41 protein-coding genes and 3 pseudogenes are annotated in these 48,784 nt (G+C 58.9%); 32 read left to right on the forward strand and 12 right to left on the reverse strand.

Annotation, left to right across the window (positions count from 1 at the left end; translation table 11 throughout):
• The first annotated feature begins 566 nt into the window (after positions 1-566).
• A complete protein-coding gene (locus tag ACI2JR_RS22290; RefSeq protein WP_462479491.1) occupies positions 567-1,688 on the forward strand; it encodes a JmjC domain-containing protein in 1,122 nt (373 codons plus the stop codon).
• Between the two features lie 42 nt (positions 1,689-1,730).
• Here ACI2JR_RS22290 and ACI2JR_RS22295 read toward each other — a convergent pair whose 3' ends face one another.
• Entirely contained in the window at positions 1,731-3,179 is a 1,449-nt protein-coding gene (locus ACI2JR_RS22295) for a Cu(+)/Ag(+) sensor histidine kinase (protein ID WP_462479492.1), read from the reverse strand.
• Complete coding sequence (locus ACI2JR_RS22300; protein ID WP_462479493.1) at positions 3,169-3,852, reverse strand: copper/silver response regulator transcription factor; 684 nt, start codon at positions 3,850-3,852, stop codon at positions 3,169-3,171. The genes ACI2JR_RS22295 and ACI2JR_RS22300 overlap by 11 nt, the downstream gene beginning before the upstream one ends.
• A gap of 172 nt (positions 3,853-4,024) precedes the next feature.
• On the opposite strand from ACI2JR_RS22300, the gene ACI2JR_RS22305 reads away from it, so the two are divergent.
• Genes ACI2JR_RS22305 through ACI2JR_RS22320 form a run of 4 tightly spaced genes read left to right on the forward strand, consistent with a single transcriptional unit; the run spans position 4,025 to position 10,285 of the window.
• Complete coding sequence (locus ACI2JR_RS22305) at positions 4,025-5,410, forward strand: efflux transporter outer membrane subunit (RefSeq protein WP_462479513.1); 1,386 nt, start codon at positions 4,025-4,027, stop codon at positions 5,408-5,410.
• 28 nt (positions 5,411-5,438) lie between these two features.
• Positions 5,439-5,786, forward strand: coding sequence for a cation efflux system protein CusF (cusF, locus tag ACI2JR_RS22310; protein ID WP_132731501.1), 348 nt, complete (start codon positions 5,439-5,441; stop codon positions 5,784-5,786).
• 45 nt (positions 5,787-5,831) lie between these two features.
• Positions 5,832-7,118 (forward strand): efflux RND transporter periplasmic adaptor subunit, encoded by a 1,287-nt coding sequence (locus ACI2JR_RS22315; protein ID WP_462479494.1) that lies wholly within the window; start codon positions 5,832-5,834, stop codon positions 7,116-7,118.
• 11 nt (positions 7,119-7,129) lie between these two features.
• Positions 7,130-10,285 carry a CusA/CzcA family heavy metal efflux RND transporter gene (locus tag ACI2JR_RS22320; protein WP_462479495.1) on the forward strand — a complete coding sequence of 1,052 codons (3,156 nt, stop codon included), beginning with the start codon at positions 7,130-7,132 and terminating at the stop codon, positions 10,283-10,285.
• Between the two features lie 59 nt (positions 10,286-10,344).
• Here the strand turns inward: ACI2JR_RS22320 and surE are convergent.
• Positions 10,345-11,077: pseudogene (surE, locus tag ACI2JR_RS22325) on the reverse strand (5'/3'-nucleotidase SurE).
• Positions 11,078-11,654: 577 nt separating this feature from the next.
• Between surE and ACI2JR_RS22330 the strand changes: the two are divergent.
• Positions 11,655-12,410: a histidine phosphatase family protein gene (locus ACI2JR_RS22330; RefSeq protein ID WP_462479514.1), complete on the forward strand. Its 756-nt coding sequence runs from the start codon at positions 11,655-11,657 to the stop codon at positions 12,408-12,410.
• A gap of 83 nt (positions 12,411-12,493) precedes the next feature.
• Positions 12,494-13,822: an OprD family outer membrane porin gene (locus ACI2JR_RS22335; RefSeq protein ID WP_462479496.1), complete on the forward strand. Its 1,329-nt coding sequence runs from the start codon at positions 12,494-12,496 to the stop codon at positions 13,820-13,822.
• Positions 13,823-13,841: 19 nt separating this feature from the next.
• Here the strand turns inward: ACI2JR_RS22335 and ACI2JR_RS22340 are convergent, their stop codons facing one another.
• Positions 13,842-14,507: a TetR family transcriptional regulator gene (locus ACI2JR_RS22340; RefSeq protein ID WP_462479497.1), complete on the reverse strand. Its 666-nt coding sequence runs from the start codon at positions 14,505-14,507 to the stop codon at positions 13,842-13,844.
• 125 nt (positions 14,508-14,632) lie between these two features.
• On the opposite strand from ACI2JR_RS22340, the gene ACI2JR_RS22345 reads away from it, so the two are divergent.
• Positions 14,633-15,292 (forward strand): O-methyltransferase, encoded by a 660-nt coding sequence (locus tag ACI2JR_RS22345; RefSeq protein ID WP_462479498.1) that lies wholly within the window; start codon positions 14,633-14,635, stop codon positions 15,290-15,292.
• Between the two features lie 63 nt (positions 15,293-15,355).
• Positions 15,356-16,585 carry an arabinose transporter gene (locus ACI2JR_RS22350; RefSeq protein ID WP_132731508.1) on the forward strand — a complete coding sequence of 410 codons (1,230 nt, stop codon included), beginning with the start codon at positions 15,356-15,358 and terminating at the stop codon, positions 16,583-16,585.
• 87 nt (positions 16,586-16,672) lie between these two features.
• On the opposite strand, the gene ACI2JR_RS22355 is transcribed toward ACI2JR_RS22350, so the two are convergent.
• Entirely contained in the window at positions 16,673-17,623 is a 951-nt protein-coding gene (locus ACI2JR_RS22355) for a DMT family transporter (RefSeq protein WP_132731509.1), read from the reverse strand.
• A 147-nt stretch (positions 17,624-17,770) separates the two neighbouring features.
• A complete protein-coding gene (locus ACI2JR_RS22360) occupies positions 17,771-17,953 on the reverse strand; it encodes a 4-oxalocrotonate tautomerase (protein WP_132731510.1) in 183 nt (60 codons plus the stop codon).
• Between the two features lie 117 nt (positions 17,954-18,070).
• On the opposite strand from ACI2JR_RS22360, the gene ACI2JR_RS22365 reads away from it, so the two are divergent.
• Positions 18,071-18,967 (forward strand): LysR family transcriptional regulator, encoded by an 897-nt coding sequence (locus ACI2JR_RS22365; RefSeq protein WP_462479499.1) that lies wholly within the window; start codon positions 18,071-18,073, stop codon positions 18,965-18,967.
• A 135-nt stretch (positions 18,968-19,102) separates the two neighbouring features.
• Here the strand turns inward: ACI2JR_RS22365 and ACI2JR_RS22370 are convergent, their stop codons facing one another.
• Positions 19,103-20,104 (reverse strand): LacI family DNA-binding transcriptional regulator, encoded by a 1,002-nt coding sequence (locus ACI2JR_RS22370; protein ID WP_462479500.1) that lies wholly within the window; start codon positions 20,102-20,104, stop codon positions 19,103-19,105.
• Positions 20,105-20,174: 70 nt separating this feature from the next.
• Positions 20,175-20,729, reverse strand: a complete 555-nt coding sequence (locus ACI2JR_RS22375; protein ID WP_132731513.1) for a D-lyxose/D-mannose family sugar isomerase — start codon at positions 20,727-20,729, stop codon at positions 20,175-20,177.
• A gap of 231 nt (positions 20,730-20,960) precedes the next feature.
• Between ACI2JR_RS22375 and ACI2JR_RS22380 the strand changes: the two genes are divergently transcribed.
• From ACI2JR_RS22380 to ACI2JR_RS22400, 5 genes are all read left to right on the forward strand, one after another.
• Entirely contained in the window at positions 20,961-21,995 is a 1,035-nt protein-coding gene (locus tag ACI2JR_RS22380; protein ID WP_132731514.1) for an NAD(P)-dependent alcohol dehydrogenase, read from the forward strand.
• A gap of 4 nt (positions 21,996-21,999) precedes the next feature.
• Positions 22,000-23,517, forward strand: a complete 1,518-nt coding sequence (xylB, locus tag ACI2JR_RS22385) for a xylulokinase (protein WP_462479501.1) — start codon at positions 22,000-22,002, stop codon at positions 23,515-23,517.
• On the forward strand, positions 23,514-25,019 hold the full coding sequence (locus ACI2JR_RS22390) for a sugar ABC transporter ATP-binding protein (protein WP_132731516.1): 1,506 nt from the start codon (positions 23,514-23,516) through the stop codon (positions 25,017-25,019). Before xylB ends, ACI2JR_RS22390 begins: the two co-directional genes overlap by 4 nt.
• A 74-nt stretch (positions 25,020-25,093) precedes the next feature.
• Positions 25,094-26,071, forward strand: a complete 978-nt coding sequence (locus ACI2JR_RS22395; protein WP_462479515.1) for an ABC transporter permease — start codon at positions 25,094-25,096, stop codon at positions 26,069-26,071.
• A 32-nt stretch (positions 26,072-26,103) separates the two neighbouring features.
• Positions 26,104-27,111 (forward strand): substrate-binding domain-containing protein, encoded by a 1,008-nt coding sequence (locus ACI2JR_RS22400; protein ID WP_462479502.1) that lies wholly within the window; start codon positions 26,104-26,106, stop codon positions 27,109-27,111.
• Positions 27,112-27,143: 32 nt separating this feature from the next.
• Here the strand turns inward: ACI2JR_RS22400 and ACI2JR_RS22405 are convergent.
• Positions 27,144-27,242: pseudogene (locus tag ACI2JR_RS22405) on the reverse strand (thiosulfate sulfurtransferase PspE); the annotation flags it as partial.
• Positions 27,243-27,376: 134 nt separating this feature from the next.
• On the opposite strand from ACI2JR_RS22405, the gene ACI2JR_RS22410 reads away from it, so the two are divergent.
• On the forward strand, positions 27,377-27,535 hold the full coding sequence (locus ACI2JR_RS22410) for a YqaE/Pmp3 family membrane protein (RefSeq protein WP_015585265.1): 159 nt from the start codon (positions 27,377-27,379) through the stop codon (positions 27,533-27,535).
• Between the two features lie 342 nt (positions 27,536-27,877).
• Here the strand turns inward: ACI2JR_RS22410 and ACI2JR_RS22415 are convergent, their stop codons facing one another.
• Positions 27,878-29,272: an MFS transporter gene (locus ACI2JR_RS22415; RefSeq protein WP_132731519.1), complete on the reverse strand. Its 1,395-nt coding sequence runs from the start codon at positions 29,270-29,272 to the stop codon at positions 27,878-27,880.
• Between the two features lie 54 nt (positions 29,273-29,326).
• Positions 29,327-30,415 (reverse strand): cellulase family glycosylhydrolase, encoded by a 1,089-nt coding sequence (locus ACI2JR_RS22420; protein ID WP_132731520.1) that lies wholly within the window; start codon positions 30,413-30,415, stop codon positions 29,327-29,329.
• Between the two features lie 200 nt (positions 30,416-30,615).
• Here ACI2JR_RS22420 and ACI2JR_RS22425 point away from each other — a divergent pair, with 200 nt between their 5' ends.
• Entirely contained in the window at positions 30,616-31,623 is a 1,008-nt protein-coding gene (locus ACI2JR_RS22425; protein WP_462479503.1) for a LacI family DNA-binding transcriptional regulator, read from the forward strand.
• A gap of 42 nt (positions 31,624-31,665) precedes the next feature.
• Here the strand turns inward: ACI2JR_RS22425 and ACI2JR_RS22430 are convergent, their stop codons facing one another.
• The gene (locus ACI2JR_RS22430) at positions 31,666-32,607 is read right to left on the reverse strand and encodes an AraC family transcriptional regulator (RefSeq protein ID WP_132731522.1); all 942 of its coding nucleotides are present in this window, start codon (positions 32,605-32,607) and stop codon (positions 31,666-31,668) included.
• Positions 32,608-32,768: 161 nt separating this feature from the next.
• Here ACI2JR_RS22430 and ACI2JR_RS22435 point away from each other — a divergent pair, with 161 nt between their 5' ends.
• The 15 genes and pseudogenes from ACI2JR_RS22435 to ACI2JR_RS22505 form a co-directional block, all read left to right on the forward strand.
• The gene (locus tag ACI2JR_RS22435) at positions 32,769-33,602 is read left to right on the forward strand and encodes an oxidoreductase (RefSeq protein ID WP_462479504.1); all 834 of its coding nucleotides are present in this window, start codon (positions 32,769-32,771) and stop codon (positions 33,600-33,602) included.
• Positions 33,603-33,890: 288 nt separating this feature from the next.
• Positions 33,891-35,447 carry a class I adenylate-forming enzyme family protein gene (locus ACI2JR_RS22440; protein ID WP_462479505.1) on the forward strand — a complete coding sequence of 519 codons (1,557 nt, stop codon included), beginning with the start codon at positions 33,891-33,893 and terminating at the stop codon, positions 35,445-35,447.
• A complete protein-coding gene (locus ACI2JR_RS22445; RefSeq protein WP_132731525.1) occupies positions 35,444-37,036 on the forward strand; it encodes an acyl CoA:acetate/3-ketoacid CoA transferase in 1,593 nt (530 codons plus the stop codon). Before ACI2JR_RS22440 ends, ACI2JR_RS22445 begins: the two co-directional genes overlap by 4 nt.
• 10 nt (positions 37,037-37,046) lie before the next feature.
• Complete coding sequence (fabG, locus tag ACI2JR_RS22450) at positions 37,047-37,781, forward strand: 3-oxoacyl-ACP reductase FabG (protein WP_462479506.1); 735 nt, start codon at positions 37,047-37,049, stop codon at positions 37,779-37,781.
• Positions 37,782-37,792: 11 nt separating this feature from the next.
• Positions 37,793-38,983 (forward strand): thiolase family protein, encoded by a 1,191-nt coding sequence (locus tag ACI2JR_RS22455; RefSeq protein ID WP_462479507.1) that lies wholly within the window; start codon positions 37,793-37,795, stop codon positions 38,981-38,983.
• Positions 38,984-39,116: 133 nt separating this feature from the next.
• Entirely contained in the window at positions 39,117-40,454 is a 1,338-nt protein-coding gene (locus tag ACI2JR_RS22460) for an MFS transporter (protein WP_462479508.1), read from the forward strand.
• 13 nt (positions 40,455-40,467) lie between these two features.
• Positions 40,468-41,346: an SMP-30/gluconolactonase/LRE family protein gene (locus ACI2JR_RS22465; protein WP_132731529.1), complete on the forward strand. Its 879-nt coding sequence runs from the start codon at positions 40,468-40,470 to the stop codon at positions 41,344-41,346.
• A 106-nt stretch (positions 41,347-41,452) separates the two neighbouring features.
• The gene (locus tag ACI2JR_RS22470; protein ID WP_132731530.1) at positions 41,453-42,790 is read left to right on the forward strand and encodes an MFS transporter; all 1,338 of its coding nucleotides are present in this window, start codon (positions 41,453-41,455) and stop codon (positions 42,788-42,790) included.
• Positions 42,791-42,803: 13 nt separating this feature from the next.
• Positions 42,804-43,979 (forward strand): glycerate kinase, encoded by a 1,176-nt coding sequence (locus ACI2JR_RS22475; protein ID WP_462479509.1) that lies wholly within the window; start codon positions 42,804-42,806, stop codon positions 43,977-43,979.
• Positions 43,976-45,133, forward strand: a complete 1,158-nt coding sequence (locus tag ACI2JR_RS22480; protein WP_462479510.1) for a CdaR family transcriptional regulator — start codon at positions 43,976-43,978, stop codon at positions 45,131-45,133. Before ACI2JR_RS22475 ends, ACI2JR_RS22480 begins: the two co-directional genes overlap by 4 nt.
• Positions 45,134-45,402: 269 nt before the next feature.
• Positions 45,403-46,530 (forward strand): transporter substrate-binding protein, encoded by a 1,128-nt coding sequence (locus tag ACI2JR_RS22485; protein WP_462479511.1) that lies wholly within the window; start codon positions 45,403-45,405, stop codon positions 46,528-46,530.
• Positions 46,527-47,120 (forward strand): ANTAR domain-containing response regulator, encoded by a 594-nt coding sequence (locus ACI2JR_RS22490; protein ID WP_132731537.1) that lies wholly within the window; start codon positions 46,527-46,529, stop codon positions 47,118-47,120. Before ACI2JR_RS22485 ends, ACI2JR_RS22490 begins: the two co-directional genes overlap by 4 nt.
• Entirely contained in the window at positions 47,117-47,965 is an 849-nt protein-coding gene (locus ACI2JR_RS22495) for an ABC transporter permease (protein WP_132731538.1), read from the forward strand. The genes ACI2JR_RS22490 and ACI2JR_RS22495 overlap by 4 nt, the downstream gene beginning before the upstream one ends.
• Positions 47,965-48,528 carry an ABC transporter permease gene (locus tag ACI2JR_RS22500; RefSeq protein WP_462479512.1) on the forward strand — a complete coding sequence of 188 codons (564 nt, stop codon included), beginning with the start codon at positions 47,965-47,967 and terminating at the stop codon, positions 48,526-48,528. The genes ACI2JR_RS22495 and ACI2JR_RS22500 overlap by 1 nt, the downstream gene beginning before the upstream one ends.
• 12 nt (positions 48,529-48,540) lie before the next feature.
• Positions 48,541-48,784 (forward strand): annotated as a pseudogene (locus ACI2JR_RS22505) (ABC transporter substrate-binding protein); the annotation flags it as partial.

Below are 48,784 nucleotides of genomic sequence, written 5' to 3' on the forward strand. Positions count from 1 at the left end.
TGGTATTCATTTTTCGTCCGAAGACGTTAAGAATCCATGTCACTTTGAGTGCCCACACAGATTGTCTGATAAATTGTTAAAGAGCAGTTGCGACGCGCTTTAGCGCTCTGTCGCGAGGTGGCGTATATTACGCTTTCCTCTTTCAGAGTCAACCCTGAATTTCAGAATTTTTTCCCTGCCGACCCGACTTAATCTGTGAACTCGTTCACATTCGCCGTGTCAGTGGGAGCGCATTATAGGGAGTTTTGTTTGTATGGCAAGTCTTAAAATACAAAAAACTTATCAAGCGCTCATTATTTGAACTCTGGCACTCTTCCCTTCACGGCCTGTAAAGGCAACAACTCAGCATTCATGCGGCTTACAGCGTCATTCAGGCGAAAGGGCCACGACGGTAAAAAAAGCGTTGTGGCGATGGCCGCCCTCCCCTTTGCTTATCTTTCTTTATGCAACTCGCCCTGCAGCCGCCGCAGATGGCGGTTTAAGCAGCAGTATTGACGCATGACAAGGCGCCCATAACCGACACCTTTCTATAATCAGGCCCGTTTCTACATGACTGGTGTGAATCTATGGCTTATCAACTCAATATTAACTGGCCCGAGTTTTTAGAGAAGTACTGGCAAAAGCGGCCGGTAGTGTTAAAGAATGCTTTCCCGGACTTCGTTGACCCAATTACTCCGGACGAGCTAGCGGGTCTGGCCATGGAACCGGAGGTCGACAGTCGGCTGGTGAGCCTCGTTGACGATCGCTGGCAGGCCAGCAACGGGCCGTTTGAACATTTTGACGGTCTGGGCGAGACCGGCTGGTCGCTGCTGGCGCAGGCGGTGAACCACTGGCATATGCCGGCCGCCGAGCTGGTCCGCCCGTTCCGCGTCCTGCCGGACTGGCGTTTAGACGATCTGATGATCTCATTCTCGGTCCCCGGCGGCGGCGTTGGTCCGCATATCGACCAGTATGACGTCTTTATTATTCAGGGGATGGGCAGCCGCCGCTGGCGCGTTGGCGACAAGCTACCGATGCGTCAGTTCTGCCCACATCCGGCGCTCCTGCATTTCGATCCGTTCCCGCCGATTATCGACGAAGACCTCGCGCCTGGCGACATCCTCTATATTCCACCGGGATTCCCGCACGACGGCGTCACCCACGAAACGGCGCTGAACTACTCCGTCGGCTTCCGGGGCCCGAACGGCCGCGATCTGCTCAGCAGCTTTGCCGACTACGCGCTGGAAAACGATCTTGGCGGCGAGCACTACAGCGATCCGGATCTCAGCTGTCGCGAACATCCGGGCCGGGTAGAAGAGTATGAACTCGAACGCCTGCGCACGATGATGATCGACATGATTAACCAGCCGGAAGACTTTAAGCAGTGGTTCGGCCGTTTCGCCACCACCCCGCGCCATGAGCTCGATATCGCCCCGGCGGAACCGCCGTATGGCGAGGAAGAGGTGGTGGATGCGCTGAGCGGCGGCGAAAAGCTATGCCGCCTGAGCGGGTTGCGGGTTCTGCATATCGGCGACAGCTTCTTTGTCAACAGCGAACGGCTGGAAACCCGCGATGCCCACGCGCTGGACGCCCTGTGCCGGTTCACCACGCTGGGCAAGGATGAGCTGGGCGACGCGCTGCACAACCCGGCTTTTGTCGCTGAGCTGGTGCGCCTGATCAACCAGGGTTACTGGTACTTCGAAGAGTAATCCTCCCCCGCAAGCCTGGCCAGCCCCGGCTTGCGCCACTCCTCACCCCTGTTTTGGCAACGTCATGATAAAGCGCGTGGAGCGCGCATCGGACTCTACCCCCACGCTGCCGTGATGCGCGGTCACAATCGACTTCACGATGGCCAGCCCGATGCCGCTCCCCTCTCCCTTGCGCTGCCGGGAGGGGTCGACGCGATAGAAGCGGTCAAACAACCGGGGTAAATGCTCGGCGGCAATCGGCATACCGGGGTTTTCCACCACCAGCCGCACCAGGCCTTCGCTTTCGCGCAGATGCAGGGTGACCGTCTGCTGGCGCGGGGTATAGCGAATGGCGTTTGATAGCAAGTTACTGATTGCCCGGCGCAGCATTAACGGGTCGCCACTCACCCGGCATGCGCTGCCGCTAAAGCGCAGCGTTACCTCTTTCTCCTCCGCCCAGGCTTCAAAGAAGTCGAACACTTTACTTACCTCATCGGCGAGGTCCAGCGCTTGCTGCTCGGGGATCAGCTGGTTATTGTCCGCCTGCGCCAGAAACAGCATATCGCTCACCATCCTCGACATTCGCGAGAACTCTTCCAGACTGGAGTACAGCACATCCTCCAGCTCCTTCTGGCTGCGGGTCTGGCTGAGGGCGATTTCGGTTTGCGTCACGAGATTGGTAATCGGCGTGCGGATCTCATGGGCAATATCGGCGGAAAAATTCGCCTGACGGGTAAACACATCCTCAATCCGCTCCAGCATATGGTTAAAGGAGAGCGCCAGCCGCTCCAGCTCTACCGGCACATTCTCAGGATTTAAGCGCACATCGAGATCTCTGGAGGTGATGTTCTGAATCTGGCGGCTGATCTGACGGATTGGCTTGTGCCCCTGATACACCACCAGCAGCACAATAAAGATAATAAGGATGCTGATAATCGACGCCGCCGAGATCAGCTTCACCTTCAGCTCATTAATATAGTGCAGATGAAAGTCGATCGATAAGGCCATCAACAGGCGGTAAGTCGGCTGGCCATCCGCCTGCTTGCCAAGCGGCAGCATAATCAGGCGCCAGGCGCGGGTCCGCATGCTGTGGTTATCATGCGTCATCGTCCGCGGATGCGGGTCGCTCCACGAAATTACATTCCCGTCCTGCAGCTGGCTCGCCATCCCGGGGGTGCTGATGATATGGCTGAGATCCGGGCCGTCAGGCGACTGGAAAAGCACCGTGCCGTTGGCATCAGCAAGGCAGATAAAGACGTTGGCGTAGCCCTCAATCACGCTCTTTAATATTGCCAGCCGCTGGGGCTGCGCTTCGTCGCCGCGATCGAGCACGGTTTCAAGCGTGGTGGCGAGCTGCTTTAGATCGTGAACATCACGCTCTTCAAAGTGCGCTTTTACCGAGTTGATCATGATCCAGGTGAAAGCAAAGAACGCGACGATCGTCGCCAGGCTGATAAAGAAGGTCAGCCGGGTCGCCAGCGAAAAAGGCCGCGAAAAGCGCTTATTCGCCATCCGGCACCTCGAGCATATAGCCCACGCCGCGCACGGTCTGGATCAGCTTCGGTACAAAATCATTATCTATTTTGCCCCGTAGCCGTTTGACCGCCACGTCAATGGCGTTGGTGTCGCTGTCAAAATTCATATCCCAGACCTGGGAGGCGATCAGCGACCGGGGCAACACCTCCCCCTGGTGGCGCAGAAAGAACTCCAGCAGGGTGAACTCTTTGCTGGTCAGGGTGATACGCACTCCCCCGCGGGTAACTTTGCGGCTCACCAGATCGACGAATAAATCCGCCGCCTGAAACTGGCTTTCGACAATCACCGACGCGCCGCGCCGCAGCAAGGTCCTCACCCGCGCCAGCAGTTCGGCAAAAGCAAACGGCTTCACCAGATAATCGTCCGCCCCCAGCTCCAGCCCCTTCACCCGATGCTCCACCGTACCCAGCGCGGTCAGCAGCAGAATCGGCATGCCTTTGTCGGCGGTACGCAGCATTCTGACAATATCCCAGCCGTTCACATCCGGCAGCATGATATCGAGAATCAGCAGGTCATAATCGCTGGTCATCGCCAGGTGATAGCCGTTCAGGCCGTTATCGGCCAGGTCAACGACAAAACCGGCTTCCGTCAGCCCTTTGGTCAGGTACTCACCGGTTTTCCTCTCATCTTCGACGATCAAAATCTTCATGACTTGCTCCTTCACGCGCCTTTTGTGCGGGTTTTCAATTCTAGAGGAGCCGGACCGGATGGCAATGCATTATCAGGAAAATGACAGCTTTGTCATTTTCCTGTCACGCGTCGAACAGAGGCCATTTTGTAAAGTACCCGCCATCCATCGTTCGCCGAAAATGTCCTGCCCTATGCGCCCATTACAGCTCATCACGCTCAGCGTTATTTTTGTTCTGACCGGCTGCCTCTCGTTGGCGCCGGAGTACCAGCAGCCGGCTTCACCGGTGCCGCAGCAGTTCTCTCTCAGCCAGAACAAACTGGTGGCGATGCCCGCCGGCTATCAGGATAGCGGCTGGCGGACGTTTTTCGTCGACCCGCAGGTGAAGTCGCTGATTAGCGAGGCGCTGCTCAATAACCGGGATCTGCGCATGGCGGCTCTCAACGTTCAGGAAGCGAGAGCGCAATATGGCGTCACCGACGCCGACCGCTATCCGCAGCTTAATAGCGCCGCCAGCGCGACCCGCAGCGGCGGGCTGCAAGGCGATAGCGCCACCACCAGCGACTATCAGGCCGGGCTTAATCTTAGTTTTGATCTTGATTTCTTTGGCCGCCTGAAGAATTTGAGCGAAGCGGACCGGCAAAACTATTTCGCCAGCGAGGAAGCCCGCCGGGCGGTGCATATCTTATTGGTCGCCAACGTCTCGCAGAGCTATTTCAACCAGCGCCTGGCCTGGGCGCAGCTGCAGGTGGCCCGCGAAACATTGCGCAACTACCAGCGTTCCTATGCGTTTGTGGAGCAGCAGCTGCAGACCGGCAGCACCAGCGTACTGGCGCTGGAGCAGGCCCGCGGGGTGATTGAAAGCACCCGCGGCGATATTGCCAGACGTGAAGGCGAGCTGGCGCAGGCCAACAACGCCCTGCAGCTGCTGCTGGGGAGCTATCGGCATCTGCCGGATGACGCCGCCAGCAGCCTGCTGGATATCAACGGCGTCACCCTCCCGCCCGCGCTCTCTTCGCAGATCCTGTTGCAGCGCCCGGATATTTTAGAGGCCGAACATCGCTTACGGGCGGCGAATGCCAATATTGGCGCCGCCCGCGCAGCGTTTTTCCCGTCGATCTCCTTAACCAGCTCGCTATCCGCCGACAGCACCGATTTATCCCGCCTGTTTAACCCTGCCAGCGGGATGTGGAACTTCGTCCCCAGCATCGAGCTGCCGATATTTAATGCTGGGCGTAATCAGGCTAACCTCGATCTCGCCGAAATCCGCCAGCAGCAGTCGATCGTGAACTACGAGCAAAAAATTCAGAACGCGTTTAAAGAGGTCGCCGACGCGCTGGCCCTGCGTCAGAGCCTGGCCGGGCAGATCGACGCTCAGCAGCGCTATCTCGCCTCCCTGCAGATTACGCAGCAGCGCGCCAGGACGCTCTACCAGAACGGCGCGGTGAGCTACATCGAAGTGCTGGATGCCGAACGTTCGCTGTTCGCCACGCAGCAAACCCTGCTGGATCTCAACTACGCCCGTCAGGTTAACGAAATCAACCTGTTCACCGCCCTGGGCGGCGGCTGGGCGGAATAACCCACATGCACCATCAGGAGTATTAATCATGAATACTGTCGCTAAAACGGTCATTTTCGGTCTTCTTGTTGCCGCGCTGTCTGGCGCACAGGCCGCTGAACATCAGCATGACGCAATGATGCACAGCGCGCCCGCCGCGCAGCAGACGCCGGCCATCAGCGCGACCGGTGAAGTTAAAGCCATTGATCTGGAGAACAAAAAGGTCACCATCGCCCATGAAGCGATCCCGGCGGTGAACTGGCCGCCGATGACCATGCGCTTCACCCTCACTCCGCAAACGCCGCTCAAGAATATTAAAGCCGGCAGCAAGGTCGCCTTCACCTTTATTCAGCAGGGCAACCTCTCTTTATTACAGGACATTCATCTCGCGCAATAGCCGCTTACGGAGATAACCCCCAATAACATCAGAATGGATAGAGCTATGGCGTCTTTAACACTCAAAAACGGTGCGCTGATCCTCAGCAGTATGCTGATTGGCGGTCTGATCTCCGCGAGCCTGTACGCGTATTTTTCGCCTCCCGCCGCCGGGAGCGCCGCCCCGGGCGCCGGACAAGAAGCACGTAAGGTGCTGTTCTGGTATGACCCGATGTACCCCAATACCCGTTTTGATAAGCCGGGAAAATCGCCCTTTATGGATATGGACCTGGTGGCGAAATACGCCGATGAAGCGCCAGCCTCCGCTTCCGCGCCGGGGGTGCGGATCGACCCGACGCAAACCCAAAACCTGGGCGTAAAAACCGAACCCGTACGCCGCGGTCCGCTGCATTTCTCCCGGCGCTTTCCGGCAAACGTCAGCTTTAACGAATATCAGTTTGTGATTGTGCAGGCGCGCGCGGCAGGCTTTATCGATCGGGTCTATCCGCTGACCGTCGGAGACAAAATCAACAAAGGCACGCCGCTTGTCGACCTGACCATTCCGGACTGGGTCGAAGCGCAGAGCGAATACTTACTGCTGCGGGATACCGGCGGAACCGCCACTCAGGTCGAGGGGATCCTTGAGCGCCTGCGCCTCGCCGGGATGCCGGAAGAAGATATTCGCCGTTTAAAGGCCACGCGCCGGATTCAGACCCGTTTCACCCTCAAAGCGCCGATCGACGGCGTAATCACCGCCTTTGATTTACGCAGCGGTATGAACATCGCCAAAGATAACGTGGTGGCGAAAATTCAGGGCATGGATCCGGTATGGATCAGCGCCGCGGTACCGGAATCCATCGCCTGGCTGCTTAAAGACCCCTCGCAGTTTGCGGTTTCGGTCCCGGCGTGGCCCGGTAAAACTTTCACCATCAGCAAATGGACCCTTCTGCCCAGCGTGGACGCCGCCACCCGCACGCTGCAGCTGCGCCTGCAGGTAGAGAACCCTGACGAGGCGCTCAAGCCGGGGATGAACGCCTGGCTCCAGCTCAACGCGCAAAGCCAGCCGATGCTGCTGATCCCATCCAAAGCGCTGATCGATACCGGTACGGAGCAGCGGGTGATCGTTGTCGACAGCGACGGGCGCTTCGTGCCGAAACGCATCGACGTGTTTCAGCAAGCCGGTGAAATGACCGCAGTCAGCGCCGGCATCAGCGAAGGCGACAAGGTGGTCGCCAGCGGCCTGTTCCTGATTGATTCCGAAGCCAATATTTCCGGCGCCCTGGATCGCATGCGCGCGCAGACGCCGTCGCCGGCGACGCGCGCCATGGCGGAACCCGTGGCGCACGCCCACTGAGGAGATGACAGATGATTGAATGGATTATTCGTCGCTCGGTGGCCAACCGCTTGCTGGTGATGATGGGCGCGCTGTTTCTCAGCATCTGGGGGGCATGGACAATAGTGAACACCCCGGTCGACGCCCTGCCGGATCTCTCCGATGTGCAGGTGATCGTTAAGACCAGCTACCCGGGTCAGGCGCCGCAAATCGTTGAGAACCAGGTCACCTGGCCGCTGACCACCACGATGCTGTCGGTGCCGGGAGCGAAAACGGTGCGCGGCTTCTCGCAGTTTGGCGACTCCTACGTGTTCGTGATTTTTGAAGATGGCACCGATCCGTACTGGGCGCGCTCCCGGGTACTGGAGTACCTCAATCAGGTGCAGAGCAAGCTACCGGCGGGGGTCAGCGCCGAAATGGGGCCGGATGCGACGGGCGTCGGCTGGATCTATGAATATGCGCTGGTCGATCGCAGCGGTAAGCACGATCTCGCCGAGCTGCGCTCGCTGCAGGACTGGTTCTTAAAGTATGAGCTGAAAACCCTGCCTAACGTCTCGGAAGTGGCATCGGTGGGCGGGGTCGTCAAAGAGTATCAGATCGTCGTCGACCCGCTGAAGCTGGCCCAGTACGGCATCAGTCTGGCGGAGGTCAAATCGGCGCTGGAGACGTCTAATCAGGAAGCCGGCGGCTCTTCGGTTGAGCTGGCGGAAGCGGAGTATATGGTACGCGCCAGCGGCTATCTGCAAAGCCGCGACGACTTTAACAATATCGTCCTCAAAACCGGCGACGGCGGCGTGCCGGTATACCTGCGCGATGTCGCGCGGGTGCAGAGCGGCCCGGAAATGCGTCGCGGCATCGCCGAACTCAACGGCGAAGGCGAAGTGGCCGGCGGCGTGGTGATCCTGCGTTCCGGCAAGAACGCCCGCGACGTGATCTCCGCCGTCAAAGAGAAGCTGGATACCCTGCAAAGCAGCCTGCCGCCAGGGGTCGAGATCGTCACCACCTACGATCGCAGCCAGCTGATCGACCGGGCGATCGACAACCTCAGCCACAAACTGCTGGAAGAGTTTATCGTCGTGGCCCTGGTGTGCGCCCTGTTCCTGTGGCACATCCGCTCCGCGCTGGTGGCCATCATCTCCCTGCCGCTCGGCCTGTGTATCGCCTTTATCGTGATGCATTTCCAGGGGCTGAACGCCAACATCATGTCGCTGGGCGGCATCGAAATCGCCGTGGGAGCCATGGTTGACGCCGCCATCGTGATGATCGAAAACGCCCATAAGCGGCTGGAGGAGTGGCAGCACCATCACGCCGGGCAGACGCCGGGCAACGAGACGCGCTGGAAGATTATTACCGATGCCTCGGTGGAGGTCGGCCCGGCGTTGTTTATCAGCCTGCTGATTATCACCCTGTCGTTTATCCCGATCTTCACGCTCGAAGGGCAGGAAGGGAAACTGTTTGGCCCGCTCGCCTTTACTAAAACCTGGTCGATGGCGGGGGCGGCGCTGCTGGCGATCGTGGTGATCCCGATCCTGATGGGTCTGTGGATCCGCGGCCGAATCCCGGCGGAAACCAGCAATCCGCTCAACCGTTTTTTGATCCGCATTTACCATCCTTTATTGCTGAAGGTGCTGCACTGGCCGAAAACCACGCTGCTGGTCGCCGCCCTGTCGATCCTGACCATCATCTGGCCGTTAAACCGGGTCGGCGGCGAGTTCCTGCCGCAGATCAACGAAGGCGATCTGCTGTATATGCCCTCGACGCTGCCGGGAATCTCGGCCGCGCAGGCGGCGGATATGCTGCAGAAGACCGATAAGCTGATCATGACCGTGCCGGAAGTGGCCCGCGTGTTTGGCAAGACCGGTAAGGCGGACACCGCCACCGATTCCGCGCCGCTGGAGATGGTCGAAACCACTATTCAGCTCAAGCCGCAATCACAATGGCGGCCGGGGATGACCATGGAGAAGATTATCGCCGAGCTGGATAAGACCGTGCGCCTGCCGGGGCTGGCCAACCTGTGGGTACCGCCGATCCGCAACCGCATCGACATGCTCTCCACCGGGATCAAAAGCCCGATCGGCATTAAAGTCTCCGGCACGCGCCTCGCCGATATCGATGAGGCCGCTGAGCGGATCGAAGTCGTCGCCAGGACCGTACCGGGCGTGACCTCGGCGCTGGCGGAGCGCCTGGTGGGCGGGCGCTACCTCAATATCGATATCAACCGCGAGAAAGCCGCGCGCTACGGCATGACCGTGGGCGATGTACAGCTGTTTGTATCAACGGCTATCGGCGGCGCCATGGTGGGGGAAACGGTAGAGGGGGTCGAGCGTTATCCGATCAACATTCGCTATCCGCAAAGCTATCGCGACAGCCCGCAGAGCCTGCGCCAGCTGCCGATCCTGACGCCGCAGCAGCAGCAAATTACCCTTGGCGACGTGGCCGAAGTGAAAGTGGTCACCGGCCCGTCGATGCTGAAAACTGAGAATGCGCGGCCGGCAAGCTGGATCTACATCGACGCCCGCGGCCGCGACATGGTCTCGGTGGTACACGATCTGCAAAAGGCCATCACCCAGCAGGTGCAGCTCAAGCCGGGGGTCAGCGTAGCCTACTCCGGGCAGTTTGAGCTGCTGGAGCGCGCCAACCAGAAGCTGAAGCTGATGGTGCCGATGACGCTGATGATCATCTTCGTGCTGCTGTATCTGGCGTTCCGCCGCGTTGGCGAGGCATTGCTGATCATTACCAGCGTGCCCTTCGCCCTGGTGGGCGGCATCTGGTTCCTCTACTGGATGGGGTTTCATCTGTCGGTCGCCACCGGCACCGGGTTTATCGCGCTCGCCGGGGTGGCGGCGGAGTTTGGCGTGGTGATGCTGATGTACCTGCGCCACGCCATTGAAGCCGAGCCGTCGCTGGAAAACCCGCAGACCTTTAGCGCCGATAAGCTCGACGAGGCGCTATATCAGGGGGCGGTGCTGCGCGTGCGGCCAAAAGCGATGACCGTAGCGGTGATTATCGCCGGCCTGCTGCCTATTTTATGGGGCACCGGCGCGGGGTCGGAAGTGATGAGCCGTATTGCCGCCCCAATGATCGGCGGGATGATCACCGCCCCGCTGCTGTCGCTGTTTATCATTCCGGCGGCGTATAAGCTGATGTGGCTGTACCGTCACCGGCAGACGCGGAAATCGGCATCGTAGGCTGGCGGATAGCGGGAGGGCGCCAGCGCGGCGCCCTCTTTGATGCTTTCACCGCCGGGTTAGTGGTCCAGCCGCTTTTCATATTGCGCCTGAAACTGCGGCGCATTCCACATCCCGTCGAACAGGGTGTAGGTGATATAGCCCTTATTCAGCCAGCCGCTGTCGTTGTCTCCCGTCGTCGGCTCCAGCGATGCCGGGTTCATCGTCTGCTTCGCCGGGCTGACGCGTGGCGTTCAGCTTATCCACCACCGTCACCACGTAGTCCACCGCATCGGGCCAGTATTTATGCGTACTCGGCCACTTATTCTTCATCTCATCCTCCGTGAAGCGGTAGCCGATGCTGGCGGCAATGGCCGGAAAACCGTAGCGCAGCGCGCGGGCCGCGGCGCTGATGGTACCCGAGTTTACCTGAGCCATGCCGGTATTCGGGCCGTCATTCACTCCGGAGATCACCAGATCCGGCGCGGCGCCTTTCATGATGCCCCACAGACCGAAATCGACGGCATCCGCCGGCGTGCCCGGGAAGCAGTAGCGTTTGTCGGCGACTTTTTTAACCTCAAACGTTTTCCCCGGCCGGAAGGTAATCGCCGAGCCGATCCCGCTCTGGTTGGTTGCCGGCGCGACCAACCACACGTCATAGCCTTTGGCGGCCAGTTTGTCCTGTAACGAGGTGGTGCCAACGGACTGGCAGCCATCGTCGTTCACCAGCAGAATTTTCAGCGGTTTTTGCGCAGAGTGCGCGGAGGCGGCCAGCAGGGTAAACAGTGCGGCGGCGAGGATTTTGATTTTCATTAAGACTCCTTGGTCAGCATCAGAGATATTTCTTTGGCGCAAAAAAAAACCTAAGGCCCCTGGGCGCACATTCACTTGCGCCGGGGGCCTTAGGTTTTGCCTGCGTTCAGTCACAATCCCAGGATGCAGGGAAAATACTCCGCTATGGGAAAACAATCCAGAGGGCACAGGCTTATTATGTGACTATGGTCAACAACATCAATTATTTCAGCGCCAAAAAATCAGGCTACATCAGAATATTTCCCGACCAATAAACCCACCCCATTTACAACATCCTTTAACATCTTTCAGTCACCATAACGGCTTGCCCGAGAGATTATTTTCAGCATATTTCACGCCATGAGAAAGATCACAATTATTAATACCAACACAAATAACCCTTGTTTTTCTTCAGGCAACGTGAAAAAGTTTCCCGTACTGGATTGTTACTGTTTTCGACACAGGCAAAACCTACGCCATAGATTCCGGCTGTATCGTGCTATTGATGCCGCCCGGAACGAATGACGTAGGTTTTTTTTTGGCTTTAAAATAATAAGACAGCGAGAACAATATGTATAATAAATGGTTAGCAGCAATCATGATAGTCGCCAGCGTGGCGACCTGTTCAGCGGCAGAGATGAGCCATGACGACACGGTTAATCTCTATTTCGCCCGGCATGGCAAAACGCTTTTAAATACCTTCGATCGCGTACAGGGATGGGCTGACTCTCCGCTGACTGAAGACGGCGTCCGCGTCGCCCGTTATCTTGGCGAGGGCCTAAAAGAGATTCAGTTCGACCGTTTTTATTCCAGCGATGCCGGGCGGCAGCGGGAAACCATGGCCGTGATCCTGCAACAGGCCGGGGTGAAAGAGTATCGCCTCAACGAGCTTCCGGGCCTGCGCGAAGCGTTTTTTGGCGGTTTTGAAGGCGGCTTCAATCAGGATATGGCCGCCGCCGGGGCGAAACAGCTGGGGTTAAAAGACTCCGCCGCCCTGTTCAGCAGGATGAAGGCAGGCACCCTGCCGGTGGCTGAAAGCCAGAACGCGCTGGCCGCCGCCGACCCGAAAGGGATGGCGGAAAACTATCAGCAGGTGAAAAGCCGCACCCAGGCCGCACTGCATAGCATTGTCGAAAATGCCCTCGCCCACGGCGACAAAAACATCCTCGCGATTTCCTCCGGCACCGCAATACAAATCATGATTTCCGACCTGACTGACGATACCGCAAAAAATAAACCGCTGGCCAACGCCGCCGTCGTTAAGATTATCTATCACCAGGGGAAATATTCGGTCCCTGAGATCGGCACTATGAAATATATCGAAGCCGGCAAGCAGATTCTCGATCAAAAATAATTAAGCACTTAACTCTACTATTGCGCAGATAACCGGTGAATTAACGTCACCGGGTTCACTGCGTCTCATCTCTGGGGTGTATAATGAAACGCAATATGATTACCATACTACTGCTGGCGCTTCCGGCCTGCGTCCGGGCTGATAATAACCTCCCACAACCGGATATGGTCGACACGCTATTTGCCGATCCCTTTTTCAGCCAGTCACATATGGCGCTGTCGTTTAAAAACTACTGGAAATACCTGAAAGAAGACGAGACGGAACCGAAAAAAGTTCATAATGCCTGGGGTCAAGGGGTAGCCGTTGATTATCAGTCTGGTTACTTCGCCGATATAATCGGTTTCGATGCGACCTATTATGGGGCAATGAAGCTGGGCGCCAGCGATTATTTTAACTCGCGCGGCGTACTGTATAATGACGGTACCGGGAATAAAAAGAGCAACGCCGAAGGCTTTTCCAAGTTTGGTCAGCGTAACGTGAAGCTGAAATATCAGCTAAATGATGTCAACGTCAATGCCCGCTGGGGCTGGCAGATGCTGAAAAACGTTGGCGTTATCTCCACTTCGACGCGCCTGTCACCCACCACCTATCTCGGCTGGAGCGGTGGCGTCAACTACGGTGAGCTGACCCTGCGCGGCGCCTATATTGAGCGGGCGATGGAACGCAACTCCCCGGATCAACAACGCTTCCAGAGCGCAACCGGTCACTACATCAACCATATCGCCAGCGGCGATGTGCTGTGGCAAAACGATATTCTGAATCTGCAGTATGGCTATGGTGAAAGCGATAATTACCTGCGCCGCCATGTGCTGTTCACCAGCATCAAACCGCTAAAGCCGCTCACCATCGGCACGCAGATTTATGCCACACATGCTTTGGATGAATACAAGGCCATGCCGGCGAATAAGCGCGACTTCGACAGCGATGCCCGACATTACGCCATTGACCTGAAGTGGCAGGCCGACCGCTGGAGCAGCAAATGGGGCCTCGGCTATACCGATGCCGAAAAGGCGCATGAGGTGGGCTTCTATCCCCGGCATATGAGCAAAAACTCGCGCGGGACCTTTATTTCGATGGCCTACGCCGGAAACGACTACATGCGCGACGGTGAGCTGGTACTGGCCAACATTTCAGACTACAACCTGACGCCGGAGCTGGCGGTTGGCCTGACGGGAAACATTGCGCAGTTCAGTTACAAAGGCAACCACGTGCGCAGCGGCGAAATCAATGCCTTCAGCCGCTGGGTCCCCACGCACCCGAAGCTGAAGAACCTGACCGTCTGGGCGATGTTCGGGCCGGGCTGGTCCTATCGGATGAACGGCAAAACGCCGGTGCTGAACGATGGCCGCTATATCCGCGCCCATTCGCTCTCTTCAGAGGTGATCATCGAGTATAAATTTAATCTGTTCTGAGAAACCATGCCGCCGCCGTTTATCCCTGCGGCGGCGCGGCGGCTGACGCTTCCCCCGCCCGCCGCCACTCTGTGAGCCAGGCGCAGAGCATATCGGCCATTGCCTCTGAGAACGCCCGTATCTCGTCTGCCGTACGCGGGCTGCCCGAGAAGCCGCTGCCGACGGAGCTCAGGGTGGTGGTCAGCAGTTCAGCGGCCAGATGACGCTTCTCTTCTGCGGCCTGCGGCAGCACCTCGTGGATAAAGCGATGAAAGATAGCCTCGCCGGTTGCCCGACTCTCTTCGGCCTCCGGCGCATCGCGGTACAGCGGCGCGGCATCGTTAAGCGCCTGGCGCAGGCCCGCCTCCGCACATTCGGAACGAATAAACGCATGCACCAGCGCGCGTAGCCTGGCGAGCGGCGGCTGACTTTGATTTTCGAGGATTTCCGTCAGCATCGCCGTCGTCTGCTGCCATTCATCGCTCTGTAAACGAAAGAGGATCGCCGCTTTATTCGGGAAGTATTGATACACCGACCCCACGCTGACGCCCGCCTTCTCCGCCACCCGCGCGGTGGTAAAACGCGCCGCCCCTTCCTGCTGTAAAACCTGAAGCGCGGCCTGGATGATGGCGGCAACCAGCTCCGTTGAACGCGCCTGGCGCGGCTTTTTTCTTATGGAAATGAGTGACCTGGATTGACCTGACATAGCACGTTCTTCCCCTGTCTGAATGCGAATAGTTAATGCGAATGATTCGTCGTATTCTTAAAAAGATGACGAATCATTCGCATTTTAACCCGAAACGGCAATCCAATCATTCAGAAGGGCTTTTTATGTCAACCACCCTGACAGCCGCGCCGCTGGCTGCACTCTTAGAACGGCTGTTCAAACAGGCGGATAGCGCCGCCAGCACCAGCTTATCCGGCCTCTCCCGCGCCGACCGCGAACGGATGATGAGCAGCAAAACCGAATATCTGGCGCTTTACGGCCAGCTGAAAGATCTCTGGCTACCGGTCACCCGCGAGACAGGCGCTCTGCTGTATATGCTGGCGCGCAGCGCCCGGGCGCAGCATATCGTCGAGTTCGGCACCTCGTTTGGCATCTCGGCGCTGCACCTCGCGGCGGCGCTGAAGGACAACGGCGGCGGCCTGCTGATTACCAGCGAGTTCGAGCCGGGTAAAGTCGCGAAAGCGCGTGCGCATCTGCAGGAAGCAGGGCTCGACGCTTTGGTTGAGGTACGTGAAGGCGACGCCCTGCAGACGCTGGCCGACAATCTGCCGGAGACGATCGATATGGTACTGCTGGACGGAGCCAAAGCGCTGTATCCCGACATTCTGGCGCTGCTGGAGAGCCGCCTGCGCCCTGGCGCAACGATCGTCGCCGATAACGCAGATTACAGCGCCGAATATCTGAACTATGTGCGTAATCCGCAAAACGGCTACCTGTCCGTGCCCTTCGCCGACGATGTGGAAATATCGTTGCGCCTGGGGTGAACCATACGGCCGGTGGTGGCTCATTGCCGGCAGATTTTCCACCTTCTTAAACTCATCGATTCTATGACTGAAAAACTGAGCGCCTCCTCACCGGCGCTGAATGGCAGTGTGCCGCAGGTGAACAACGTATTTTTGACGCTGCTCCCCCTTGTGGCAGCCGTCTTTATTGGCTTTCTGATTATCGGGATGCAGCTGCCGGTACTACCGCTGCACCTGCACGGCACTCTGGGCATGAGCACGCTGGTCGTCGGGCTGGTTATCGGCTCGCAATTTGTTGCGGCGCTGCTCTCTCGCTCCTGGGCCGGCAACTTTGCCGATATACACGGCGCGAAGCGCGCCATGGCAATTGGCCTGCTGGTCACGGCCGCATCCGGGGTGCTGTATCTGCTGTCGCTGCTGTTTATTCACGCGCCGGTGACGTCGGTATGGATCCTGCTGGCCGGGCGTATCGTGCTGGCATTGGGCGAAAGCCTGCTGGTCACGGGGGCCATGGGCTGGGGTATTGGCCTGGTCGGCGCACGTCACGCCGGGAAGGTCATGTCCTGGAACGGGATTGCCATGTACGGCGCCTACGCGCTGGGCGCGCCGCTTGGCGTTGCCTTTAACGTCTGGGGCGGCTTCTTCGGCCTGTCGCTTGCCGTACTGCTGGTACCGTTTATTGCCCTGCTGATCATTGCCAAAGTCCGGGGCGTCGCACCGGTATCAGCGGCGAAAACGTCTATTTTCACGGTACTGAATGCCGTCTGGCAGCCAGGCCTCGGACTGGCGCTATGCAGCGTGGGCTTCGGGGTGATTGAAGCGTTTATCGCCCTGCTGTTTACCGCCCGTCACTGGGGCAACGCTTCCCTGGCTTTCACCGCCTTTGGCCTCGCTTTTATTATGGCGCGGATATTCTTTGGCCATTTACCCGATAAGCTGGGCGGCGCCCGTGTCGCGCTGGTATGCGTGATGATTGAAGCCCTTGGTCAGTTATTTATCTGGCGCGCCGATACGCTCTCTCTCGCCCTGCTGGGCGCCGCGCTGACCGGCTTTGGCTACTCGCTGGCCTTCCCCGGTTTTGGCGTCGAGGCCGTGCGCCGCGCCCCGCCGCAGACCCGTAGCCTGGCGATGGGCGCCTACGTCGCCTTCCTTGACGTCTCTTTGGCGATCACCGCGCCGCTGGCCGGGGCGTTGGCGGGGAAATGGGGGATCGGCAGCGTCTATCTTGCCGGGGCCATTGCCGTCTCGCTATCGGTCATTATGGCCCTGATCCTGCTTGCCGGACGCGGGAACCGGGAAAGCCTGCCGGGTTGATTGCGCACAAACGCAACCCAGCCCGCTGGCCGGGCGGCAGCCCCGATGCGGACTGCCGTCGGGCATCGATCGTCGCCGCTAACCTCGTCACGTGGGTCGGGAGAGCACCGCCGTTTTCGCGCTACGGTAGCGCAAATAGAGGTTATTCAGGATCAGCGCCGCGCCGGTCATGCACGCTCCGGTCATTTCCGCGGCCGTGGGTTTTACTCCCGTGATGGCGGAAAGAGAGAATGCGGTAAGGGGAACAATATCCATAAACAGCACGCCATTAAGCGGGGTGAGAATTTTATTGCCGATATTCCAGCACAGAATACCGACAAAGCCGGCAACGATCGCCGTATAAAAAACATGCGGAATAACAAACACCAGATCCCCCGGCGCAGGTACCGGCACCACGCCGATAATATACAACATGCCGTTCAGGACCAGGATACTGCTCATTCCCAGACAGGTGGTCATTGCCGTATATTTTAATGGCGACCAGTGCGCAAAAAAGGCGGCGCCCACCGTATAAATAACCCAACACAGCGCCCCCAGGATCATCAGCGCATTGGCAATATAGCCGGAAGGCGCATGGAACAGGCTACCGTACTGCCCTTTGGTAATCACGGTGATGACGCCAAAAAAGGAGAGCAGAATTAACCCGATGGAGATGGCGGGCGGCACCACCTTACGGATGACGCCATTGACCAGAATGCCGAGCATCGGCATGGTAGCCATCATAATCGACGCCGTGAGCGCCCCGCTCTTGCCGGCCATCTGCTGGCCTAAGAAGACCAGAAAGCCAAAGCCGACGAACCCCGCTGAGCCCAGTAGCCACGCCAGCCCCGCACGCTGCCCTTTGAGGCTGAACCCCTGGCGGCCCTCGCGGAGATAGAGCGCGAGCGCTAACGCCAGACCGGTAAACCCATAGCGCAGCGAGGTGAAAGTATAGGGGTCAGCGCGGGTCAGGGCGCTGGTCATAATCGGGAAAGTCGCGCCCCACGAAAGGGTGGCGATCAGGCAGCAGATGACGCCGGTAGAATACGCGTTGTTCATAGCGATATATCCGATAACATACTCCGCAACGCGATTTATCCCCGGTTGCAGAGAAACAAGAATGCGGCAGAGATAATCCGCGGTGACCGCTTATTTCAGCCAGCACCGTTATTCTGTGCTGGCGAAAAGTATTATTGCGATGATGATTTATTCCGTGGGTAATATTCCCGCTTTCGCCCAGTGCGTTTTGGGTATTTCAACAATCACCACCTCCACGCTCTCCGGTTTGCATTTTAAGGTTTCTACGGCCACCCGGGTGACTTCCCGGGCAAATTCGCGTTTTTGTTCAGGCGTACGGCCTGGCTGCATTTCTAAACGTAATACCGGCATATTTATCCTCTGCTATTAAGCGCCCCGGCTGGGGCCGACAAATTTATCTTTGCCGATACCGGAAGGAGAATAAATGTGTGTTAGGTTAATTGAATCAGAACCTACAGGTTGTTAATCATGGATAAACTTGCCGGAATGGAGATGTTTGTCAGGGTGGTCGAATGCGGGAGTTTTACCGCCGCGGCCGATGTCAGCGACGTATCGGCAACCATGGTCGCCAAGCAGATCCGCGCCATCGAACAACGGCTCGGCGCGCGTTTGCTGCACCGGACCACGCGCCGCCAGCAGCTTACCGAGGTCGGGCAGCTCTACTATGAGCGCTGCCGCCGCGTGCTGGCGGAGTTTTCCCTTGCCGAACATAGCGCCATGGAGCTGCAATCCACCCCCAAAGGGCTGGTGCAGATGGTCGCCCCGGTCAGTTTCGGCGGCCAGTTTCTGGTGCCGGCGCTGAGCGTCTACATGGCGCAGAATCCCGCCGTCAACGTCATGCTGACGCTGGATAACCAGGTGCCTAACTTAAGCCAGGGAAATTTTGAGCTCGGTATCCATGTCGGTGACGTCAGCCAGCCTGACGTCGTCGCCCGGCCGCTGCGTTCCTATCGCCGGATACTCGCCGCTTCCCCCGACTACATTCGCCAGCACGGGATGCCGGCACACCCTGATCAGCTGGGCAACTTCAGCTGTCTGGGGATTTCCTACTGGATTCATCAGGATCGCTGGGAGCTGATGGGTCCCGGGGGTGAAACCTTTAAGGCGCTGGTGAAGGGGCGCTTTATGTCTAATCAGGGCAACGCGCTGCGCATCGCCGCTCTCCACGGCTGTGGCATTGTGCTGCAGCCGGAATCCATGCTGATGGAGGATATCGCCCACGGCCGCCTGGTGCCGGTCCTGCCCGAGTGGTCATATAAACCGACGCCGATGTACCTGATTTACCAGCAGGATGCCCGCCCATCGGCCAAGCTGCGCAGCGTGATCGATTTTCTGGTTGAGCGCTTTGGGGCGGAACAGTCATAAAAGGGCCGCAGGCTGCACCATCCAGTTCGTCACTATCGACTTGCTGCCTGATGCAGGCTCTGCAGCGCCATACAGACGAGAGTCAACGGTATCTGCGTCAACACGGAGATTGGCTGGAATGGGGAGAAGGGAGAGTTACGGCATCATTTTGCCGCGCACGACCACTTTACCTGGTTTGCTTTCGGGATCGGTCACCCGGCGAATCGCCAAATTCAACGCCTGCCAGGCGATCTCCTGCAAATCATGCGACAGGCAGGGAAAATGGAAGCCGTAGATCCCGGCATGCGAAACTTCATCAATGCTAAACAAAGAGACCTGCTGTTTGAGATCCAGCTCATGTTCGAGACAGGCTTTGATAATCCCCAGCGAAATCTGGTTATTACAGCCGACGAAGAAATCCGGTGCCGGATTGTTCGCCAGCCAGCGGCTGGTCTCCTGCCAGGCAATATCCATAAAGAAGTCCGCATACAGCACTTCGAAAGATGCCACTTTTCCCAGCAGCGCCGCCTGCAGCCCCGTGACCCTTTCCCGGGCGACGTTGGAGTTTTCCGGCCCTGATACCACCACCACGCGCTGCGCTTTCTGCTCCAGCAGCCAACGCCCGGCCTGCAACCCGCAGTCAAGGTTATCAATATAGACCCCGCTGCAGTAGCGATCGTCCAGCTCCCTGTCCACCAGCACCACAGGAATATTGAGCATTTCCAGGCGATTGAGATACGGCGGCTGATACTGATGATCGTTGGAGATCACCGATAAAATGATCGCATCAACGTTATAACCAATCAGTTTTTCGATAATACGATCTTCGCTTTCCTGGGACTCATAGGAGTCAAACACCAGCGTGTCATAGCCCATCTTTTGCGCTTCCAGCGTGATCAACCGTGTCAGACCGCCAAAGAACGGGTTGGCCATATCAGGATTAACAATCCCGATGGTTTTACTGGTTTTTGCCCGCAGATTACGCGCAGCGGCATTGACGACGTAGCCAAGGCTGGCCGCCGTCTCGCGAATGCGCTGTAGCGTTTCCGGATGCACTTTATCCGGCTGAGAGAAAGCCCGAGAGGCGGTAATTTTACTGACGTTTGCCTGTGCGGCGACGCTTGCCAGCGTCGCCTTGCGTCCACGACCCACTGCCAAATGCAGCTCCTTAGTTAAATCATATCATTTTGTATCATTACGTCATCATGACAGAACTCTCACAAGGATGCTAACACTTTACTCCAGCCAGACGATTTACGCGCGGATCGGTAAAAATATCCAGCTCATCGCGGCTTTCAGAAGAAAATTCCGACACCACCGCTCCCTGTCCCCCGGCCTGGAACCAATGGCGGGTATTGGGGGCGATAGTATACTGCTCGCCCGGACGCAGCAAAATGTAACGATTGCAGGTATACCAAGGTTCACTGCCCTCCGGCACCCGACATATCGGCTCGCCACCGGCATCATTCGGCGTCAAATTCTCATCATCCACAAACAGGTACACCTCTCCCCAGCGGCAGCGGAACGTCTCCTGCTTCCCAGGCGTTCCGGCAAAAGGTGGATGCAAATGTTCCGGGCAAGTCTGGCGCGGAAACAGCACCAGCTCTTTCGCGCAGTAGCGCGGCGAGTTGATATACGTCAGCAGCTGCAGGCCGGACAAGGGATAATCAGGCAAGCCAAATGTAGCTATTTCAATGCGTTGCTTTTCATCCTCCGTCAAAACAATGTCAGCCAGCTGCAGGAAATGGTGTGTGCGTTGAACGGTATCGGTCGGTGTATTCATCGTATCCTCTGCGTTATAAACGGTATCGATAACACTGGTGACAGCATTAAACCCGCCATCCTCAGTTTTTTTCTGTGATCCGCATCGCTACTGGATGTTACACGCGACCATGGAAGTTAACATATTTCGAATATTTTTAACTTAAGTCACAGTTTTCACATTCCATTTACTCCAGGATCGTTGCATCAAAATGATACCGATACCATAAAAATGATTACACAGAGAGGGCATATGAAAGCATTAGTGTTGGCAGAGGCCGGTAAAATCGCTATCGAAGATCGCAGCTTTGACGAAGTGCTCGGCGACAACGATGTCCAGATCAAAATTCACTCCGTCGGCATCTGCGGTAGCGACGTCCATTATTACCAGCATGGCCGCATTGGCCCCTTCGTGGTTGAAGCGCCGATGGTGCTCGGTCACGAAGCCGCCGGCGTGGTGCTGGCCACGGGTAAAAATGTAACTCACGTCCGCGTCGGCGACCGCGTGTGCATGGAACCGGGGATCCCGGACATGAACTCCGCTCAGACCCGCGCGGGCATCTATAATCTCGACCCGGCGGTACGTTTCTGGGCTACCCCGCCGGTCCACGGCTGTCTGCGTGAAACCGTGATCCACCCGGGTGCATTCACCTTTAAACTGCCGGATAACGTCAGTTTCGCCGAAGGCGCCATGGTTGAACCGCTGGCGATCGGTATGCATGCGGCAACCAAGGCGGGGATTAAGCCGGGCGACATCGCGCTGGTGATCGGCGCAGGGCCGATTGGCGTGGTGACGGCGCTGGCGGCGCTGGCAGGCGGCTGCTCAGATGTGATCATCTGCGATCTGTTCGATGAGAAGCTGGCGGTTGCCGCCAACTATGAAGGCCTCCATGCGGTGAATATCAAAACCGGCGATCTGGCAGGCAAAGTCGCCGCGCTGACCAGCGGCAACGGCGCGGATATCGTCTTCGAGTGCAGCGGCGCCAAACCGGCGATCGCGACGCTTGCCGAACACGCCGCGCCGGGCGCCACCGCTGTGCTGGTCGGCATGCCGATCGATGCCGCGCCGATGGATATTGTTGCCGCGCAGGCCAAAGAGATTACCTTCAAGACCATTTTCCGCTACGCCAACATGTACCCGCGTACGCTGCGGCTGCTGAGCAGCGGCAAACTGCATGTTAAGCCGCTGATTAGCCAGACCTATAAGTTTGTCGATAGCGTTGCCGCCTTCGAGCGCGCGGCCGCTGGACACGCCTCTGATATCAAAATCATGCTGGAAATGGAGTAATCCCATGACGCTCTATGCTGGCATAGACTGCGGTACGCAAGGGACAAAAGTGGTGATTGTCGACAGCCAACAGGGGGCGATCGTTGGTGAAGGCAGCGCCCCTCACCGCCTTATCAGCAACTCTAACGGACGTCGCGAGCAGGAGGCCAGCTGGTGGATCGAGGCATTAATCGCGGCCTTCCGCCAGGCGGTATCTCAGGCAAATGTCGACCCGCAAGAGATTAACGCTCTGGGCGTCTCCGGCCAACAGCATGGTTTTGTGCCGCTGGATGAACAGGGGAACGTGCTGCATAGCGTCAAGCTGTGGTGCGACACGGAAACGGCGGAAGAGAATGCGCTGCTGCTACAGCAGCTGGGCGGTGTTCAGGGATCGCTGGAGAAGCTGGGTCTGATGGTCGCCACTGGCTATACGGCCTCGAAAATCCTCTGGTTTAAGCACCATCACCCGGAACTGTGGGCGCAGCTGCATACCGTGCTGCTCCCGCATGATTACCTGAATTACTGGTTGACCGGCGAACGGGTCGCCGAATATGGCGATGCTTCCGGTACCGGCTTGCTTAACGTCCGCACTCGCCAATGGGACCAAGCCGCGGTTGAACTTATCGATGACAGCGGCCGTTTATGGAGCGCCCTGCCGCCGCTGAAAAGCGCGGAAAGCGATATTGGAACACTGCGACCGCAGGCGGCGGCAATGCTCGGCCTTAGCCCTGCGACCCGCGTCTCCACCGGCGGCGGTGATAACATGATGGCAGCCATCGGCTCCGGCAACATTGATGCCGGGACCATCACCATGAGTCTCGGTACCTCCGGCACGCTCTTCGCCTGGTCCGGGGAGCCGATCAGCTCAGGAGACGGCAAAATTGCCGGGTTCTGCTCCAGCACTAACGGCTGGCTGCCGCTGATTTGCACCATGAACGTCACCTCGGCCACCACCTCCGTGCAGGCGCTGTTAGATGAGGATATCACGGGCTTTAATTCGCTGCTGATGCAGGCCACGCCTGGCGCTGGCGGCGTAGAAATGCTGCCTTTCTTCAACGGCGAACGGGTCCCGCAGCTCCCCCATGCCCGCGCCAGCCTGCATAACCTCGACAGCGATAACTTCACCCGCGCCAACCTGTGCAGGGCGGTGGTGGAAAGCGCGACATACGGTTTGCGCTATGGCATTGAATTGTTCCGCCGCCAGGGTATCGCCGCACGCGAAATTCGTCTGACCGGCGGAGGAGCACGTAGCGCAGGCTGGCGACAAATTGTCGCCGATGTGATGGGCTGCCCGGTGGTCTGTTTACAGGTCAAAGAGACCGCGGCCCTCGGCGGCGCAATTCAGGCGATGTGGGCGACAGCGCTGGCGGATGAACCCGGTCAGGATGCCCACGCGCTCCTGGCCAAACTGTGCCAACGCTTTGTTTCACTGGACCCGGCAACCTACACGCAGCCTGACGTCAGCCGTCAGGCGCAGTATGACGCACTTTATCAACGGTATCTGCAACGCCTGCAGCAGACTTATCCGGAGGTACAACTGTGACGCGCGATCCGCATACCCAACAACCCACCTATCTGCTGGAAGTCACCGGGGTCAGAAAAGCCTTCGGTCCGGTGGTGGCATTAAAGAACGCCGAATTCTGCCTGCGCCGGGGCTCCATTCACGCGCTCTGCGGCGGCAACGGCGCCGGTAAATCGACATTTCTCAGCATCCTGATGGGCTTTATTCAGCCTGACGGTGGCGACATTTTTATCAATGGCCAGCGCTGTGAATTTCATCATCCACGTGAAGCGCTGAACGCCGGGGTGGCGATTGTCCAGCAGGAGCTGAGCGCGATCCCGGACCTGACGGTCGCAGAGAATATCTGGCTGGGCCGCGAGCCAAAACGCTTTGGCTTTGTCGACTTCACCACTCTCAATCAGCGCACCGCCGCCTTACTGAAGGAGCTCGAATTCAACATTAACGCCACCGAGAAGATGCGCAACCTGAGCGTCGCCGAACAGCAGCTGGTGGAGATCGCCAAAGCCCTGTCACATGCCAATGCCGACATCATCATCATGGATGAGCCCACCTCGGCGATTGGTGAAGAGGACGCGCAGAAGATCTTCCAGACTATCAGACGCCTGGCGGATAAAGGCAAAGGGATCATCTACGTTTCACATCGCCTGTCGGAGATTTTCCAGATTGCCGACAGCTACACCATCTTTCGCGACGGCGCCTATATCCATGAAGGCCTGATTGCGGATATCACCCGCGAACAGCTGATTGAGCACATCATCGGCGGCGAGTACGACAGCGAATTCGCCAAGTTCAACCAGCCCGGCGAAGAGATAATGATGGAGGTCAAGAATCTACGCTGGCGTAACAAGATCAAGGATATCAGCTTGCAGCTTAAGCGCGGCGAAATCCTCGGCATCTACGGCCTGGTCGGTTCGGGACGCAGCGAATTTCTCGATCTGGTGTTCGGTATTCAACATGCCGACAGCGGCACGATCCAGCTGGGAGAGAAGACGCTAGGCCGCCACTCGCCGAAAGAGGCGATTGCCTGCGGTATCGCCTATGTCACCGAGGATCGCAAGGATACCGGCCTGGTGCTGTGTCGCTCGGTCAGCGAGAACATCAACATTTCGTCGTTGGACGCCATCAGTCGCGCCGGGTTTATCAGTGAAAAACGGGAGCAGGCGCGCACCAGTGAAATGATTAAACGCTTCAACGTCAAAACCCATGACGGCGAACAGCCGGTGGGCAACCTCAGCGGTGGTAATCAGCAGAAGGTGGTGCTGGGACGCTGGGCACTACTCAATCCGGAGGTGCTGCTGCTGGATGAACCAACACGCGGTATCGACGTCGGCGCCAAGAAAGAGATCTACCGCTTTATGTCGGAATTCGCCCTGAAAAATAAGGGGATCATCATGGTCTCGTCTGAGCTGTCGGAAATTATCGGCATGAGCGATCGCATTTTAGTGTTTCGCGACGGCCAACTGGCCGGTGAGCTTACGGCCGCCAATGCGACCCAGACCGAATTGATGAAACTCGCGGTTTAACAGAGAGATAACACATGAACAGTACCCACTCCTTATCACCCGGGATTTCGTTTTTCACCCGCAATAAACGCCGTATGCACAAGTACGGCATTATCATCGCCTTCTTCGTCTTGTGCCTGATCGTGGCGCTGATTGGCGAGTACCAGGTGACTCAGGGCGCCTGGAGCAGCAACTATTTTCTCAGCGATGAAAATATGCTGATTGTACTGCGACAGGTGTCGATCAACGGCATTCTGGCGATAGGTATGACCTTCGTCATTATCTCCGCCGGGGTGGACCTGTCGGTCGGATCGGTGCTGGCGCTCAGTGGGATCGTCGCCGCCCGTTTCGCCACCAATAACAGCGGTCTGGCGATTGGCGATACCGCCACGGCGGTGATGGTACCGCTGATCGTCGCGCTGGGTATCGGCATCGTCTGCGGGCTGATAAACGGTACCGTCTTATCCCGCTATCGCCTCCAGCCGTTCATCGTCACCATGGGGATGCTGTCTGCGGCCCGCGGTTTGACCATGCTGACCACCAACGGCAACCCGGTATCACAGCTGAATAGCGATTTTCGCTGGTTAGGTAACGGCTATATCAGCGGCGTCCCGGTACCGGTGATTATCTTTATTCTGCTGTTCGCCCTCGCCTGGCTGCTGCTGAATAAAACCATTTTTGGCCGCCACGTTTATGCTGTCGGCGGTAACCCCAAAAGCGCCCGCACTTCCGGAATTAGCGTTATCCGTATCAAGGTGCTGGTGTATACCCTCTGTGGCGCCCTGGCGGGAATCGCAGGGCTGATCCTCACCGCCCGAACCGGTTCGGCGCAGACCAATGCCGGCGCGGGCTACGAGCTCGACGCCATCGCCGCGGTAGTGATTGGCGGTACCAGTATGGCCGGCGGCGTCGGCACCCTGGTAGGTACATTCTTTGGCGTGCTGATTATCGGCGTAATGAATAACGGCCTCGACCTGCTCGGCGTGCAATCGTACTACCAACAGATTATCAAAGGCGCGCTGATCGTTGTCGCCGTCTTGCTCGACCCATCGCGTAAGCAACAGCGCGATTAATTAACCTGCAAACCCCCTACCGGAGAAGAATAATGAATAAGACCAAAATTGCGTTGTGTGCTTCAGCCATGATGATGGGAAGCCTGGTGGCAGCTCAGGCGGCCCCCGTGAAAATCGCGGTGCTGATGTATGGCAATAAAGCCGAATTCGTGCAGCTGATGGAGAGATACGGCAAGGAGCATCCGGCGGTGAAAAGCGGCGAAGCGGTGCTGACGTTTTATGACGGACGTTACGATGCCTCGGTGCAGAACGACCAGGCGGCAACGGCGATTCAGACCCGCGCCGACGCGATTATCGTCAACCCGATGGATTATGAGGCCAACATCGATATCGTCACCAATGCCAATGAGGCAAAAATCCCGGTGGTGGTCACCAACGCGCGCCTGCACACTGAAGATATGACCTCAGAAGTGGTGTCTAACGATGAACTTGGCGGCTATCTGGAGGCCAGGGCGGTACTGGATAAGCTCGACTGTAAAAACCATAAAGTAAACGTAGTCATCATCGAAGGTCCGAAAGGCGGCAGTGGCGAGATTCAGCGCGGTAAAGGGAACGATAAGGCCATCGCTGAGTGTGGCGCGGGCCAGGTAACGGTGCTGGAGCGTAAGACCGCGAACTGGTCGCGCGCCGAGGCTCAACCGTTGATGGAAAACTGGCTGCAAAAGCATCGTGGTAAAATCAATGGTGTGATTGGCCAGAACGACGAGATGGCGCTGGGCGCGATTGAAGCTATTAAAGGCGCAGGTCTGAACGTCAAAGACTTTGCCATTGCCGGAGTAGACGGCGTCTCCGATGCCATTCACGCGGTACAGGCCGGGGAAATGGTCTCTATCCTGCAGGATGCCAAAGGCCAGATGCAGGGCTCTATCGACGTGGCACTGCGTGCGGTGAAGGGCGAAAGCTACCAGCCGCAGTCCGATATCTGGAAACAGTACGCTAAAGACCTGAAATGGGATGGCGGAACGCAGAAACATTACTACATTCCATGGACCGTGGTGACCGCCGACAACGCACAGCAACTGCTGGACGCGCGTAAGTAATTTCCCCCTGCAATCTCCCCCGGCGAACTGCCCGGGGAGATTGCCGCCCCTTCCACATGCGATTGCTGAAACTGTTCCGGCGTTCGCACATCAACCCAGTGTTCGGCGGCCCGCAATGGCGTGGAGGCCATGAGAATGGCGCCAGGGTGCCAGCGTAAAGGAGAGTAAAAGCGAAGGGCAAACTGGCAGCCTCAGGTAAAATTACTATGCTTACAGGTAACATTGCCGGGTAAAATTGTGAATGATATTTATAGGGAGAATGTAGATGGGATTCTGGAGAATTGTTTTAACGATTATTCTGCCGCCGCTTGGCGTACTCCTGGGGAAAGGATTTGGTTGGGCATTTATTCTTAATATCGTGCTGACTTTATTGGGCTATATCCCCGGCCTGATTCACGCATTCTGGGTGCAAACCCGCGATTAACCTGCCGCCCCCTCACGGCGCACCGGCGCCGTGTTTAATTAAAGCCATTTCTTTCCAGCAGATTTTATCTACCGTCGACCACGCGGATGTGAATATCGCTATCGCATTCATCAAGTCATATAATTTTTAATTCCTCTGCCTCCTTTCCCGGTTATGCCATAAACACAAGCGGTACTCGCGCCGCCAAAACGCCATCTTATTCCTTTATATTTGACGGTATGCACAGACCTTATTATCGCCGCCATCCCGGTCATCCTGGCGGACGCGCAAAAAAACCGTAATCCCGAAGAGATTACGGTTGGTGTCCGTTGCCGCATCAGACCATCGCCGGTACGGGTATGGTTAATTCGCGGAAAGCGGGCGCGTGGCGATATCGGGCGAGTCCTCGCCTGCCCCGGCGGCATGATGCCGCTCCGCCAGCAGGCGGCAGATCTCCGCGTGCTTATCCTCGGTAAAGGTGAAGCGCGACATAAAGCCCAGGCGAATCAGCGAGCCGATGGCGGGCAGCAGGCAGATGCCGAAGAATAGCCCGTTCAGTACGGCGGCGCTCTGGCTTTGCGCCTGAGGCACGTAGCCGATGATGGTTAAAAAGACGCCGATTAACCCGCCGCCAACCGCCACCGACATCTTGCCGGTAAAGGTCTGGCCGGAGAAGGTGATCGCCGCGCAGCGCCGGTGGGTGTGGTATTCGGCGTACTCGATGGTATCGGCAATCATTGACGAGGTAAGGATGTTAGTCATCATGACAAAGATGGTGCTCAGACCCAGCAAAACAAACAGCAGCGCCGCATGCTGGTAGCCGGCAAACCACATGATCACCCGCACCACGATATCCAGCCCGCAGAGGATCATAAACAGCTGCCGCTTCTGCATTCTGCGGGTCAGCATCGGCGCTACCAGGCAGACCACCGCCGCGATAATGCCCATCAGACCGATAGCCATCTGCAGGCCGCCATCGCCCATGTTGTAGATAAAGAAGTAGATGTAAATGCCGTTGGCGACGTTATGGAAGACGCAGAAAAAGAACGACAGCAGAATGATAAACAGCGGCTTATTGTGCTTTAAGTTGCGAAAGGTATCGCGGATGGTGACCTTTTCCGGGCTCGGCGGCACGCGCTCTTTAATCTGCAGGAAGCCGTTCAGCATCAGCGGCAGGCCAATCAGCACCATTACCAGCGCGGCCATAAAGTAGCCTTTGTCATTACTGTACTGGGCAAAAAAGGCCGCCAGCCTGGGGAAGAAAATATTGGTGCAGGCAATCCCGGCATTCACCCCGAGCATCGCCGCCGTCACCGCGCGGGTACGCTGGCTGGAATCGTTGCTCATTACCGATGACATCGACCAGAAGGGGATATCTGAAATCGCGTACAGCGTTCCCCACAGGATATAGGTCACCCCGGCGTAGAGAATTTTGGTGGTCATATCCGCTTCGATTTTATAAAACGACAGCAGCGTGATGCCGGTGATCAGCAGCGGCGCAATGAGCAAAAAGTGGCGAAACTTACCGAAACGGCTGTTGATGGTGTCCATGATGCTGGCAAACAGCGGATCGTGGATCGCATCCCAGGCGCGGGCAATCAGGAAAATGGAGCTGGCGGCAAGGGCCGAGATGCCCAGCACATCGGTATAAAAATAGTTAATAAACGAACCCACTAAACCAAAACTAAAGCACTGGCCCAACCCGTAGCCAAAATAAGACCATAGCTCGCGAGAGGGTATTTTCATTGCATTTGCCATAGCGTTTACCTTATTGCCCGGCAGCAGAGTGCCGGGCTGCATTTGTTATTATTTTTAACCCGCGGGGTGCAAACCAATACGGCTCAGTTTACGCACCAGATCCATTTCCGCTTGCGAAAAGGGAATGCCGTTTTCTTCAAACACATCGTGGAACCACAGGCGGCAATAATCCGGCGAGCGGGTCATCACCACCGGCCACGGCAGCCAGGTCTGGGTTTTACCGCGCACCAGCCCCCATTGATAGGGGGCGACATTGGCGGCGTGCATCAGCGGGAGCTGCTCTTCGATCGTGCTGCCGACGTGACGAGCCAGCCACTCGGTGCAGAACAGCGGTCGGCCGAGCTGCTGCAGTTGATGGATGATGGCGACCATGCGCGCGGTGTTGGTATAGGCATGGAAGCTGACCACATCGGACAGCGCCAGCGCGGTCTGGTCCAGCGGATGCTGGTAGAACGCTTCGCCTTCGCTTTCCTCGGGCAGCCGCCAGGCGCAGACGGTGAGCGGCTGATCGGGGTCTTCATCTCGCGCCCACGCAAACGCCTTGCGCATCAGTTCATGGGCGTAGGTTTCGAGCTTTTCGTCGTACTGCACTTCCCGCGTGCCGCTGGCGAAGATCCCGCGGTTGCCGGGTTCGTTGTACAGATCCCACAGCAACACGCGGCGGTCGGTGCGAAATTCGCGAACAATATCGCGCACATAGCGCTCAATCTGCGGCCAGCAGTCGCGATCGCAGACCTTCGCGCGCCCCGGGCTGGCGGCGGCCTGGCTGTTATGTTTGCCCGGCACCGGCATCTTTTGCGGGCCGAGATAGGGTTCATCCCCGGAGAAGCCGCAGTCGTCCATCAGCGTCAGCATAGTGCGGATGCCGTGGCCGTCGGCGAGCGCCAGGAACTGGTGGATGCGGGCAATCAGCCCCTGCCGATCGTGCTCCCAGACGATAAACGGCAGATTGATACGCAGGGAGTTATACCCCGCCTGCGCCGCCCAGCCCAGTTCCCGGTCAATGGTTTCGGCATCAAAGGTTTCCTGCTGCCAGATATCGGTCCAGTTGACCGCCGTTGCCGGCAGATAGTTAAAGCCGCACAGCCAGCCCTGCCGCTGATACCACGTCTGCGCCTGCTCTTTGCTCCACTGCTGTTTCATCGCTACCTCTTTGCTGATATTGTTTAGCTAATAAATATTAGTTGGGGAATAAACGCGCAAATAGCACCGTGCGAAAAAGGGAGCCCGGTCACAAACCGGGCGGCTGATAGCAAAAGAAACGTGACCGATGACGCACTCCCCTGCCGGATCGCAGGCCGGGAAGGTATGATGCTGATTCAACAGGCGAGGGAGCAGGGAACATGAAGCGGAAAAACAAGGTCACGATGAACGATATTGCGCGCACCGCTGGCGTCTCTCAGGCCACGGTATCGCTGGTGTTGAACCAGTCGCGCAACATCAAACTCAGCGATGAAACCCGCGAGCGGGTGATGGCTATCGCCGCGGAACTGGGCTACGCCCGGCTGCCCGGTATTCACTCCCCGCGTAATCAGGAAGAGATCGCCCTGCTGGTGAGTTCCCTGCAAAGCTATGACCCGTTTATCGATGCGATAAGTCAGGCGCGGGAAGCCGCATGGCGCAATGAAGTGATGCTGACGGTGTACGATTTTGGCGACGATAGCGAACTGGCCCGCAACATTATTCGCCAGCTGGAGAAGCGCAACTGCGTGGGGATTATTCTCGCCTCGCCGGTGACCGCGGTCATCGATATGGCGCCGTTTCAGGACTGCACCGCCCTGCCGCTGGTGTTGCTCAACCAGACCGCCCCCGATTCGCCGCTGCTGCCGTCGTTCGTGCCGGATGATTTTGCCAACGCCTTTCAGGTGACCCGCCATTTGCTCAGCCAGGGCGCGCAGCGCATCGCGCATATCACCGGGGAATCCTGGATGGATGCCACCCGCCAGCGGCTGGCCGGCTATCACGCGGCGCTGGAGCAGGCGGGGCTCGAGCCAAAAGCGGAGTGGGTGCGCCAGACCAACTGGCAGTTTAATGAGTCCTACCAGGCCACCCTGGCGCTGCTGGATCTGGCGGAGCGGCCGGATGCCATCTTCTGCGCCAGCGACTGGCTGGCCATCGGCTGCTATCAGGCGCTGTCGGCCCGCGGCATCACCATGCCGGACAACATGCTGGTCGCCGGATATGACGATCAAAAGATCTCCGAGCAGTTGACCCCGCAGCTCACCAGTATCCAGCTGCCCTACGGCGAGCTGGGCCGCTTAGCGGTGGAGTACCTGTGTAACAACGAAGATGCCGCGACGCGGGTCAGCTTATCCGGCCGCTTAAAGGTCAGGCGCTCCAGCGAGCGCTGAGTCCGGGCCTATCGCGGCGGCAGCGGGTAATGGCGTAGCGGCTTAATGCGAAGAAATAAACGCTGACGGGATCGCCGGGGCGGGCATGGCGAACGTCCGCTTCATGCGCTCAACCTCGCGCAGCGGCGTCAGGCCAAACAGGCGTTTAAACTCGCGGCTGAACTGGGACACGCTCTCATAGCCGACGCGCACGCTCGCCGCCGACGCCGTAAGATTATTGCGCAGCATCAGCAGGCGGGCCTGATGCAGCCGGGTCGACTTCAGGTACTGCATCGGCGAGGTGTTGGTCACGGTTTTGAAATGGCTATGAAAAGTCGGGACGCTCATCCCGGCGGCTTTGGCTAACGCGGGCACATCCAGATTCGAATCATACTCGGCGTGCAATTTGCGCAAGGCTATCGCCACCTTGCCAAACTGTCCCTGCAGGGCGAGCGCGCTGCGCAGCGTCTGCCCTTGTTCCCCGGTAAGCACCCGGTAATAGAGCTCCCGCAGCATGGACAGCCCCAACATTTCCGCGTCCAGCGGCGAGGCCATAATCTGCAGGAAACGCAGCACCGAACCGCGCATCGCGTCATCCATCAGACTCGACATCATGCTGCGCGGGGGGCCAGTATTCGCAGCGCCGCGGCCGTCCAGCGCCAGCATCAGGTCGGCGGCCAGCTTGAAATCGAGGCGGATATAGATCGCCAGCATCGGCTCGGCGGCGCTGGCATCCGTTTCCATGGTAAACGGAACCGGTACCGAGACCATCAGATAATGCTGCGCATCATACAAATAGACATCCCCGCCGAGAAAACCGCGCTTTTTCCCCTGCACCACGATAACGATCCCGGGCTCGTATAGCACCGGCGTGCGCAGCAGCGGGCGATCGGAACGTAAAAAACGCACGTCGGGCAAAGCCGTGAGATTGTAGCCCTCATGCGGCGTCAGCCGATCGAGGAGGGTCACCATCTGACGGGTGATCGGTAAAGAGTGAGATGCCATATCGTTCGCGGCCGGCAGTGGAAAGTCATTGCAGTGTGGCACCCGGCAGCGGCGGCGTCCAGACGAGTCATAGGATCAGGCAAAGATCAGAGAGGATCGGGGCTACGCTTCGCACCCTCGCCGCCCTATTCTGCTTTCTCAGGTTAACGGAGGAGAAGTGGATGAACAGAGCAAAGTTATTTTTCATCACCGGCGTCAGCAGCGGCTTCGGGCGCGCGCTGGCACAAGAGGCGCTCCGGGCGGGGCACCGGGTGGTCGGGACCTTACGCCACGCGCAGGCCAAAGCGGCGTTCGAAGCCCTGGCGCCAGGACAGTGCTTCGGCAGAATTCTGGACGTCACGGATTTTGCCGCCATTCCCGCGGTTGTTGCCGACGTGGAGCAGAATATCGGCGCCGTGGATGTGCTGGTCAATAATGCCGGGTACGGTCACGAAGGGGTGATGGAAGAGTCGCCGATGAGTGAGATTCTGCAGCAGTTTAACGTCAACGTGTTTGGCGCCGTGGCGGTAATTAAAGCCTTTCTGCCCGCGTTCCGCGCGCGCCGCGCCGGCCATATTTTGAATATCACCTCAATGGGGGGATTCATCACCATGCCCGGCATCAGCTACTACTGCGGGAGTAAATTCGCCCTGCAGGGAATTTCGGAAACCCTAAGCAAAGAGCTGAAGCCGTTTAATATCGCGGTGACGGCGATCCAGCCCGGATCGTTTCGCACCGACTGGGCCGGGCGTTCGATGGTGCGCTCCCCGCGCAGCATCAGCGATTACGATCATAGCTTCGGGCCGATCCGGGAAACGCGAATGCAGCGCAGCGGCCACCAGCCAGGCGACCCGGTGAAAGCGGCCAGGGCCATTTTACAGCTCATCGAAAGCCCCAATCCCCCGGCGTCGCTGCTGCTGGGAAGCGATGCCGTAACCCTGGTGAAGCAAAAACTGCAGCAGATGAATGCGGATATCGACAGGTGGCGGGAGATTAGCCTTTCCACCGACGACTAAGATGATGGGGATTCTGTCCAGGGAGGGCAGAATCTCCGATAATGGCATCAATCAGACGCTTGCCGATGCCGAACCTGCGGAGACCGCCTCTTTTACCCGCGGTTAACCGTCCGCACATCCTGCCTGTCCTGTCTCCCGCCGACGGATGAACGCATCCGCTCGCCGCCTTGTGCAATATTACAATTCCGTTCAAATTTTGTTGATTTTTTGTTGTGAGCCATTCAGCAATTTCCGCTGCTGAAATTCTCCAGACTACGACAAGCCATCATGCTATGTCAGGAGAGACAAATGAGCAGCACCTCCGCCGACTTTCAGAATTTATACCAGGCCTTGAGCCACAGCGCGTCACGCCGCCCGGACGCCCTGGCGCTGGCGTTTGAAGATCGCCGCTATCGCTACCGCGATTTCCACCAGCGGGTACAGCAGACCATGGCGCAGCTTGACCGCGTCTGGTCGTTACGCAAAGGCGATCGTATTTTGCTGGCCTGGGGCAATCACCCTGCCTTTTGCGAGATGTTTTTCGCCGCGCTCGGTTTGGGTATCGAAGTCATCCCCTTCAGCACCAAGCTAAAACAGGCCGAAAGCGAAGAGCTGGTGGGCCATATCGCTCCCCAGGCGGTGTTATTCGACGCCAGCGTCCAGGACTGGCTGGGACAGACGGCGAACGCGCGTTGCGTTTCGCTCACCGACTGGCAGGCGCTGGCGCTGCCCGCAGCTCTGCCAGACCTGCCGGTACAGGTTGCCCGCGACGATACGGCGATAATGATGTTTACCTCCGGCACCACCGGCGAACCCAAAGGTGCCATCATCACCCACGGCAACCTGCTTTGCGCCATCGATGCCTATGCGCAAAAGCTTAATCTGACTGAGGCGGACAGCACTATTCTGGCGGTGCCGATTTATCACATCACCGGCCTGTCGGCGCTACTGGCCCTGTTTATCACGCTCGGCGCAACTATCTGGTTACAGCAACGTTTTAATGCGCCCGAGGTGCTCAATACCCTCCGCGAACAGCACATTACCTTTCTGCATGGCTCGCCGACGGTATTTATCCTGCTCTGTCAGGCGGCGCGCGCGCGCAATGCCCTCCAGCCGACGACCTGGCCATCGTTACGCGCCATCGCCTGCGGCGCCGGCCATCTGAATGAAGGGCTCATCAGCGAGTTAAAAACGCTGTTTCCGAATACCGCGATTCACCCGATCTATGGACTGACCGAAACCACCTCGCCCGCCACGATTTTCCCGGTCGACGTCTGGGACAACGAGAAGCGCGGCAGTTCGGGACAGGCAATACCCGGTCTTACCATCCGGATCCTCGACGACCGCCAGCAGCCTCTCCCCAACAGGCAGATCGGCCATATCTGGCTGAAAGGGGATGTGGTGATCCGCGAATACTGGCAGCGCAGCGAACGGCGGCCCAGCTGCGATGCGCAAGGCTGGTTCTGCACCGGCGATCTCGGCTATCTCGATGACGAAGGCTGGTTGTATATCAAGGATCGCAGTAAGGACATGATCAATCGCGGCGGCGAGAAGATTTACTCCCTTGAGCTGGAGAACATTATTTCGACTCATCAGGGCGTGCGTGAAGTCGCGGTGATCCCCGCGCCCAGCCCGGTATATGGCGAAGAGCCCGTGGCATTCATCGTCCCGGACGCGCAATACCACCTCACCAGCGAAGAAATCCTTGCCTGGCTGAAGGTGAAAGTCGCCCGCTTTAAGCTCCCGGCCCGCATCATCTTCACCCGCACCCTGCCGCGTACCCATAACGGCAAGGTCAGCAAAAGGCAGCTTAAAACGCGCCTCGCGGAGTCCATCACGACCCTGTCAACGGAGGAGAAAAAGTGAGCAGCAGATTTATCAGCGCCCGGGAAGCGGCGCAACTTATCCGCAGCGGCGACACGATTTGCACCGTCGGCATGACGCTGATCGGCGCGGCGGAATCCATTCTGAAAGCCATCGAAGCGCGCTTTCAGGCAACAGATGAGCCGCGCGACCTGACCCTGATGCACGCCGCAGGGCAGAGCGATCGCCAGCGCGGCAACCAGCACTTCGCCCATCCGGGTATGGTCACCCGAATTATCGGCTCGCACTGGGGGCTGGCGCCGCGCTGGATGGCGATGATCAATAACAACGAAGTGGAAGCGTGGTGTCTGCCGCAGGGGCAAATGGTCCACCTTTACGCCGCAATGGCAGCCGGCCTGCCGGGGCGGCTTTCGCCCGTCGGCCTGGGCACCTTTGTCGATCCGCGTATTGAGGGTGGACGCATGAACGCCCGTACCCGCGAACAGCCAGATCTGATTGAACATGTCGAGTTTCGCGGCGAAGAGTATCTGTTTTATCCGGCAATCCCGCTGGATGTGGTGATTGTGCGCGGCACCCATGCCGATGAGGAGGGCAACCTCACTACCGATGAAGAGGCAATGCAGCTGGAAGTGCTGCATGCGGTACTGGCCGCCAAACGCTACGGCGCGAAGGTGCTGGCGCAGGTGAAATACCGCGTGGCGAAAGGCTCGCTGCACCCGAAAAGCGTCACCGTCCCCGGCACGCTGATTGACGCCATTGTCGTCTGCGATGAACCGGAGACGGACCATCGTCAGACCTCCGGCTGGGCCTTTGATCCGGCATTCTGCGGCGATATCCGCCTGCCCGCGGCGCAAAGCGCGCCGCTGCCGCTGGATCTACGCAAACTGATCGGCCGCATCGCCTGTCGCTATCTGACGCCCGGCTGCGTTATCAACCTGGGGACGGGCATCCCTAACGATGTGATTGGCGCCATTGTCCACGAAGAACAGCTCGGTGATGCGGTCACTATCACGGTGGAGTCGGGTATCTATGGCGGGCAGCAGGCCGGCGGCACCGACTTCGGCATTGGCCGCAACCTGAGCGCGATGATAAGCCACCAGGATCAGATGCTCTATTACAACGGCGCGGGAGTGGATATCACCTTTATGGGCGCGGGCGAAATGGACCCGCACGGCCATGTTAATGCCACACGCCTCGGCGCCTCCTGCCCAGGCGCCGGCGGTTTTATCGACATCACCCAGAACGCGCGCCATGTGGTGTTCTGTTCTTCCTTTACCGCCAAAGGGCTGGAGATCGCCTGTGAACAGGGGGCGCTGCGCATTCTGCGTGAAGGAGAGGTACGCAAGTTTGTCTCGCAGGTTAACCAAATCTCTTACAACGGCGAGCTGGCCCGCGCCAAAGGGCAAACCATGCATTACGTCACCGAACGCGCGGTGTTCGAGCTGCGTCCGGAAGGGCCGGTGCTGACGGAGATCGCCCCCGGCGTCGATCTGCAACGCGACATCCTTGCACAGATGGATTTTCGCCCGTTAATTGCCCCGGAACTGACCGTGATGGACAGCGCGCTGTTTCAGCCCGCCCCCTGCGGACTGGCGGAGCGTCTGTTCCACTATTCATCATCAAACTCGTAAGGAACCGTTTATGAAACTAGCCAGTAAAACCGCCATTGTCACCGGCGCCGCACGCGGCATCGGCTTTGGCATCGCCCAAATACTCGCCCGCGAAGGCGCGCGGGTGGTTATCGCCGATCGCGACGCCCACGGCGAAGCGGCGGCGGCGGCCCTGCTTGACGCGGGTGCGGAGGCGTTATTCATCAGTTGCAACATCAGTGATAAAGCGCAGGTCGAAACGCTGTTCGCCGGGGCGGAAGAGGCATTCGGTCCGGTGGAGATACTGGTGAATAACGCCGGGATCAATCGCGACGCCATGCTGCACAAACTGACGGAAGCGGACTGGGATACGGTTATCGACGTCAACCTGAAAGGCACGTTCTTCTGTATGCAGCAGGCCGCCATCCGCATGCGCGAGCGCGGCGCGGGCCGCATCATCAACATCGCCTCCGCCAGCTGGCTGGGCAACATTGGGCAAACCAATTATGCCGCCTCGAAAGCAGGCGTGGTGGGGATGACCAAAACCGCCTGCCGCGAACTGGCGAAAAAAGGCGTGACGGTGAACGCCATCTGTCCCGGATTCATCGATACCGATATGACGCGCGGCGTGCCGGAAAACGTCTGGCAAATCATGATCAACAAAATTCCGGCGGGCTACGCCGGGGATGCGAAGGACGTCGGCGAATGCGTGGCGTTTCTGGCATCCGAGGGCGCGCGTTACATCAACGGCGAAGTTATCAACGTCGGCGGCGGCATGGTGCTATAAGGAGAAAAACCATGGTACAAGCTAATGATATCGTGATCGTCAGCGGTGTACGCACCGCGATTGGAACCTTCAACGGCAGCCTGAAACATAGCCACCAGCACGATCTGGGCGCGGCGACGATCCGCGAAGCGGTGCGGCGCGCCGGAATTGCGCCGCAGGAAGTGGACGAGGTGATCGTCGGCAACGTCGGGCAGATCGCCGAAAGCGGCTTTATCGCCCGCGTCTGCCAGCTGCGCGCCGGGATACCGCAGGAAAGCACCGCCTATTCGGTCAACCGCCAGTGCGGCTCCGGACTGCAGGCGCTGGCGGACGGCATGATGGAGCTGCAAAGCGGCCAGGCGGAGGTGGTCGTCGCCTGCGGCACCGAAAACATGACGCAGCTACCCTACTACCTGCGCAAAGCCCGCGACGGCTACCGTATGGGCAACGGCGAACTGGAAGACGGGCTGATCTCCATCCTCACCTGGCCGGAAGGGCCGTATCACAACGGTATGACCGCCGAAAATGTGGCGGAGCGTTTCGGCATCACCCGCGAAGCGATGGACGATTTCGCCTGGGAAAGTCAGCAAAAGGCGCTGAAAGCGATCGAACTGGGGCGCTTTCGCGACCAGATTCTGCCGCTGGAAGTGCCGGACGGCAAAAAAGCGACCCGCTGGTTCGATACCGACGAGCATCCGCGCGCTACCCCGCGTGAAAAACTCGCCGCGCTGCGCCCGGCCTTCAAAAAGGATGGCGTGATCACCGCCGCGAACGCTTCCGGGATTAACGACGGCGCGGCGGCGCTGGTGATGATGACGCGCCAGCAGGCGGAACAACGCGGTTTAACGCCGCGGATGCGCATTCGCGGCTGGGCGGTGGCAGGCTGCGGCGCGGAGATCATGGGCTTCGGCCCGGCGCCCGCCACGCGCCGCCTGATGGACCGACTCAATCTGGACGTACAGTCCATCGATCTGCTGGAACTCAATGAAGCCTTCGCCGCGCAGGCGCTGGCGGTGATCAACGATCTGCGTCTCGATCCCGCGCGCGTTAACGTCAACGGCGGCGCGATTGCGCTCGGCCATCCGGTCGGCGCCAGCGGCGCGATCCTGCCGGTGAAACTGATGTACGAAATGGAGCGTAGCGGCGCGCGCACCGGCCTGGTGACCATGTGTATCGGCGGCGGACAAGGAATTTCTATGCTGTTTGAGCGCGAAGGCGCGTAGAAAAACGGCCCGAAGTGGGGCTTCGGGCCGGGCGTCGTTCGGGTCAGCGCCCGGCGACAACCTGAGAGCTGACATGCGGGATCGGCACGATCCCGGCAAGGCTTCTGACCACGATTACGGGGAAATAATAACCATGTCCGCAATAAATGAAAAGGCGATGAGCGATACGCAGCTACAGCGAACGCATAAAAAGATCTATCGTCACTTGATGCCGCTGCTGATCGTCGCGTACATCATTAGCTTTATTGACCGCACCAATATCGGCATGGCGAAAGCCAGCATGTCGGTGGATATCGGCCTCTCCGCCACCGCCTTCGGGCTGGGGGCGGGGCTGTTTTTCCTCTCCTACTCGCTGCTGGAGATCCCCAGCAACCTGTTTCTGACGAAGATCGGCGCCCGGCGCTGGATCGCCCGCATCATGATTACCTGGGGGGTCATCTCCTGTGCGATGGCCTTCGTTACCGGACCGACGTCCTTTTATATCCTGCGCCTGCTGCTGGGGGCCGCGGAGGCGGGACTGTATCCCGGCATTATCTACTATCTGACGTTGTGGTTCGGTCGTGAAGAACGTACTAAAGCCACCGGTCTGTTCCTGCTCGGCGTCTGTTTCGCCAATATCATCGGCGCGCCGTTGGGTGGGGTTTTATTGAGTCTCGATGGCATGGCGGGCTGGCACGGCTGGCAGTGGATGTTCTTTATTGAAGGTCTGCCGGCGATCTTCCTCGCGTTTATCGTGTGGCGCAAACTGCCGGATAAGCCCGCAGACGCGACGTGGCTGAACCGTGACGATATACGGGCGATCGCCGCCGACCTCGCCCGCGAAGCGCAGGAAAGCAGCCACGTTCCGAGCCGTTTCTCCCTGAAAACCGCCCTCACCACCCGCGTGTTTCTGCTGCTGGTGCTGATCTACTTCACCCATCAGTTCTCGGTCTACGGACTGAGCTACTTCCTGCCGGGGATCATCGGCAGCTGGGGACAGCTTACACCGCTGCACATCGGTTTTCTGACCGCGATCCCGTGGATTGCCGCCGCCTGCGGCGGGGTGCTGCTGCCGCGTTTCGCCCGCACGGAACGGCGTTCGCGCCGCATGTTGATGGCGGGTTATCTGGTGATGGCGATCGGTATGGCTATCGGCGCCAGCGGCGGCCATGGCGTCGCGCTGGCTGGCTTCTCGCTGGCCGCTTTTATGTTCTTCGCCATGCAATCCATCATCTTCAACTGGCTGCCGTCGATCATGAGCGGCCATATGCTGGCGGGCTGTTTCGGCCTGCTCAACTGTCTTGGCCTGTGCGGTGGCTTTCTCGGGCCTTTCATCCTTGGCGCTTTTGAAGATCGTACCGGTTCCGCCACTTCCGGGCTGTGGTTCGCCGTGGCGTTATTGATCCTCGGTGCGCTGGTGGCGCTCTTCATCCAAAGCCAATCGTCACATACCACCGCAGCGGCAAGACCCGCCGGCGGAGAAAAAATTTAACCAGGAGACAATCATGCGCATTGAAGTGTTGCTGGATTTAAAAACCCGGCTCGGCGAAAGCCCGGTCTGGGATGTAGAACAACAGCGGCTCTGGTGGGTGGACAGTCAGGACGGGCGGCTGTTCGCCTGCAACGCGCAGGGCGGCGCGATTCAGAGCTGGGACGTGCGGCAGAAAATCGGCTCCTTCGCCCTGCGCCAGAACGGCGAAGGCGCGGTGGTGGCGCTCCAGCACGGCGTGCATCTGCTCGATTTCGCCAGCGGCGAGCTTGAACTGCTGCATCACCCGGAGGCGGACAGACCCTTTAACCGCCTGAACGACGGCAAGGTGGACCGCCAGGGGCGCTTTCTCTTCGGGTCGATGGATATGCGCGAAGAGGAGCCGAGCGGCGCGCTGTACCGCCTCGATCCGGACCTGTCGCTGCACGTGCTCAAGCAGAACATCATCGTCTCCAACGCGCCCTGCTGGAGCCCGTCGGGCGAAACCTTTTACTTCGCCGACACCTGGACCGGTGAAATCCGCGCCTGGAACTACGACACCACCAGCGGCAATCTCTCCGGCGAACGGGTGTTCTGCGAGGTGGATCGCAGCGAAGGCGGCGCGGCGGACGGCGCAACCGTAGATAGCGAAGGCTGCCTGTGGAATGCGCTGGTCTACGCGGGCAAGCTGGTGCGCTACACGCCGGAGGGGAAAGTCGACCGCATTATCGAGATGCCGGTGAAAAAAGTCACCAGCGTGATGTTCGGCGGCGAAAACCTTGACGTGCTGTATGTCACCTCGATGGCGCAACCGCCGTTACCGCGTTTTCCTGAAGACAATCAGCTACGCGGCAGCCTGTTCGCCATTTACGGGCTGGGCATAACCGGCGTAGCGGAACGGCGCTTCGCCGGTTAAATCACTATCCGGTTCGCCGTCAAAACAATAATACCCGGTGAACTTACTCTGACCCTGACAACAAGCGGCGCGCATCACGCTGTCGCGGCGCCGTGGAGCAAACACTATGACAACGATTAATCAAACGCCTGCCAGAGAAAAAGGCGTCAAAAAGCAGTTAATCCATCGCTTCTCCTGGGTTTCATTGCTGGTGTGCTGGCTGATCTGGGTGCTTAACGCCTACGATCGCGAAATGATTCTGCGTCTGGGACCGGTTATCTCAAAGGAGTTCTCTCTCTCCCCGGAACAGTGGGGTAACCTGGTGGCGCTGATCATGGTCGCCCTTGCGGTCCTGGATATCCCCGGCTCTATCTGGAGCGACCGCTATGGTTCCGGCTGGAAACGCGCGCGTTTTCAGGTGCCGCTGGTGCTGGGTTACACCGCCCTCTCCTTCATTTCCGGGATTAAGGCCATCAGCCACGGGCTGACCACTTTCGTGCTGCTGCGCGTCGGGGTGAACCTGGGCGCAGGCTGGGGCGAGCCGGTAGGCGTAAGCAATACCGCCGAATGGTGGCCGAAAGAGAAACGCGGCTTCGCGCTGGGAGTACACCATACCGGCTACCCGATCGGCGCGCTGCTGAGCGGCGTGGTAGCCAGCCTGGTGCTGACCACCTTCGGCGAAGGTAGCTGGCGCTACTGCTTCCTGCTGGCGATGATTGTCGCCATACCGCTGATGATCTTCTGGGCGAAGTATTCCACCGCCGATCGTATCAACACGCTTTATCAGCACATCGATCAACAGGGGATGACGCGCCCGGCCGCCCAGGAAAGCAGTCATGTTGAAAAAGGCGAAGGGATGCGCACCTTCCTGCGCACTTTGCGCAACCGCAATATCTCGCTCACGGCGGGCAACACGCTGCTGACGCAGATTGTCTACATGGGGATTAACGTCGTACTGCCGCCGTATCTTTATCATGTCTCCGGCCTGTCGCTGGCCTCCGCCGCCGGGTTGAGTATCGTCTTTACCCTCACCGGGACGCTGGGACAGGTGATCTGGCCGTGGCTGTCGGACAGTCTGGGTCGCAAACGCACCCTGATCATCTGCGGGCTGTGGATGAGCATCGGCATCGCGCTGTTCTACTTCGCCACCAATATGCCGCGTCTGATCGCCATCCAGCTCTTTTTCGGCCTGGTCGCCAACGCCGTGTGGCCGATTTACTACGCCATGGCGTCGGATTCCGCCGATGAACGCGCCACCTCCACCGCCAACGGCATTATCACCACCGCGATGTTTATCGGTGGCGGGGTTTCCCCCCTGTTGATGGGGTGGCTGATCCAACTGGGCGGCGGCTGGTCGAACCCGGCGGGCTACATTTACGCCTTCTTCACCATGGCGGGATGCGCGCTGCTGGGCATGCTGCTGCAACTCATGACTACCGATAAAACGCCGCGCCACGCGCAGTAAACCAGGAGAACCCATGAAAATTGTCATCGCGCTGGATTCGTTCAAAGGCAGCTGTAGCGCGCAGGCGGCCTGCGCCGCGGTAGCCCGCGGACTACGCCGGGTCGGCGAGCCGCTGACGCTGGTGGAGATGCCGGTGTCGGACGGCGGCGAAGGGTTGCTGACGACGCTGGCGGAAAGCCCGCAGCTCAGCGCAGCCGCCTGGCGGCGACACCTGTGCCGCGATCCTTACGGCCAGCCCGTCGAGGCGGCGTTTCTGATGCTGCCCGACGGCCAGGCGATTATTGAGATGGCGCAAAGCTGCGGACTGGAATTGACCCCGCCGACCCGCCGGGATGTGCGCCGCGCCAGCAGCTACGGGCTGGGCGAGCAGGTGAAAGCGGCGCTGGACGCGGGCTGCCGGCGGCTGATTATCGGGCTGGGCGGCAGCGCCACCAACGACGGCGGCATCGGTTTCGCGCAGGCGCTCGGCGCGCGCTTCTGGCGCGAGGACGGTTCGCTGTTGCCGGCGCCCGCCGCGGGCCAGGATCTGGCGCGCATCCAGCGCATCGATTTGAGCGAACTGGATCCGCGCCTGCTGCACACCGACGTGCAGGCTTCCTGCGACGTCACCAACCCGCTGCTGGGCGAACAGGGCGCCACCTGGATCTACGGCGCGCAAAAAGGGGCGGACGACGCGGCGCTCAGCGAGCTGGAAACGGGTATGACCCACTATAACCGGCAGCTGACGCAGACGCTGGGCTACGATGTCGGCGCCTTAGCCGGCGCCGGGGCGGCGGGCGGAATGGGGGCCGCGCTGATGGCCTATTCCGGCGCCACGCTGCGTCCCGGGATCGCGCTGGTTCTGGAACTGCTCAACGCCGACCGCCATCTCAGCGATGCTGCGCTGGCCATCGTCGGCGAAGGCTGGCTCGATCGCCAGAGCGCGTTCGGCAAAGCGCCGGTGGGCGTGGCGCATGCCGCCGCGCGCTACGGCGTACCGGTGATAGCCCTGTGCGGCGGGCGCGATGACAATAGCCGACAGCTTTACCAACATCATATTGACGCCATGTGGTCGATCTGCCCGCGGCCTATGCCGCTGGCGGAGTCAATGCACGCGTGTGAAAAGCTGCTCGCCGACGCGGCGGAAAATGCGCTACGGACCTTTTTGTGCGGGCAACGGCGGGATGAACACAAGCGGACAACAGCATGATTATTACAACAGCGCTGGCTAATGAGATTGTCGCCCGGGCAATGGCGATAATCCATCACAACGTGAACGTGATCGATCATCACGGACAGATTATTGCCTCCGGAGAACGTCATCGTATTGGTGAACAGCACGAGATCGCGCGCGAGGTGATCCGTACCGGAAAACGCATTTGCATCCATAATCCCGCCGAAGCGGCGCGCTTTCAGAATGTCCATCCCGGCATTAACCATCCGATTATTTTTGCCGATCGCGTGGTGATGGTGGTGGGGATCAGCGGCGATCCTTCGGCGATTAGCCGCTATGCCGAACTGGCGGTGCTGACCGCCGAACTGCTGGTGCGCCAGGCGATGGAGATGCGTGAAACCAACTGGCGGCAGCGCCTGCGCGACACGCTGTTCTGCCAGTATCTTGAACAGGGCGCCAGCAACCCAGGCCAGGAAGCCCTGCGCCGCCTGGCGGAACTGGGCTTCACCTTCGACACGCCGCTGGTACCGGTGGTGGTCACCATCCAGGTGGAACAGCGCCATCTGAGCGAGATCCTGAGCACGCTGCTGCGCGAGTTCTCGCAGCTGACCGGGGTAAAGGAGGTGATCCTGCTGGGCAGTAACGAAATCCTGATCCTCGATGCGCTGAACGAGCCGCAGGAAACCCTGCTGAAGGGGATTGAGTTTATCCTCAGCACCCAGATCAGCCATTACCACATCGGCGTTGGCGTACAGGCGGACAGCGCGCCCGACATCCGCGAGGCGATCCAGTTCGCCCGCTCGGTGATTGAAGTGGGAAGCAAAGTGCAGCCGCAGCGCCAGATCTACTATTTCCGCGAAATGGCGCTGCTGTGCCTGTTCCGGGTGCTGGAAGACAGCTACATGGTTAACTTCTTCAATAACAACGTGCGGCAACTGCTGGAGCATGATTCTGGCGAAGTACTGCTGGATACGCTGGCCTGTTTTATCGCCAATAACGCCGAACCGGGCAAGACCTCGCTGCAATTGGGGATCCACCGCAACACCCTCTCCTACCGCCTGCAGCAGATTAAAAAGCATATCCAGCTGGATCCGATGATGTTTACCGACCTGGTGCAGCTTTCGGTGTCGGTACATTGCTACAGACGACAGAACCCGCGTCAGAGCGAGTGGATTGATACCTTGAGTTGAGGCCACGGCGGGAGAGGCGATCGGAATGACTCAGAAGCCTGCACTGTGCTGGGTAATCTGCCTCCTGTTGGTGCAACGCTTCGGCGCCGTTTTTTATAAGCCGCTGATTTAATGAACCTTTAAAAATGGCATGAATTTTTCATGCTGGGTATATGCAAGCCGGGGCAACCCTTAAGCCTTGAACCCATAAAATATCGCCAGGTAATGAAGCCTGATTGTCCTGCTAAGGACGATCGGGCTTTTTTTATTGATACGGAGAGCAAACGTACGTGCAAACGATTGATATCGGCATTCTGCTGTCAACAGAAGGGACCTATAGCCACATGGCGAACAGCGCGCTGGCCGGCGCGCGCCATGCGCTGGCGGAAATCAACGCCGACCCCGACTATCCGTTTCAGTTGCAGGCCCGGCATATTAATCCCGCCGGCGATCTGGCGGCCTACAGCGAAGCGGTAAGTACCTTTATCAATCAAGGCATTCGTCATATTTTCGGCACCATTACCTCCGCCAGCCGGAAGGAGATCATCCCGGACCTGGAGCAGCATAACCTGCTGCTGTGGTACGGCTGCCCTTACGAAGGATTCGAAAGCTGCGAACAGGTGGTGTACCTCGGCGGCTGCCCGAACCAGACCCTGCTGCCGCTGCTGCGGCTGGCGCTGGATACCTTCGGAACCCGCGCCTGGCTGACCGGCTCCAACTACGTCTGGGGCTGGGAGAGCAACCGCATCGCCCGCGGGGTGGTGGAAGCCTCCGGCGGCACGGTGGTGGGTGAAAAATATCTGCACCTGAGAAACAGCAGCGTAACGGAACTGGTGGAGGCGATTCTCAGCGCAAAGGTCGATTTTGTGCTCAACAATCTGGTAGGCGAAACCTCTTACGCGTTTCTGCGCGCGCTGGACGCCGCCTGTGTTCGCGAGCGGCGGACGTTAGCGGTGCTCAGCTGTAACTTTACCGAAGCGGAAGTCGCCGAGGTCGCGCCGCTGCGGGCGGTGCGCCTGCTCTCCTGCGGTCCGTTTTTTGAGAGCGTCGATCCCGACTTTTGCACGCGGCAGCGCCTCCAGCACGGCGCGCAGCGCATCTCCCACTACTACATTGGCGCCTGGCGGGCGGTAAGGCTGTTTGCCGACAGCCTGCGTCAGGCCGGAGACAGCCAGCCGGAAGCGGTGCTGGCGGCGCTGCATCGTCAGTATGACGCGCGTTCGCCGGGCGCCCGTTCGGTGCTGGCGCTAAACAACCACGCCTGCCTGCCCTGCCATATCGCCGAGCTGCAACAAACCCGCTTTCAACTGCTGCATAGCGAACCACAGCCGGTAATGCCCGATCCCTATCTCTCTGCCACCGACCTGCGCCAGGGCCGGACGGTGGCAGCCAGACCTGCCCTGAGGATTGTGAAATGAAAACGCTACTGTCTCCGGATTTTGATGCTCAGCCGCTCCTGCTGGTGGATTGCGAAGCCAGGAGCCGCGAAGCGCTGGAAAAAAACCTGACGCGAATGGGCATTCGCTGGCATCACCTGGCGGCGGATGAAGCCGTGCCGCCGCTCACCCCCTGCGCGGTGTTAGTGGAGCTGGAAGCGTTCGCCAGTCCGCTGACCCTGCAACAGGTCAATCTGGCGGGGATACCGGTGATCGCGCTGACTTCGCATGAGGGGCTTTCCCAGGTGCAGCGCGCGCTGGAGCTGGGAGCCACCGCGATCCTCGCCAAACCCATTACCCAGCGGGCCATCTATACCACCCTGATGATGGCGGTGGGATTACGCCAGCAACTGCACGACAGCCAACAGCAGCAGGCGCTGCTGCGCCAGCGTCTGGCGGCGATGCCGCAAATGACCCAGGCGCTGGCAGCCCTGATGCTGGCGGAAAACCTTGATGAACAACAGGCCTGGGCGCGTCTGCGCACGGAATCGATGCGCACTAACCAGCCGATGGCGCAGGTGGCGCAGCAGTGGTTGCTGCGAATGGCGTCCGGCGAGCGGGGGGCGCGATGAATCGAGTCGGATATTTTCTGCGGCGGCCCGCGCTGCTGCTCTCGCTGCTGTTTATTCTGCTGGTGGTGCTGAGCGCGCTGTTCGCCCCCTGGCTCACCCCCTTCGATCCCGATGAACAGTTTGTCGAAGGGCTGAGCCTGGAAGGCGCGCCGCTTTCGCCCAACGCCACCTACTGGCTGGGAACCGATCTGCTGGGGCGCGACCTGTTCTCACGGCTGATTTACGGCGCGCGCACCTCGTTGCTGATCGGCGTGGTCGCCAACGGTATTGCGGTATTAACCGGCGTCCTGGTGGGGCTGAGCGCCGGTTATTTACAGGGGCGTATCGGAGGGCTGCTGATGCGCTTTACCGATTTGATGATGGCGTTTCCGGCGCTGCTGCTGGCGATTGCCCTGGCGGCGATTTTCCAGCCCAGCGTCTGGATCGTGGCGCTGGTGATCGCCATGGTGAACTGGGTGCAAATCGCCCGGGTTATCTATGCCGAAACCAGCGCGCTCAGCGCCCGCGACTTTATCGCCGTGGAACGCACCCTGGGAGCCGGGACCTTACGCATTCTCGGCGTACATTTAATTCCGCATCTGGTGCCGACGGTGCTGGTCTGGGCCACGCTGGGCATCTCCACCACGGTCTTGCTGGAAGCCACCCTCTCGTTCCTCGGCGTGGGGGTACAGCCGCCGACGCCGAGCTGGGGCAACATTATCTTTGAAAGCCAGACTTATTTTACCTCGGCCCCCTGGCTGGTGTTCTTTCCCGGCGCGGCGATCGTGCTGCTGTCGCTCTCTTTCAATATCGCCGGCGACGCCCTGCGCGACGCCCTCGATCCCGGTTTAAAACGGAGAAGCTGATGCTGTTTCTGGGGAAACGTCTGTTACATGCGCTGCTGATCCTGCTCGGCGTCACGCTGATCTGCTATCTGCTGCTGTTTATGCTGCCCGCCGACCCGGCACGCCAGATCGCCGGGCGCAGCGCCACGCCGGAAGTGGTCGAAAACATCCGCCATCAGCTGGGGCTGGATCTGCCGTTTTATCAGCAATATTGGCGCTATCTGCAGGGGCTGCTGCACGGCGATCTGGGGCGCTCGTTTATTCAGCGCAGCGAAGTGAGCGAACTGGTTTCCGCCCGCATCGGGCCGTCGCTGCAGCTGATGGCGGCGGGCATTCTCTGCGAGCTGGTGCTGGGGATCGCTCTCGGCACCCTGGCGGCGCTGAAACGCGGCGGGCTGGTGGTGGTCGAGTCGGTCTTTGGCTGGCCGGGCATCGGTCAGTTGGCCTGGCAGGCGATTCAACAGGTGGATATTCCGGTGATTGTCGGGGTAACCACCGTGTCAGCGGTTGCCATTGTTGGCGGCAACCTTATTGCGAATCTGGTGCTGCCGTGGGTCGATCCGCGCATTGATGTCAAAAAGTAGCAGGGGAAAATAATGAAAAAAGCATTACTGACGATGGCGGTGGCCGCGGCCTGTTTCTCTTATGCCGCGCAGGCTGACGAAAAAACCGGCGGCGATATCGTGGTGACCTACCAGAACGACGTGGCGACCCTGGACCCGGCCATTGGCTATGACTGGCAAAACTGGTCGATGATCAAAAGCCTGTTCGACGGCCTGATGGACTACCGCCCCGGCACCACCGAACTGGTGAACGATCTGGCGGAAAGCTACGCCATTT

It is taken from the genome of Klebsiella sp. NPDC088457 (assembly GCF_044900465.1).
In the GTDB taxonomy this organism is placed as follows: domain Bacteria; phylum Pseudomonadota; class Gammaproteobacteria; order Enterobacterales; family Enterobacteriaceae; genus Klebsiella.

Bases quoted from the DNA above. Each gene is read 5' to 3' on its own strand.
- ACI2JR_RS22320 (WP_462479495.1), top strand. From the start codon at position 7,130: ATGATTGAATGGATTATTCGTCGCTCGGTGGCCAACCGCTTGCTGGTG.
- ACI2JR_RS22375 (WP_132731513.1), bottom strand. From the start codon at position 20,729: ATGAATACACCGACCGATACCGTTCAACGCACACACCATTTCCTGCAG.
- ACI2JR_RS22470 (WP_132731530.1), top strand. From the start codon at position 41,453: ATGACAACGATTAATCAAACGCCTGCCAGAGAAAAAGGCGTCAAAAAG.
- ACI2JR_RS22335 (WP_462479496.1), top strand. From the start codon at position 12,494: ATGAAACGCAATATGATTACCATACTACTGCTGGCGCTTCCGGCCTGC.
- fabG (WP_462479506.1), top strand. From the start codon at position 37,047: ATGAAACTAGCCAGTAAAACCGCCATTGTCACCGGCGCCGCACGCGGC.
- ACI2JR_RS22355 (WP_132731509.1), bottom strand. From the start codon at position 17,623: ATGAACAACGCGTATTCTACCGGCGTCATCTGCTGCCTGATCGCCACC.
- cusF (WP_132731501.1), top strand. From the start codon at position 5,439: ATGAATACTGTCGCTAAAACGGTCATTTTCGGTCTTCTTGTTGCCGCG.
- ACI2JR_RS22435 (WP_462479504.1), top strand. From the start codon at position 32,769: ATGAACAGAGCAAAGTTATTTTTCATCACCGGCGTCAGCAGCGGCTTC.
- ACI2JR_RS22290 (WP_462479491.1), top strand. From the start codon at position 567: ATGGCTTATCAACTCAATATTAACTGGCCCGAGTTTTTAGAGAAGTAC.
- ACI2JR_RS22465 (WP_132731529.1), top strand. From the start codon at position 40,468: ATGCGCATTGAAGTGTTGCTGGATTTAAAAACCCGGCTCGGCGAAAGC.
- ACI2JR_RS22395 (WP_462479515.1), top strand. From the start codon at position 25,094: ATGCACAAGTACGGCATTATCATCGCCTTCTTCGTCTTGTGCCTGATC.
- ACI2JR_RS22340 (WP_462479497.1), bottom strand. From the start codon at position 14,507: ATGTCAGGTCAATCCAGGTCACTCATTTCCATAAGAAAAAAGCCGCGC.
- ACI2JR_RS22345 (WP_462479498.1), top strand. From the start codon at position 14,633: ATGTCAACCACCCTGACAGCCGCGCCGCTGGCTGCACTCTTAGAACGG.
- ACI2JR_RS22410 (WP_015585265.1), top strand. From the start codon at position 27,377: ATGGGATTCTGGAGAATTGTTTTAACGATTATTCTGCCGCCGCTTGGC.
- ACI2JR_RS22315 (WP_462479494.1), top strand. From the start codon at position 5,832: ATGGCGTCTTTAACACTCAAAAACGGTGCGCTGATCCTCAGCAGTATG.
- ACI2JR_RS22330 (WP_462479514.1), top strand. From the start codon at position 11,655: ATGATAGTCGCCAGCGTGGCGACCTGTTCAGCGGCAGAGATGAGCCAT.
- ACI2JR_RS22420 (WP_132731520.1), bottom strand. From the start codon at position 30,415: ATGAAACAGCAGTGGAGCAAAGAGCAGGCGCAGACGTGGTATCAGCGG.
- ACI2JR_RS22490 (WP_132731537.1), top strand. From the start codon at position 46,527: ATGAAAACGCTACTGTCTCCGGATTTTGATGCTCAGCCGCTCCTGCTG.
- ACI2JR_RS22440 (WP_462479505.1), top strand. From the start codon at position 33,891: ATGAGCAGCACCTCCGCCGACTTTCAGAATTTATACCAGGCCTTGAGC.
- xylB (WP_462479501.1), top strand. From the start codon at position 22,000: ATGACGCTCTATGCTGGCATAGACTGCGGTACGCAAGGGACAAAAGTG.
- ACI2JR_RS22360 (WP_132731510.1), bottom strand. From the start codon at position 17,953: ATGCCGGTATTACGTTTAGAAATGCAGCCAGGCCGTACGCCTGAACAA.
- ACI2JR_RS22425 (WP_462479503.1), top strand. From the start codon at position 30,616: ATGAAGCGGAAAAACAAGGTCACGATGAACGATATTGCGCGCACCGCT.
- ACI2JR_RS22300 (WP_462479493.1), bottom strand. From the start codon at position 3,852: ATGAAGATTTTGATCGTCGAAGATGAGAGGAAAACCGGTGAGTACCTG.
- ACI2JR_RS22480 (WP_462479510.1), top strand. From the start codon at position 43,976: ATGATTATTACAACAGCGCTGGCTAATGAGATTGTCGCCCGGGCAATG.
- ACI2JR_RS22455 (WP_462479507.1), top strand. From the start codon at position 37,793: ATGGTACAAGCTAATGATATCGTGATCGTCAGCGGTGTACGCACCGCG.
- ACI2JR_RS22460 (WP_462479508.1), top strand. From the start codon at position 39,117: ATGTCCGCAATAAATGAAAAGGCGATGAGCGATACGCAGCTACAGCGA.
- ACI2JR_RS22380 (WP_132731514.1), top strand. From the start codon at position 20,961: ATGAAAGCATTAGTGTTGGCAGAGGCCGGTAAAATCGCTATCGAAGAT.
- ACI2JR_RS22495 (WP_132731538.1), top strand. From the start codon at position 47,117: ATGAATCGAGTCGGATATTTTCTGCGGCGGCCCGCGCTGCTGCTCTCG.
- ACI2JR_RS22400 (WP_462479502.1), top strand. From the start codon at position 26,104: ATGAATAAGACCAAAATTGCGTTGTGTGCTTCAGCCATGATGATGGGA.
- ACI2JR_RS22295 (WP_462479492.1), bottom strand. From the start codon at position 3,179: ATGGCGAATAAGCGCTTTTCGCGGCCTTTTTCGCTGGCGACCCGGCTG.
- ACI2JR_RS22475 (WP_462479509.1), top strand. From the start codon at position 42,804: ATGAAAATTGTCATCGCGCTGGATTCGTTCAAAGGCAGCTGTAGCGCG.
- ACI2JR_RS22350 (WP_132731508.1), top strand. From the start codon at position 15,356: ATGACTGAAAAACTGAGCGCCTCCTCACCGGCGCTGAATGGCAGTGTG.
- ACI2JR_RS22500 (WP_462479512.1), top strand. From the start codon at position 47,965: ATGCTGTTTCTGGGGAAACGTCTGTTACATGCGCTGCTGATCCTGCTC.
- ACI2JR_RS22430 (WP_132731522.1), bottom strand. From the start codon at position 32,607: ATGGCATCTCACTCTTTACCGATCACCCGTCAGATGGTGACCCTCCTC.
- ACI2JR_RS22415 (WP_132731519.1), bottom strand. From the start codon at position 29,272: ATGGCAAATGCAATGAAAATACCCTCTCGCGAGCTATGGTCTTATTTT.
- ACI2JR_RS22365 (WP_462479499.1), top strand. From the start codon at position 18,071: ATGGATAAACTTGCCGGAATGGAGATGTTTGTCAGGGTGGTCGAATGC.
- ACI2JR_RS22305 (WP_462479513.1), top strand. From the start codon at position 4,025: ATGCGCCCATTACAGCTCATCACGCTCAGCGTTATTTTTGTTCTGACC.